Origin of the sequence: Nevskia sp., assembly GCF_051860985.1 — a bacterium.
Taxonomy (GTDB): domain Bacteria; phylum Pseudomonadota; class Gammaproteobacteria; order Nevskiales; family Nevskiaceae; genus Nevskia.
Window position 1 is genome coordinate 1 of the sequence record NZ_JBIMKV010000023.1, and the last position, 50,986, is coordinate 50,986.

General features: G+C 65.6%; 48 protein-coding genes, 1 tRNA gene and 1 pseudogene. 28 read left to right on the forward strand and 22 right to left on the reverse strand.

What is annotated here, in order from left to right:
* Both ACTIGJ_RS17550 and ACTIGJ_RS17555 read left to right on the forward strand, forming a co-directional pair.
* Window positions 1-975, forward strand: a 975-nt coding sequence (locus tag ACTIGJ_RS17550) for a DUF262 domain-containing protein (protein ID WP_439641622.1), incomplete at its 5' end; no start/stop codon positions are given.
* Between the two features lie 51 nt (window positions 976-1,026).
* A complete protein-coding gene (locus ACTIGJ_RS17555) occupies window positions 1,027-1,218 on the forward strand; it encodes a hypothetical protein (protein WP_439641623.1) in 192 nt (63 codons plus the stop codon).
* A 387-nt stretch (window positions 1,219-1,605) separates the two neighbouring features.
* Here ACTIGJ_RS17555 and ACTIGJ_RS17560 read toward each other — a convergent pair whose 3' ends face one another.
* From ACTIGJ_RS17560 to ACTIGJ_RS17570, 3 genes are read right to left on the reverse strand one after another with little or no spacing between them, the layout of a single operon-like run.
* Window positions 1,606-1,830, reverse strand: coding sequence for a GDCCVxC domain-containing (seleno)protein (locus ACTIGJ_RS17560; RefSeq protein WP_439641624.1), 225 nt, complete (start codon window positions 1,828-1,830; stop codon window positions 1,606-1,608).
* A gap of 8 nt (window positions 1,831-1,838) precedes the next feature.
* Window positions 1,839-2,120: a mercury resistance system periplasmic binding protein MerP gene (merP, locus tag ACTIGJ_RS17565; RefSeq protein WP_439641625.1), complete on the reverse strand. Its 282-nt coding sequence runs from the start codon at window positions 2,118-2,120 to the stop codon at window positions 1,839-1,841.
* A gap of 14 nt (window positions 2,121-2,134) precedes the next feature.
* Window positions 2,135-2,479, reverse strand: coding sequence for a mercuric transporter MerT family protein (locus ACTIGJ_RS17570; protein ID WP_439641626.1), 345 nt, complete (start codon window positions 2,477-2,479; stop codon window positions 2,135-2,137).
* A 75-nt stretch (window positions 2,480-2,554) separates the two neighbouring features.
* On the opposite strand from ACTIGJ_RS17570, the gene merR reads away from it, so the two are divergent.
* From merR to ACTIGJ_RS17590, 4 genes are all read left to right on the forward strand, one after another.
* Window positions 2,555-2,953: an Hg(II)-responsive transcriptional regulator gene (gene merR / locus ACTIGJ_RS17575; protein WP_439641627.1), complete on the forward strand. Its 399-nt coding sequence runs from the start codon at window positions 2,555-2,557 to the stop codon at window positions 2,951-2,953.
* 325 nt (window positions 2,954-3,278) lie between these two features.
* On the forward strand, window positions 3,279-3,947 hold the full coding sequence (locus tag ACTIGJ_RS17580; RefSeq protein WP_439641628.1) for a DUF6988 family protein: 669 nt from the start codon (window positions 3,279-3,281) through the stop codon (window positions 3,945-3,947).
* Window positions 3,948-3,999: 52 nt separating this feature from the next.
* Window positions 4,000-4,146: a hypothetical protein gene (locus ACTIGJ_RS17585; RefSeq protein ID WP_439641629.1), complete on the forward strand. Its 147-nt coding sequence runs from the start codon at window positions 4,000-4,002 to the stop codon at window positions 4,144-4,146.
* A gap of 63 nt (window positions 4,147-4,209) precedes the next feature.
* Window positions 4,210-4,743, forward strand: coding sequence for a hypothetical protein (locus ACTIGJ_RS17590; RefSeq protein WP_439641630.1), 534 nt, complete (start codon window positions 4,210-4,212; stop codon window positions 4,741-4,743).
* A 414-nt stretch (window positions 4,744-5,157) separates the two neighbouring features.
* On the opposite strand, the gene ACTIGJ_RS17595 is transcribed toward ACTIGJ_RS17590, so the two are convergent.
* Window positions 5,158-6,108, reverse strand: coding sequence for a chromate resistance protein ChrB domain-containing protein (locus tag ACTIGJ_RS17595; protein ID WP_439641631.1), 951 nt, complete (start codon window positions 6,106-6,108; stop codon window positions 5,158-5,160).
* Between the two features lie 60 nt (window positions 6,109-6,168).
* Here ACTIGJ_RS17595 and ACTIGJ_RS17600 point away from each other — a divergent pair, with 60 nt between their 5' ends.
* The 3 genes from ACTIGJ_RS17600 to chrA are packed head-to-tail and all read left to right on the forward strand — an operon-like array spanning window position 6,169 to window position 9,097.
* On the forward strand, window positions 6,169-6,981 hold the full coding sequence (locus tag ACTIGJ_RS17600; RefSeq protein WP_439641632.1) for a chromate resistance protein ChrB domain-containing protein: 813 nt from the start codon (window positions 6,169-6,171) through the stop codon (window positions 6,979-6,981).
* A gap of 47 nt (window positions 6,982-7,028) precedes the next feature.
* Window positions 7,029-7,721 (forward strand): superoxide dismutase, encoded by a 693-nt coding sequence (locus tag ACTIGJ_RS17605; protein ID WP_439641633.1) that lies wholly within the window; start codon window positions 7,029-7,031, stop codon window positions 7,719-7,721.
* 20 nt (window positions 7,722-7,741) lie between these two features.
* Window positions 7,742-9,097, forward strand: a complete 1,356-nt coding sequence (gene chrA / locus ACTIGJ_RS17610) for a chromate efflux transporter (protein WP_439641634.1) — start codon at window positions 7,742-7,744, stop codon at window positions 9,095-9,097.
* A 94-nt stretch (window positions 9,098-9,191) separates the two neighbouring features.
* On the opposite strand, the gene ACTIGJ_RS17615 is transcribed toward chrA, so the two are convergent.
* The 8 genes from ACTIGJ_RS17615 to mobF form a co-directional block, all read right to left on the reverse strand.
* On the reverse strand, window positions 9,192-10,253 hold the full coding sequence (locus ACTIGJ_RS17615; RefSeq protein ID WP_439641635.1) for a hypothetical protein: 1,062 nt from the start codon (window positions 10,251-10,253) through the stop codon (window positions 9,192-9,194).
* Between the two features lie 80 nt (window positions 10,254-10,333).
* On the reverse strand, window positions 10,334-10,645 hold the full coding sequence (locus tag ACTIGJ_RS17620; protein ID WP_439641636.1) for a hypothetical protein: 312 nt from the start codon (window positions 10,643-10,645) through the stop codon (window positions 10,334-10,336).
* 4 nt (window positions 10,646-10,649) lie between these two features.
* Window positions 10,650-11,111 carry a DUF7673 family protein gene (locus ACTIGJ_RS17625; RefSeq protein ID WP_439641637.1) on the reverse strand — a complete coding sequence of 154 codons (462 nt, stop codon included), beginning with the start codon at window positions 11,109-11,111 and terminating at the stop codon, window positions 10,650-10,652.
* Window positions 11,111-11,692 (reverse strand): hypothetical protein, encoded by a 582-nt coding sequence (locus ACTIGJ_RS17630; protein ID WP_439641638.1) that lies wholly within the window; start codon window positions 11,690-11,692, stop codon window positions 11,111-11,113. Before ACTIGJ_RS17630 ends, ACTIGJ_RS17625 begins: the two co-directional genes overlap by 1 nt.
* Complete coding sequence (locus ACTIGJ_RS17635; protein WP_439641639.1) at window positions 11,692-11,934, reverse strand: hypothetical protein; 243 nt, start codon at window positions 11,932-11,934, stop codon at window positions 11,692-11,694. The genes ACTIGJ_RS17630 and ACTIGJ_RS17635 overlap by 1 nt, the downstream gene beginning before the upstream one ends.
* 571 nt (window positions 11,935-12,505) lie before the next feature.
* Complete coding sequence (locus tag ACTIGJ_RS17640; protein ID WP_439641640.1) at window positions 12,506-13,228, reverse strand: autoinducer binding domain-containing protein; 723 nt, start codon at window positions 13,226-13,228, stop codon at window positions 12,506-12,508.
* Window positions 13,225-13,572 (reverse strand): hypothetical protein, encoded by a 348-nt coding sequence (locus tag ACTIGJ_RS17645; RefSeq protein WP_439641641.1) that lies wholly within the window; start codon window positions 13,570-13,572, stop codon window positions 13,225-13,227. Before ACTIGJ_RS17645 ends, ACTIGJ_RS17640 begins: the two co-directional genes overlap by 4 nt.
* 2 nt (window positions 13,573-13,574) lie before the next feature.
* Window positions 13,575-16,511, reverse strand: coding sequence for a MobF family relaxase (gene mobF, locus ACTIGJ_RS17650; protein ID WP_439641642.1), 2,937 nt, complete (start codon window positions 16,509-16,511; stop codon window positions 13,575-13,577).
* Window positions 16,512-16,651: 140 nt separating this feature from the next.
* On the opposite strand from mobF, the gene ACTIGJ_RS17655 reads away from it, so the two are divergent.
* Window positions 16,652-17,020 (forward strand): hypothetical protein, encoded by a 369-nt coding sequence (locus tag ACTIGJ_RS17655; RefSeq protein WP_439641643.1) that lies wholly within the window; start codon window positions 16,652-16,654, stop codon window positions 17,018-17,020.
* Window positions 17,021-17,063: 43 nt separating this feature from the next.
* On the opposite strand, the gene ACTIGJ_RS17660 is transcribed toward ACTIGJ_RS17655, so the two are convergent.
* From ACTIGJ_RS17660 to ACTIGJ_RS17675, 4 genes are all read right to left on the reverse strand, one after another.
* The gene (locus ACTIGJ_RS17660; RefSeq protein ID WP_439641644.1) at window positions 17,064-20,357 is read right to left on the reverse strand and encodes a conjugal transfer protein TraG N-terminal domain-containing protein; all 3,294 of its coding nucleotides are present in this window, start codon (window positions 20,355-20,357) and stop codon (window positions 17,064-17,066) included.
* Window positions 20,354-20,608, reverse strand: a complete 255-nt coding sequence (locus tag ACTIGJ_RS17665) for a hypothetical protein (RefSeq protein WP_439641645.1) — start codon at window positions 20,606-20,608, stop codon at window positions 20,354-20,356. The genes ACTIGJ_RS17660 and ACTIGJ_RS17665 overlap by 4 nt, the downstream gene beginning before the upstream one ends.
* Before the next feature lie 9 nt (window positions 20,609-20,617).
* Window positions 20,618-22,213 (reverse strand): conjugal transfer protein TraH, encoded by a 1,596-nt coding sequence (locus ACTIGJ_RS17670; RefSeq protein ID WP_439641646.1) that lies wholly within the window; start codon window positions 22,211-22,213, stop codon window positions 20,618-20,620.
* A gap of 280 nt (window positions 22,214-22,493) precedes the next feature.
* Window positions 22,494-23,432, reverse strand: a complete 939-nt coding sequence (locus ACTIGJ_RS17675) for a replication initiator protein A (RefSeq protein ID WP_439641647.1) — start codon at window positions 23,430-23,432, stop codon at window positions 22,494-22,496.
* Window positions 23,433-23,731: 299 nt separating this feature from the next.
* Between ACTIGJ_RS17675 and ACTIGJ_RS17680 the strand changes: the two genes are divergently transcribed.
* Complete coding sequence (locus ACTIGJ_RS17680) at window positions 23,732-24,223, forward strand: hypothetical protein (RefSeq protein WP_439641648.1); 492 nt, start codon at window positions 23,732-23,734, stop codon at window positions 24,221-24,223.
* On the forward strand, window positions 24,220-24,570 hold the full coding sequence (locus ACTIGJ_RS17685; RefSeq protein WP_439641649.1) for a hypothetical protein: 351 nt from the start codon (window positions 24,220-24,222) through the stop codon (window positions 24,568-24,570). Before ACTIGJ_RS17680 ends, ACTIGJ_RS17685 begins: the two co-directional genes overlap by 4 nt.
* Window positions 24,571-24,711: 141 nt before the next feature.
* On the opposite strand, the gene ACTIGJ_RS17690 is transcribed toward ACTIGJ_RS17685, so the two are convergent.
* The 4 genes from ACTIGJ_RS17690 to ACTIGJ_RS17705 all read right to left on the reverse strand — a co-directional run bounded on the left by ACTIGJ_RS17690 (window position 24,712) and on the right by ACTIGJ_RS17705 (window position 27,316).
* Window positions 24,712-24,788 (reverse strand) — tRNA-Arg (locus ACTIGJ_RS17690).
* A gap of 12 nt (window positions 24,789-24,800) precedes the next feature.
* Complete coding sequence (locus tag ACTIGJ_RS17695; protein ID WP_439641650.1) at window positions 24,801-25,853, reverse strand: integrase; 1,053 nt, start codon at window positions 25,851-25,853, stop codon at window positions 24,801-24,803.
* Window positions 25,854-26,095: 242 nt separating this feature from the next.
* Window positions 26,096-26,830 (reverse strand): HAD family hydrolase, encoded by a 735-nt coding sequence (locus ACTIGJ_RS17700; protein ID WP_439641651.1) that lies wholly within the window; start codon window positions 26,828-26,830, stop codon window positions 26,096-26,098.
* A gap of 21 nt (window positions 26,831-26,851) precedes the next feature.
* Window positions 26,852-27,316 carry an ArsR/SmtB family transcription factor gene (locus ACTIGJ_RS17705; protein WP_439641652.1) on the reverse strand — a complete coding sequence of 155 codons (465 nt, stop codon included), beginning with the start codon at window positions 27,314-27,316 and terminating at the stop codon, window positions 26,852-26,854.
* 433 nt (window positions 27,317-27,749) lie between these two features.
* On the opposite strand from ACTIGJ_RS17705, the gene ACTIGJ_RS17710 reads away from it, so the two are divergent.
* From ACTIGJ_RS17710 to ACTIGJ_RS17750, 9 genes are all read left to right on the forward strand, one after another.
* Window positions 27,750-31,190, forward strand: a complete 3,441-nt coding sequence (locus ACTIGJ_RS17710; RefSeq protein ID WP_439641653.1) for a pyruvate carboxylase — start codon at window positions 27,750-27,752, stop codon at window positions 31,188-31,190.
* A 71-nt stretch (window positions 31,191-31,261) separates the two neighbouring features.
* A complete protein-coding gene (locus tag ACTIGJ_RS17715) occupies window positions 31,262-32,221 on the forward strand; it encodes a beta-ketoacyl-ACP synthase III (protein WP_439641654.1) in 960 nt (319 codons plus the stop codon).
* Window positions 32,218-33,054 (forward strand): alpha/beta fold hydrolase, encoded by an 837-nt coding sequence (locus ACTIGJ_RS17720; protein ID WP_439641655.1) that lies wholly within the window; start codon window positions 32,218-32,220, stop codon window positions 33,052-33,054. The genes ACTIGJ_RS17715 and ACTIGJ_RS17720 overlap by 4 nt, the downstream gene beginning before the upstream one ends.
* A 117-nt stretch (window positions 33,055-33,171) precedes the next feature.
* The gene (gene rplU, locus ACTIGJ_RS17725; RefSeq protein ID WP_439641656.1) at window positions 33,172-33,483 is read left to right on the forward strand and encodes a 50S ribosomal protein L21; all 312 of its coding nucleotides are present in this window, start codon (window positions 33,172-33,174) and stop codon (window positions 33,481-33,483) included.
* 30 nt (window positions 33,484-33,513) lie between these two features.
* The gene (gene rpmA / locus ACTIGJ_RS17730; RefSeq protein WP_439641657.1) at window positions 33,514-33,771 is read left to right on the forward strand and encodes a 50S ribosomal protein L27; all 258 of its coding nucleotides are present in this window, start codon (window positions 33,514-33,516) and stop codon (window positions 33,769-33,771) included.
* A gap of 97 nt (window positions 33,772-33,868) precedes the next feature.
* Window positions 33,869-34,984, forward strand: coding sequence for an Obg family GTPase CgtA (gene cgtA / locus ACTIGJ_RS17735; RefSeq protein ID WP_439641658.1), 1,116 nt, complete (start codon window positions 33,869-33,871; stop codon window positions 34,982-34,984).
* 16 nt (window positions 34,985-35,000) lie between these two features.
* Complete coding sequence (proB, locus tag ACTIGJ_RS17740; RefSeq protein ID WP_439641659.1) at window positions 35,001-36,137, forward strand: glutamate 5-kinase; 1,137 nt, start codon at window positions 35,001-35,003, stop codon at window positions 36,135-36,137.
* Between the two features lie 162 nt (window positions 36,138-36,299).
* A complete protein-coding gene (locus tag ACTIGJ_RS17745) occupies window positions 36,300-37,478 on the forward strand; it encodes an efflux RND transporter periplasmic adaptor subunit (RefSeq protein WP_439641660.1) in 1,179 nt (392 codons plus the stop codon).
* A gap of 15 nt (window positions 37,479-37,493) precedes the next feature.
* Window positions 37,494-40,733, forward strand: coding sequence for an efflux RND transporter permease subunit (locus ACTIGJ_RS17750; protein WP_439641661.1), 3,240 nt, complete (start codon window positions 37,494-37,496; stop codon window positions 40,731-40,733).
* 101 nt (window positions 40,734-40,834) lie between these two features.
* Here ACTIGJ_RS17750 and rpsT read toward each other — a convergent pair whose 3' ends face one another.
* Entirely contained in the window at window positions 40,835-41,098 is a 264-nt protein-coding gene (rpsT, locus tag ACTIGJ_RS17755; protein WP_439641662.1) for a 30S ribosomal protein S20, read from the reverse strand.
* A 290-nt stretch (window positions 41,099-41,388) separates the two neighbouring features.
* On the opposite strand from rpsT, the gene murJ reads away from it, so the two are divergent.
* The 4 genes from murJ (at window position 41,389) to lspA (ending at window position 47,308) form a co-directional block, all read left to right on the forward strand.
* Window positions 41,389-42,939 carry a murein biosynthesis integral membrane protein MurJ gene (gene murJ / locus ACTIGJ_RS17760; RefSeq protein ID WP_439641663.1) on the forward strand — a complete coding sequence of 517 codons (1,551 nt, stop codon included), beginning with the start codon at window positions 41,389-41,391 and terminating at the stop codon, window positions 42,937-42,939.
* Between the two features lie 52 nt (window positions 42,940-42,991).
* Window positions 42,992-43,936 carry a bifunctional riboflavin kinase/FAD synthetase gene (locus tag ACTIGJ_RS17765; RefSeq protein WP_439641664.1) on the forward strand — a complete coding sequence of 315 codons (945 nt, stop codon included), beginning with the start codon at window positions 42,992-42,994 and terminating at the stop codon, window positions 43,934-43,936.
* A gap of 83 nt (window positions 43,937-44,019) precedes the next feature.
* Window positions 44,020-46,809 (forward strand): isoleucine--tRNA ligase, encoded by a 2,790-nt coding sequence (ileS, locus tag ACTIGJ_RS17770; RefSeq protein WP_439641669.1) that lies wholly within the window; start codon window positions 44,020-44,022, stop codon window positions 46,807-46,809.
* Window positions 46,802-47,308 (forward strand): signal peptidase II, encoded by a 507-nt coding sequence (gene lspA / locus ACTIGJ_RS17775; RefSeq protein ID WP_439641665.1) that lies wholly within the window; start codon window positions 46,802-46,804, stop codon window positions 47,306-47,308. The genes ileS and lspA overlap by 8 nt, the downstream gene beginning before the upstream one ends.
* 16 nt (window positions 47,309-47,324) lie before the next feature.
* Here the strand turns inward: lspA and ACTIGJ_RS17780 are convergent, their stop codons facing one another.
* Window positions 47,325-48,227 (reverse strand): LysR family transcriptional regulator, encoded by a 903-nt coding sequence (locus tag ACTIGJ_RS17780; RefSeq protein ID WP_439641666.1) that lies wholly within the window; start codon window positions 48,225-48,227, stop codon window positions 47,325-47,327.
* A gap of 93 nt (window positions 48,228-48,320) precedes the next feature.
* On the opposite strand from ACTIGJ_RS17780, the gene metE reads away from it, so the two are divergent.
* The 3 genes and pseudogenes from metE to glyA all read left to right on the forward strand — a co-directional run.
* A complete protein-coding gene (metE, locus tag ACTIGJ_RS17785; protein ID WP_439641667.1) occupies window positions 48,321-50,594 on the forward strand; it encodes a 5-methyltetrahydropteroyltriglutamate--homocysteine S-methyltransferase in 2,274 nt (757 codons plus the stop codon).
* Window positions 50,591-50,773, forward strand: coding sequence for a hypothetical protein (locus tag ACTIGJ_RS17790; RefSeq protein ID WP_439641668.1), 183 nt, complete (start codon window positions 50,591-50,593; stop codon window positions 50,771-50,773). The genes metE and ACTIGJ_RS17790 overlap by 4 nt, the downstream gene beginning before the upstream one ends.
* A 48-nt stretch (window positions 50,774-50,821) precedes the next feature.
* Window positions 50,822-50,986 (forward strand): annotated as a pseudogene (gene glyA / locus ACTIGJ_RS17795) (serine hydroxymethyltransferase); the annotation flags it as partial.

The following is a 50,986-nucleotide window of genomic DNA, read 5'->3' on the forward strand; positions in this document are numbered from 1 at the left end:
CGGTGCGTAACGCGTCAACTTGTTCATGGCTTCATCCTCTCAAGGTTTGAAGCCTCCGAGAAAGACGGGGCGGTTCATCACGGAAGCCATCGCGGGATGCAGCACGATCGCCCCGCCGAGAACAGTCGCGGAACGACGGAACCGCCATCACCATGCAAGCCCTCGCGTGGACAACCTGTGCACAGCGGTCGCTCCGCTACGGGCTTTTTGGGGAGCCCTTCGCTGCGCTGCTGCACACAGGTTGCCCACTCGGGAAACCATCAGCATGCTGTCGCCTTTGACGACAAGTTGTCGGCACTCCGCATGAACCGTTGTTCGTTCCTGCGCGATGCCGGCGTCAACAGATTGGGGAGAACGATGGCGAAGGCCGAGGCGACGGTAGAAGAACTGGTTTCGATGATCGAGCGTGGCGAACTGAGGTTGCCTGAGATGCAGCGGCAGTACGTTTGGCGCTCAACTCGCGTTCGCGATTTGCTCGACTCCCTGTATCGCGGTTATCCGTCCGGGGCGATCCTTCTGTGGGAAACCGACGAGGCGGTTCCGTTGCAATCTTTCGCCGTCAGCCAGTCAGCCAACCCGTACCAATCGACGCGCCTTCTGTTGGACGGACAGCAACGGCTGACCTCGCTCTCTGCTGTCATCCGTGGTGCGCCCGTGTCGGTACGAGGCCGCGTCCGGCCCATCGAATTGTTGTTCAATCTGGATCACCCGGATCAGCTCGCCGTCATCACGGAAGTTGACGAAGGTGATGACGAAGATGAGGACGACGACACGCAGCTTGTCGGCGACGATGCTGACTCTGACGAGGACGAGTTGCTGCGCCGGTTCAACAAAATGACATTCGTCGTTGCCACGCGGAAGCTCGAACAGTTGCCGCAGTGGGTGAAGGTTTCCGAGGTGTTCAAGACCGACAGCGACGCACCATTCTTGAAGCGTGCGGGCGTTGCCGGATTCGACGACGAGCGCTACGAATAATACAGCCAACGCCTCGCCAAGCTGCGTGGAATCCGGAAGTACGTCTACCGCATGGACGTGCTCGAACGCACGCTGTCGTATGACGAGGTGACGGAGATTTTTGTTCGCGTGAACTCGCTCGGCGCGAAGCTCCGCAGCTCCGATCCGGCGCTTGCGCAGATCACGGCGAAGTGGCGCAGCTTGCTTCAAATCTTCATGAACTTTCAGGCCGAGTGCAGGCCAGGCGCTTGGTTCGCAGCGTGATCGCCGGTTTCGTCAGTGCCTCATACCTTCCGATAGGTGATACCCGAAATTCGCTCTGGTAGCCAAATGAGGACTGGCGCGATACCGAGGAAGAGCAGCAACCATTCCCTGGAGTGGTGGGCATTGCCTGTGTCGAACCCGTAGGCAGTTGCCGCGCCGACCGCCAACAAGACGAAATAGGGTCCCGTGAGATAGCAGTGCAGCCGGTGACAGCGCGCAGCGTTGACGAGGCAGGCAACGCCCATGACGAAACAGGCCGCCGCACCCATCAGAAGAAGCGCTGGGAGCCGATCAGCGCCGACGAAGGCGCCTGCGGCAATGCTGCCGGGAACGAGCCAGAACGCGAGGACATGCGACGGCCTGCGGACGCTATCGCAGCGTCGAGGGTCAGTCGCCGGATCGGCCACAGCATCGACTCTGCTGCTGAATCGGAGGGCACTTCACAGAGCCGAACGAGCAGAACACACAGCAGTCACCTGGGTTCGGCCGCAGGAGCGTCTTGCAGTGGCTGCACTCGTAGAAGAACTGGCAGGCATCCGCCGGCATGGTCTCGGATTTCGAGAGCCCGCATCGCGGGCAGGTAATCACCGATTCGAACACGATGGTGTTCACGGCCGGCGTCACTTCTGCACGGTCGACGGATACCCTGCGTTCGTCGTCGCGGCTGTCAGGTCGGCAGACTTCGCCTTGTCCGCATCGTAGGTGACGCGCGCCGTCTTCTTCGCGAAGTCGATGCTTACGTCGCTCACGCCCGAAACGTTTTGCAGAGACTTCTTCACGGTGATCGGACACACCGCGCAAGTCATATTTTGAACATCGAGCGTGACCGTCTGCGGGGCCATCGCGGAGGCGGCCAGTGGCAGCACCGTGAGGGCCAGCAACGTCAAGAAAGGGTTGCGCATGGGGAATCTCCGTTTCAGTAGAACAGCGGGGCCAGCAGGGGTACCGCAAGCAAGCCGAGCAACAGGACGCCGACGATCCAGAAGATCAGACGCTGGCGCTTGATGGTGGTCGGATCGGCGCATGGCGTGCCCGGCGCGCAGACCTGTGGCACGAGGTAGAGCTGACGAAATGCGAGGCCGAGAAATGCCAGCGTCAGGGCGATGAAGATCGGACGGTAGGGCTCCATTGCCGTCAGATTGCCAATCCACGATCCGCCGATGCCGAGGGCCAGCAGTACCAGCGGCCCGACACAGCACACTGACGCGCCGATGGCGGCAGCGACACTGGCGAGCAGCGAGGTTTTCCCAGTGAGTTGCATCTGTCGCGTCCTTGATCCGGTGAACCAGGTGGTACTCTAAACCCCGTACCAAGGTACGGAGTCAAGGAGCAGGCGATGGTGACGGGACTGACGATTGGCAAGCTCGCGGAAGCGGCTGGCGTGAATATCGAGACGGTGCGGTATTACCAGCGGCTGGGCCTACTCGACGAACCGCCAAAACCATGTGACGGTTATCGTCGGTATTCCCCTCAGCAAGCCAAGCAGCTTCGCTTCATCAAGCGGGCACAGGGCCTCGGCTTCTCGCTGTCTGAGGTCGGCGGCCTGCTCAAACTGGAGACCGCCTGCATGTGCGCCGACACGCGGGAACTGGCTGTACGCAAACGGGCGCTCATCGAACAGCGAATGGGCGATCTCGCGGCAATGCATGAAGCGCTGACCGGCCTGATCCAGCAGTGCGATGCCGGTGATGGCGGGGATGCCTGCCCCATCATTGAGGTGCTCGCGGCGGCTTGAGCGGGAGCTTCATATCCCCGCGCGGAAACAGCGGCGTCGTCGGTTGGGGTACGCGACTGGATCTCATGGCTGAATATCAACAATGCGGCGGTCACCCTGCGGGCCTGCTGCGCCAGTTGGAGGCGGATTACGGTGCCTTGGTCGATCACTGAATCCCTCGCGCCGATCCTTGCCGTTGACACTTTGTATGAAGTGTCAACGATCAGGGCGTCTTTGCCCTGGTCAAACCCCGTGTTCGACCCAAAACCAGCCGTCTTGATGACCGATCCGTTGACAGTTTTCCTATGAAGTGTCGTTTTGCTCGCATGACTTGCTCGGAATCACCATGACGCCCTTCGTGCCGCTGGAAGAAATGATCGAGGGCTCCGACCGACTGCATGCCGAGCTGGCTGGCCACCTCGCCGTCGAGCACGTCGTCACTGACCACCGGCAGGACCTTGCCTCGGTGCTGTCCACCCTGGTCATCGAGCACGCGCACTCGATCCTGCTGCTGGTCATGGAGGACAAGCCGTCGTCAGCGCTTGCCCTGGTCAGGGTGCAGTACGAAGCCTTGCTCCGCGCGACATGGATCAACTTCGCCGCGACCGATCACGCCGTCGAGAAGTGCGTTGCCCCGATCCCGCCTGGCGTGACCAAGGAACCCGATCTGTTCCCGACCGTCAGCGAGATGCTCAAAGCCATCGACGGCAAGGCTCCACCGCCCCTGGTGCGCGCGCTGAGCGAATTCAAGGCTGCCGCATGGGGTGCCATGAACTCGTTCACCCACGGCCTGCTGAGGACGATGGCTGGCCATCGGAATGGGTATCACCCTGGTCTGCTGTCGCAGACGATCCAGAACTCGAATGGCGCAGCGATGTTCGCGACCATGTTGTTCGGTCAGGTGACGGGCCGTCTCGATCTTCACCTGGCGGTCATCGGCATGAGCAGAACCCATGCGCGATACTTACCAACGTTGAAGTTCCAGCTTCCGGCTACCGGGGCATCTGTAGCGTAGTGATATGTAGTGTAGTGACGTGTAGCACTACACCTTGGCATGAGGGCCAACCATGAAAATCGTCTACCAGGGCAAGACCGACGACGACACCATCGTCGAATTCGAGGATGCCTTCGAGGCTGCGTTCGATCCGCAAGAGGCCGAGCGTCGGCGAATGGCCGCGATGGCGGCGCGCAGTCAACAGCCGGACCCGTCGTAAACTTTCGCATGCGAAAGTCACTGAGAGATTCAATATTGCGGTGCGTACTTCGGGATTGCTGCATTGGCGACTAGCTGGCCGCCGTTCAATGTTGACGGCAACGCTGTCGATTTCACGCATCTAGTGCCGTGGTCGCTGGGCTGTCCCATCGTGCCGGCGGTCTCCGGGGTTCCCGGCGAGCTGCTGATCGGGGTGAGGTATAGCTGTCATTGCTTCACTGACCATTACGCCGATGGCGTCAGCGAACCCCCGTTGCTGTGGATGGACCACAAGCAACGTCGCGTCTTCTGTCGTCAGCGATATGCGTGGTCCAAGAATCTCCCGGCGATCTTGGCGGCTTTGCCCTCGGCCAAGGTTGAGCAAACGCACGAAGGCCGCAACTACGTCCGCTTCGTGACGGTTGACCCCGATCAGCCCCGGTACGGCGTCTTTTTCACGCTCAAACGCAATCGTGAGGAAGGCCACCACCTGTCGCTGTTCGTCGAGTCAGCGTATTGCGATCCAGACCCCAACCCGACAGCAGGGCAGGTTCGCTTCAAGGTCTTGGCCGCCAAGGTGTTCCAGAACCAGCCGATTAGCTTCAAAGGCCGACGCTAGAAAGGCGAAAGGCACCCGAAGGTGCCTTTCAGAGAAACTCGGTTTCTACTTCGCCTTGCGGCTATCTCGCTCACGCGTGGCCCGGTTTCCCGGAGAGAAGACGCTGTTGACTCCTTGCAGAGCCTCAACCGATCTGTCGTCTTGCGATCACTATGAGGCACTGGCTGCCCGATTTCAACCCGTGAGCACCAAGCGATCCAGTACCGCATACCGTTCGTCGGCCCAATCGAGGCGCATAGATCCGGTGTCAGCCGCAGTTTCGCATGCGAAAGTCATCGTCGCTTCATCCTCGCGAGGTCTGAAGCCTCCCAGGAAGACGGGGCGGTTCAAGCGCGTCGGAGCGGCCGAGACTCGTCCGGCACTTTCGCATGCGAAAGTTGAAGTTCCCCCAATCTGGCCAAGAAGGGGTAAGAATCAATCGCTTCTTCCGCTTCTTCGAGAAGCCGAATAGATGGCATCGAAACACTGCGAAGAAACCGCAATCCTGGCGTCATCGTCCGCATGAACGCTTTCGATGCCTTTGAGCAGGATGGACACCCCCGGCGTTTCCTCTTCGCGGAACTTGCCGTCCTTCAGGTCAAGGTCGTGAATGATCCGGCCCATCAGCTGCAGCGCCGGGTCGCCCAAACCGAATCGGTCGAGCAGGACCTCGAACGTGCAGCGGTCCCCTTCGTGCGTGTAGTCGCCGTCGTCCATGTCATAGCGAAGCTGGCCACTGACTACCGGCGCATCGCGATCCACGAATAGCAGCTTGGCTGCGGGGTCGATGAATCGCCTGATCAGCCACGCGCTGGCCATTCGGTCCACCCCGACGCGCTGGCGCGTAACCCAGGTGCGGCCGTGCTGCTGGCTGCCGGCGTTGCGGACCGTGTCCGGGGCTGAGCGCCGCGAGAGAGCGTCATTGATTTCAGCCAGCAGCGCAGCGGCGCTGTCGCGTCCTTCGGCCGCGAAAAAATCGAGTGCGACGATCTGGTCGAATCGCTTGCGCAGCTTGCGTGCCCGCGTCCGACAGTCATCCTCGTTCTCCGGCGCCGTTGCCGAGACTCGCAGCTCGCGCAGCTCCTCGGTGAGCTGCGCGTAGTCGGCGTTGCGTGCCGTATTGAACAGGCCGCGCAACTGCTGATCCGATAGCCCGTCCACGAAACGCGCCGTGCAGATCGACGCCTCACCGCCCAGGCCCTCGATCTCCTTCTGCAGCCACTGAAAGTCTTCGCGCGTGCGCTCGTTTCCCGGCAGCACGTAAGCCGAATTCTTCACCGCCACCGCGCCGAGCGCCTGCAGGCGCCGCCAGACCTTTACCCGCAGGTAGTCCGGCTTCGGCGGAAGCGAATGCAGGAACAGAAGCCAGTCCAGGGGCTCAGCCATGATCACCCAAATAAAGATACGTTCGTATCATAATAAAGAAACGACAAACGGATCAGAGTGATGCCGCTTCCTTCGATTTCCCCGGCCGGACTGCTCGCCGCCTTTGGGCAGGCCAAGCCCACGCTGTGCATCGACGTCCGCCGCGAAGCCGACTTTACGGCCGCCGGCCGCCTGGTGTCGGGCAGCCTGCGGAAAGATCCCGCGATGCTGGAAACCTGGGGCAAGGACCTCGGCGCGCGACCCGTGGTGGTGTATTGCGCGCATGGTCGCGCGGTCAGCCAGGAGGCGTGTTCGCGGCTCACGGACCTTGGCATCGAGGCCCGATACCTGGAAGGCGGTTACGCCGCTTGGTGCGCCGAGGAAGGACCCACGACCGCTTGGCGCGAACCCCTGGGATCGAAGCCAACCCGCTGGATCACCCGCGAGCGGCCCAAGATCGACCGCATCGCCTGTCCCTGGCTGATCCGCCGCTTCATCGACCCACTGGCCGAGTTCTTCTACGTGCCGACCGCCGAGGTGCGCGAAGGCGGCCGGGCGCTCGACGCGGAGCCCTACGACATCCCCGAGGCGCGCTTTTCCCACGTCGGCGACCAGTGCAGCTTCGATGCCTTCATCCGGCACTTCGAGTTGCGCGCGCCCGGCCTGGAGCATCTGGCCACCATCGTCCGCGGTGCCGACACGGCGCGGCCGGAACTCGCCGCGCAGGCCTCCGGATTGCTCGCGATCTCGCTCGGTCTCTCGGCGAATTTCCCCGATGACCACGCGATGCTCGAACAGGGCATGACCTTGTACGACGCACTGTATGCGTGGTGTCGCAGCGCAGGCAGTGAGGCCCACGACTGGAAGCCCACCGCAATGGAGATACGCCCGTGAACGATGAATCCGATTCGCTGCTCAGCCGTCGTGATGCCTTGGGCCTGATGGGTGCCGCCGCGACCGTAGCCGCACTGCCTTCATTTGCTCAGGAGACCTCCATGAACGCGCCGAAAGTGCTTCGATCCGCCTTCGCTGCCACGCACACGCCCAAGCCGCTGCGCTTCGATCCGGCCAAGCTCGCAGGGCTTTCCGAGAAGCTGATCCGCTCGCACTGGGAGAACAACTACATCGGCTCGGTGAAGACGTTGAACGTCATCGAAGGACGCCTCGCGAGCGCGATGCAGGACAAGGATTTTCCGCCCATCGCTTACGGCGGCCTCAAGCGCGAAGAACTGCATCGCGTCGGCTCGGTGATCCTGCACGAGCACTACTTCGACAACCTCGGAGGCGACGGCAAGCCCGGCGGCGAAGTCGCCAAGGCGCTCGCGCAGGTCTACGGCAGCGTGGCGGCCTGGGAAGCGGAGTTTCGGCGCACCGCGATGTCGCTCGCGGGCGGTTCGGGCTGGTGCGTGCTGAGCCTCAACGCCGCGACCGGCGAACTGCGCAACCAGTGGGCCTGGGATCACATGCACGGCGCCGTCGGTGGCCTGCCGCTGCTGGTGCTCGACATGTACGAGCACAGCTATCACATGGACTACGGCAGCGCGGCGGCGAAGTACCTCGACGCCTTCCTCGCCAACGTCGACTGGAACATCGTCGATCAGCGCTTCCAGCACGCGCGCCGCCTCACCGCCTGAATCGAGTACTGCCCCCACTCATGCAAACCCCTGCGACGCTTCCCGCCGTCAGCTTCCGCGAAGCCTTTTTCGTCTGGCTGAAAATCGGCTTCATCAATTTCGGCGGACCGGCCGGCCAGATCGCGCTGATGCACCGCATCCTGGTGGAGGAGAAGAAGTGGGTGTCGGAAACCCGCTTCCTGCACGCGCTCAACTACTGCATGTTGTTGCCGGGGCCGGAGGCGCAGCAGCTCGCGACGTACATCGGCTGGCTGATGCACAAGACGCTCGGCGGGCTCGTCGCGGGCCTGCTGTTCATCCTGCCGGGCTTTGTGCTGATGACCCTGATCGCCGTGGCCTACGTAGTCTGGGGCGAACTCGACTGGATGCAGGGCCTGCTGTTCGGCCTGCAGGCGGCGACCTTGGCCATCGTCATCGAGGCGGTGATCCGGGTCGGCAAGAAAGCACTCAAGCATCGCGCGCTCTATGCGCTCGCGGGCCTCGCCTTCCTGGCGATCTTCGCGTTGCAGGTGCCGTTTCCCATCATCGTGCTGGCCGCCGCCCTGATCGGCTGGGCCGGCAGCCGTTATGCGCCGCAGATCTTCCTGCCCGCGAGCAAGAACGGATCGAAGAATAACGAGGCCGATGAAGCCGTCCCCGAGCACGCGCACCCGAGCATGGGCTGGACGCTGCGCGTGCTGTTCTCCGGCGTCGCGCTGTGGGGACTCCCGGTGCTGCTGCTGTTCGCCGTGCTGGGTGCGCAGCACGTCTTCACGCAGGAGGCGGTGTTCTTCAGCAAGATGGCGGTCGTGACCTTCGGCGGCGCCTACGCGGTGCTGGCGTACATGACGCAGCAAGCCGTCGAGCGCTATGGATGGCTGTCACCGGGCGAGATGGTGCAGGGCTTGGCACTCGCTGAAACCACGCCGGGTCCGCTGATCCTGGTGCTGACCTATGTGGGATTCCTGGGCGCGTATCGCGATCCCGGCAGCCTCGATCCGCTCATGGCCGGCGTATTCGGCGCCACGCTCAGCACCTGGGTCACGTTCGTGCCGTGCTTTCTGTGGATCTTCCTCGGCGCACCGTACATCGAGCGCCTGCGCGGCAACCGCGCGCTCAGCGCAGCGCTCACCGGCATCACCGCGGCGGTGGTCGGCGTCATCCTCAATCTCTCGATCTGGTTTGCGCTGCACGTGCTTTTCGCGGATGGACCGACATGGAGCGGTTTTGGTCTCAGCGTGCCGGTGCCGGAATGGGCATCGATCCGCTGGCCTGCCCTGCTGCTGGGTGCCGCAGCGATGCTCGCGCTGCTGAAATTCCACGTGAACCTGATGTGGGTGCTGGCCGCGTGCGCGGCGAGCGGCTTGATCTTGCGGTATGCCGGGCTGGTGGTCTGAACCCTCGTCGATCAAGCGGCGTCCCTACGCGGACCAAGCTTTCGAAGGTGCCATCCTCCATCGCGACTTTCGCATGCGAAAATTGCAATCGTCCCTAAGCCTGAGTTTGTGGACAGGGCCGAAGAAATGATCGTCGAGGCCGTGGCGGCATATCAGAGGGCTTTTTTCGATTCGACATTTCACGTCCCGGAAACTCCGGCTCCGATGACCTCTGCTTCCGCCTCTCACTGGTGATTGGAGCCAGCCGGTCAATGATCGAAGATGCAGCAGATAACCGCCCGAAGATAGTACGCTCGACTCCGAGGATCACCGCTGTCGCGCGAATTTGTCGGGCGTACTTCCGCTGCTCTTCGCTTGCGTCTGGCTCAACCTCCTTGAGCTGCTCCCGCATCTCAATTAGCGCGATGAGGTGATCATCCGCGACCTGATCTGCGATCTCGGCCCATCGCTTGTCTCGTTCAAGTGCCCGATCCAGTGCGCCTTGGACGTATCGAGGATACGCCTGCCAATCGACCCTTCGGAATAGCCGAGGTACGGCTCCGCGTGCAGGAGTTACGCCGTGCAGCCCCGCGAGATCAATCCACGTTGAAGCGCACCGAGCGGTTTTTGAGAAATTGATTACCGACTCGAACACGTTGTCGTCGGGACCAACTGAACCGATTACGTCATGTCGTCGCAGCCTCGCGTGCAAACAGCTCTTCAAAGATCCGATCAGAACCGGAAGGTTCTTGTCTTTTTCATCCGATATGACCAGCCGAAGCTTTTCGTGCAATGGCCCCGACGGCTCAGGGATTGGTGGGGACCGCCTACCGAACTCCCTGCGTGCCGCCTCGATCGCCTCCGGGCTTTTGATCGCGTGCGTCGCAAGCTGTCGAATGACCGCCGCCCGCGCTTGCTCGTCGAAGGGCCTGTCCATCCACAATGAAACATTCGCATCAACGCTACGGAGCTTGTCGCCATTCGCAGGCCGCTCAGTTCCGGCCTCAATAGCAGCGCGGACATTCAGGATGTTCGCGATGAATGTATCGGCGGCTTTCTGATGGTGGGCGCAGGCACTCTTCGCCCGCTCCATCAGTTCGGCGAGCTTCGCGACTTCGGTTTGTTGCTTGTATTGCATTTCAATCTCGCGCTGAGTAACTCTCAGTGACTTTTTCATATTTTCTGTAGCGCCGCTCGCTACGAAAACTCCTGTCCAGAGAGCTGACTTTCGCATGCGAAAGTCATCGCGCGGCCAGCCTACGGCTCGACCGGGCCGGTGTAGTGCTTGAAGCACATCACTTCGCCCCGAGTGCGAGCCTGTTGCTTCGTCAGATTGTGAGCATCCGGCCACACGTCCAGCAGGATCGCCTCGAAGTACGCCTTCTGGCGCGGCGAGTAGATCGGATCGTTACGGGTAATGGCCACGTACTCGCTCAGATTCTGGCCATTTCGCGCGGCAAAGTAAGCCCACATGGCGAGGTCGGCGGCAACATCACAGGGCGAGTCCACTGCCGACACTCGTGGCGGCAACGCGATCAGCGCAAGCATCAATACAGTCATGATCTTCATGGCATCACCCGCTCAAGCCTTCGTCCGGGTGCCCGCGTTCCCCGAACTTGCCTTCGTACAGCTCGCGGCCGATCCGCCGCTGCTGCGCCGAGTAGTAGTGCCCGTCACGCACCAGGAAGTCGTTCAGCTCGTCGCTGTCGATCACGCCCCAGGTGTGGATCTCCGCCTGCGAGTAGCGGTCGTAGTTCAGGACATCCATGCAAGCATCCGCCAGCTCCGTATCGAGCGCACGCAGATCCGTCATGTCGAACGGGAAGCGCGGCCCGTTGTAGAGCCCGCCAAGGAATGCCGTCAGCCGCTGCACCTGGCCCGTCCCCGGATTCCGGCGGATCGCGCCGACGATCACGCGCAGCGCCGGAATCGCCCGTTCACGCGCCGCCGCCTTCGCCACTTCGTAGGACGCCAGCCGCGCCCGCATATCCGCGATCACTTGGTCGCGATCCCGCCTCACCATCATCGTCGCCATCACGCACCCTCCTGTTTCGCCAATTCAGCCTTGTGATTGATGTAGCCCTGCCGCAGCGCCATCGCGTCATGCACCGCGTTATGCCGCCGCAGCTTTCCCGTGAAAAACGTCTCGAATGTCCGGTGTACCGCCGGTACCTCGTCCAGCACCAGAACGTCGGCGTCGTCAGGCAGGAAGAGTTCCACCAGGATTGCATCGCCGATCCAGTCGGCGACGATCAGGGGCGGCAACCCGGTCGCCTCTCGCCGCTTGGCGAGGTATGCGTCCCAAGCCCGTCGGAACTGCCGCCCGGTCGAGAATCGGCACGTCACGTCCGCCGCCTCGATGTGAGGCAGGACTTCCTTGACGACGAATTCCGAATACCCCTTCTGCGAGGCTTTGCTCAAGCCCCTCACCGCGTAGAACGGAGCGGCGTCCTCTGACATCGGCACTACGGCGTACGACAGCACCTGTGCTGTTCGCGCCCATTCCTGAATGTGTTGCCCCTTAAATGGAAGCTGCCCGAACTCCGAATCGACGAACAGGACGTCGAATTCGTGTTCGCGCGCGATGGCCGTCTTCACCTCGATCATCCAAACCATTACAGCCCCCTCATCTGGCAAGGCACCTGTTCGATCAGGTCCTGCTCGAACAGCGGCGGCAGCTCGCGCAGCAAGCGCAGCGTCGCCGCCTCAATCGCCGACTGGCGCGTGATGTAAGTCCGGTCCGTCGAAAACTCCCCGGCGTTATCCACGTCCACCGTGAACGTCCAACCCGTCCTGTGCCGGAACGTCCGAACCTCGATCCGGTGTTCCTCCAACTTCTCACCCGAAACTCTGCTCATCGAATTCTCCTAATCACTGGTCGCAAGCGCGGCAGGCCCCCGCCGCGCTTGTGAACGGGAAACCGTTCGGCACGCCGTCGAGCACGGGTCAATTGCCGCCCGAAGGGTCGAGCGCAGCGAGATTCGTCGGCCGCGCAGCGGGCGTCGAGCGGTCCGGTTGACGCGCGCGGAGCAAGTGCCACCCAACACCCCGCGGAGCGACCGAAAACTTTCGCATGCGAAACTTTCGCGCCACGTCGTAGCGCGCGGCGCTACAAGGACACGGCGTCGGCAGTGCCGTCGCGGTGTCCCGCCGGGTCGGCAGGCGATGCCATCGGCATGGCCGAACGATGCCTCTCGGACAAGGGATTGAAGCCCGAAGGGGCGAGACGCCAACGGCGGCTCGATGCGCAGCACGAAAGCCCGGTGCGCGTCAGCGCATGGCCCCCGTGACCTCCGGCAACTTTCGCATGCGAAACTTTTCGCACCGCGAACCAAGTCATAGCGCGCCGCACTACCAACCCCATAGCGCCCGACGCTATGACGAAACCGTCCCGTCAGATCCATCTGAACAACGAGCGAGCCGGCCATTTCAAAGCCCATCCAGCCGCATCGCGCCCAACTCGCCAGACAGCAGCGCCCTCGCGACCAGCTCTGAAATCGACCTTGCGCCCAGCGAATCTTTCGCACGCTCAATCCGTTTCGCCACCGCTTCGCGGCTCACGCCTTCCAACCTCGCAACCTCATGTACGGGAAGCCCACGGGCAATCTGCCGAATTGATTCACGCTGCAAGTCACTCAACGGCTGCTGTCGATGAGCACCGTCGTCGCCGATCCGAACCCCATCAAGCAACGCAGTCCCGATCTCCCGCAGCTTCAACGGCACGGCCTCCGACTCCTGACTACCCACGAACGGCCGTCCCGCGACGCTGACCAGCACCATCGACCCCAGCGGCCCATGCACCGGCACCGTCACGCCGAACCGAAACCCCAACGCCTCCAGCGAATCCCGCTGCACCCGCGATCCCAATCCGATCCAAGAAACCGGCCGGATAGTGCTGCGCGCGGCAGAAATGACCGGATCGGACGCCACACGCAGGGCCTCGCGCCCGGACGCATCGGCCCGCTCGCCGTCGATCACGACGAACCGTCCGGTCATGCGGTACACCACAGCGACCGCCACCAGCGGGAACTTCAGCGAAGCCAGGACCGAGCGCGCGCGCTCGACCAGACGTTCATCGACGACCACCTCATCGGATCGCCGACGCCGATCAACGCGCGGAGCGGTTTCACCCGTGGAAGTCGCGATGTTCATACGGCCGCCGAGTCCTCCCGGAAACCTTCCAGGAGCAGACAGCACAACTCGAATTCCTCCTGAGTCATCGGCCGCTGCAACGCTGCAAGCGCGATCTCGTAGGCCGTCTGCCAGGTGCCAAGGCCCCACCGGGGATCGAGTTCCGCAGGCGACCGCCGATGCCGCCGCAGCTCGTCGGCGACCAGCGCCAGGCGCTCGCCAGCGGCGACGATCACCGCTTCGAGCTGGCCAGCCTCCGCCAGCAGCTCATCGACCGTAGGTCGAGGCCGCGGCCTTGCAGTCGATGCCAATGCGAACTTTCGCATGCGAAAGTTTCGCGGCCGGGAAACGGGCAGAAATGACATGGCTATCGCTCCAGGTCCAAGCCCCGCGACGGGGCCGGTCGTTTGAATTCAGGCGCAGCCGCACGAAGCTCGCGCGCAGCAGCAGCGGCAGCTCGCTCCGCATCGCGCCGCGTATCGGACTCACGGAAGGCCGCCAAGATCGCGCGATCCGTCACGTCCGAAACCGAGATTCGGCTGTCGATTGCCGACAGCTTGTCGCCGGATCGCTCTGCCACCGAATCTCGCAGCTTCTCGGCCGAATCGGTGTAGAGCGTCAGCCCCTCGGTCTGGCGGCTCACCGCAACGAGGAACGCCTTCTGTGACAACAGGGACTTATCCGAGCTGGCCGCATCCACGAGCACCTGAGCAGCCGTCTGACCCTGACTTTTGTAGATCGTGGTCGCGTAGCCGTGCTCCCAATGTCGGCCAGACTGCACCCCCCGGTCGATCTCGACGCGCCGACCGTCTTCGGTCTGCACCGTCATACGTTGAGCATCCGTCGCGATGACGTTAAGACGCTGGCCGTTGGTCAAACCCAGCGAAGGATCGTTCTTGCTCCAGGTGATGCGCTCGCCAGGCGCGAGCGTCGTTTCGCGCTCGACGAAAATAGAAGGCGGCATCTTCGCGCCCCCGGCCACCAGGCCGGGTGCCCACGGCACCCGGCGACCGCCGACATCGAGGTACACGATGCCGTCGCGCGCATTCACGGACTCGACCCGCGCATACGCCCCGGCATCGACCCCGAGTGATTTCAACGCGCGCGGGAACTGCACGGTCTGACCAGGACGGTACGTCGAAGCCAGCGCCGTATCAGCCCGCTGCGCGTAAACCGATTGGAGCTGACGCGCCGGCTGCTCCCCAACGAGCTTGCCTTCGGACCGAAGGACATCCCGAGCCATCTCGTTCAGTTCGGTGCGCGTCTGATTGCGCGCCGACAGCATCAGCGTCGAATCACGCGCATCGCCGGACGCAGACCACGCCGAAACCATCGCACGCAGTCGATCCGAGCGGTCGGCAATCTCGCGAGTCTCCGGCGCCAGCTTCTCCATCGCCGATCCGAAGTCTTTCGCCAACACGTCCCGGATTGCCGAGACATGGCGTGGATCGGTCTGACGCCGAATCTCGTACATCTCGCGATGCTGCATGCCATTGGCCAGCATTCGCGCGAACGGCTTGCCAGCCTGAATCGCGCCGAGCTGGTCGGGATCACCGACCAGCACCAGGCGCGCACCGAGCTTCTCGGCAAGCGTCGTGAGGCCGCGCATCTTCTGGTTGTTGACCTGGCTGGCCTCATCGACCACCCACACCTGTTTCGCATAGGCAGAACGGATCTCGGCCGCACGCGCAGGATCGGCGCTGCGCAGCCGCGCGGCGTCCTCGCCCAGCGTCTTCAAGTGCCGCGAAATCGTGTGCGACTCGATACCCGCACTCGATCCGAGCTGCCTGGCGGCTTCGGCGTTCATCGCCATGCCGACCATGTTCAGGCCCTTCTCGGCGAGCAACTGCCGTGCCTCGCCCAGCATGTACGTCTTGCCGGTGCCCGGCCGACCCAACACGCCGACAATCCGATCCTGACTGCTCAGGATCATCTGCACCGCCTGCGCCTGACCCTCGTTCAAGGTGCCGGAGCGGATCGCAGCGACCGCTTCTGCGGAGTCGCCGCGCCACAGCGCTTCATTCCTGGCCGCATCGGCTTCGCGCTGCCGACGCTCGGGCAGGGAAGCCAGCAAGCGGCTCGCCTCATCGGCGCTGTACGCGGCAGAAACCGCATTTCGGCCCGACACAAGCGATGCCTGAATGCGCTCTTCCTGTTGCAATGACGACAGCGTGACGTAGCCGCGCTGCGGCCCGAGCTGCGCATCATGAAGCCGCCCCGCAGACTTCTCCGCAGCGATCAACTTCTCCGCATCGGCGACCGACAGCCGCCCCACAGCCCCGGCCAGCGTCCATGCGAGCAGGTTCGAGTGCGTGAAGGCCGCTTCCTGGTCAGATAGACGCGTGATGGCACTCTGCAACGCCTTGCGCGCCTCGGCCGCGCTCAGCGGATTGGTCTGATCGCCGCGCTCCCGCGCCTGCGCGATGACCGACTGCGGATCGAAGCCAATGGCCGCTGCGCGTGCATCCCATTCCTTCCCGAGCGCCGCGCGGTCCTCGACCGTCTTCGCGTGCCGCGTCATCAACGCCGCCTGGTCCGAAGCCTCCGGCCCGAGGCCGCGATCCTTCAGCGACGCCTTGATCTCGGCTCGGCGAGTCGAAAACTCCGCGATGGCCTCCGCCGAAACGCCAGCGATCTCGAAGCTGCCATCCCGGCCCTCGGTTTCGAGCTGGTAGCCCAGGCGTTGCAGTTCCAGCGCCAGAGCCGAGCGGTAGACTGCCGTGCTCGCGCTTTGCGACTCGAAGAACGCCTTGCCATCGAGCGACCGCCATTTGCCGTCGTCGCGTTGAGTGGCATTGATGACCACGGAATGCGTGTGCAACTGCGGGTCGTGGTTGCGATTCGTATCGTGCTGAAACGTCGCGATGACCAGGTTGCCGGTGTTTTCGCGATGGATCTCGCCGGAAGACTTCACGCGAGTCGCCGCGACATTCGATTCAACCCAGCCGAGGGCCGACCGAACCGCGCGCTGGTGCGCCTCGATCACAGCCTTGTCGCCGCCCAGTTCGGCGATCAAGGTGACGGACTTAGGGGCCGAAAAGGTCAGGTCGTACCCCGGCCGGTGCTCAACCGGGCCGCCAGCCTCACGGACCGTCCCGAGCTGCTGGCCATCCGGCAGATGCCCTTCGAGCAATGACTTGAAGGCATCACGATCCACGGCCCCGGCAAGGCCCAGCCGGGCCGCGCCCTCGCCGTACCATTCGCCCTGCGCGTCGGGATCAGCGCCTCCCGCCGAGTAGTAGTCGTCCTTCTCGTAATACGCAACGGCGACGCCTGCATCGGTAATCTTGCCGATCGACATCATGCCGGGACCCTCGGCCGCAGCTTCGGCGACTTTCGCATGCGAAAGTCAGAGCCGATTGAAGGAACGCCCCCGGCGGCGTACTGTCCAACCCGTAGAACTTTCGCATGCGAAAGTCGAGACAGCAGGAACGGGAGAAATCCATGAACGACAGCAAGGCGGTTCGCATCACCAAGGGCGTGTTGTCCCTGGTGTTGCTCGTGCCCGTCGTGCTTGGTGTCGCTCTCGGCGTTTCGATCAGCTCGCCCGTGGTGGCTCTTGTCGCGCTCGCGTTCGCGCTTTTCCCGGTGGCCGTGCTCTATGAAGCGGTTCGCAACCGACCGCTGTCTCGCGTGAACGCTGCCTTCGACGACGATTCGCTCATCGACGAGGCAGTGAAGAGGGATCGTGAGTTCTGGACCTATTACGATCCGAACAATCCTGTTTCGCCGGCAGGGATTCATCGGCGACATCAGGATGAGCTGGCGAGCCAGATGAACGACACCCTCCATCGTCAACACGGGATCGTGTAAGGCTTGCGCGGGGCTGACGGCGAACGCTCGTTGCATGTCGGCGTCACTCGAACATGCGATCAACATATGAGTACGCCCTGTCGGCCCACGTGCCAGCCGTTGCTTCACGGGCCTTCTGGATGAACGTCTGTTCGTCAGCCTTGGCGGCGGGCATGTAGGTCTGGTTCTGGATGGCGTACTTCGCTTCTGCGAAGGAAACGTCATTCCTCCCGGCCCACTGCTCCGCAATCATGCGTTCGGCCTCAAGCGCCGTTTCGGGATTCCATGAATCCGGCCTGCCGTATTCCTGGTAGGCGATCTCTTGTGCACGGGCCAGGTTGGGCGCGAGCTGATCGACGAAGCCTGTAACGACGAGATCCTGCCGAGCGCTGTTACCCTCGGACGACTGCGTTCTCACCGAAGCAGACACGTTGGCGCTGCCGCCGGTCCCACGTCGAACGCCAGCGGCTCCCGAGAGCCCCGCGTCGGCGGCGGCAACCTCGCTCGCATCGGCGGAAGCGTTCGCTCCATAGCCTTCGAGCTGCAAGCGCCGGGAATAGGCGTCGGCCACCGCATAAATCTCACGATCATCGAGCTTGCCGGTCAGGTCATCGACCAGGTTGGTCAACGTCTCTGCTGCGCGCGGACCGCGCAGCGAATTCGGATCGCTGATCGACAGCGACTCACTGAGGATCTTGCGATCCCCGATGTCGGTCGAATCACCCCTGCGAACCTCGTCACCGATAGTCGTGACATCACCGATACGGGTTTCATTGCCTTCGCGGCGAACATCACCAAAGTGCGTGTTGTCGCCGACGCGGGTAGTCCGGCCGTCCGTGTAGCCCGTGGTATTCCCGGCCTGAGTGCTCGAAACAAAGTCGGCTTGTGCCGCATCGGCTCGGCCCGATTCACCGTCGAAGGTGAAGCGCACGAAGCCGCCGCCGCTGTTCTCGAAGTCCGCCAGCTCGCGTTCGTTCATCGCGCCACTGCGGCGGAAGTAATCGACGAGCTGACCGCGATTGCCATCGGTCACAGCAAGGCCAATCTGCCCGTTCTGCATCATCGACAGGTCGATACGGTCGCGGACATCCGCTCCGTTCATGCCGAGCTGCTGCGCCAGATCGTTGCCGATCATGGCGCGAGCAAAGTTTTCGGCCGCTGACGCTCTAGCCAGCTCGTCCGTCGTCTGGCCGAGATTCGGGCTGATGCCCTGGATAGCGAGGCCCTGCGCGACGTTCTGCTGCCGAGCGACTTCCTCCCCGGTGATGAGCGCGGGCAGACCGCGATCTTCGAGCGTGCGCAGCGTGCCTTGCGACTGCGCATGGGTGAACGTGCCCTGCGCTCGACCGGCATCCGTTGGCGCGTTCGGGGCGATGCTACCCAGCGTGACGCCGCTTTCGACGCGCTGGCGCGTCTCAGCAGCAGCGGACGCGAACAGATCCTTGGGCTGCTCGGCTGCGAGCGCCGCGTCGCCGGCAACGCCCTGAGTTGCCCTGGCTTCCGCGCCGCGCTGGAAGTCGCCGGGGAACGCGCCTTCCGCCTCGCGGCGTTGCGTGTTCAGCTCGGTACCGCCCAGGCTCGCCCGCGTCTCTGCATTGCGCTCGCGGAACTCACCGAGGCCGAGGCCGGCGCGATCCGCGCCGAGCCTGGTGCCGCTGACATCGCCCATCTGTTCCCGAGCATCGAGTCGGCCGACATCGCCCAGCGTGCCGCCGGGCGCGCGGCCCGTGGTGATGGAGTCGTCGATGTAGGCACCCGCTCCGGCGGTCTGACGGATCGCGCCCATGCCGCTGGCCAGCGATCCTTGACGGAATCCACCGCCGGAATTGACCTGACCCATCGTCCCGCCGACAGACATCAAGCTCTGCTGCGCGGCGGCGTTCTGTTCCGGATAGAGCGTCTGGCGTCCGGCCTGGTCGCCCGCGCCCTCGATATTGTTCTGCCACTGCTGACCGAGGCCGGTCAGCGCGTAGCCGCCGAACTTGAACAGACCGAACGCGAGCACGCTCGCCATCGCGAGCGCCGTGCTGCGCGACTTGCCGAACACGCCGAGGGCTTGGACCGATCCTTCGGGCGACATCATGATGGCCTCGACGCCGAGCTGCTGGCGTCGAATCTGATCGAACGCATCGGATGCCGCGTCATACGCCATCTGAACCGCGATGCCGTCCCCAATCGACCACAGCGACAGCCAGGCGAACAGCCCGAAGTTGAGCATGAGCGCGGGCTTGATGAGCGGGGTCACGATGAACAGCAGCGTCAGCGGAACGACACCCAGCACCACGGCCAGCATGAAGGCGCGGACCTTCGGAATCCATTGGTTCATCGCTTCGGCATTGCCGAAGCCTTCGGCCATCACCTGACGGCTCACCAGGGCGCGCGTGGACCGATCCACGTCGGCCGAGTTCATCGCGTTGCTGACGGCTTCGGCTAGCAGGATCGAACGTAGGAAGGGGATTTCGGAGCCGACGGAGACGTTGTAGAGCGCCGTCGAATCCTGCAACAGCGTCCGGCATTTGGCGGACTGCGCGCCGTCTGCGACGTTGAACCCGGATTGCATGCAGATCGATTCAGTAACGCCAGCGAACGTGGAAGCGCTGGTCAGGCGAGAGTTGAGACCGCCAGTGCCGGACCAGGCATCGGTGCAGGTGCGCGCTTCTCCGGTGTCGTCGCCCGCTGGGTGATAGACCATCGACAACGCGGCGTTCGTCCATTCACCGAATTCGTTCAGCAGGTCCGTCGATCCGTGCATCAGACGCTGCCGCGCACCGGTGTCCATGTTGGCGAGTGCTGGCATGCCGCAGGCCGTGTAGTAGTTCACCAGCGACTGCTTGAGATACCAGTCGTTGACGCTCGCGCTGACAGCAGCCTTGATGAGCGCGAAATTGATCGCGCCCGCGTTGTCGGAGTACGGGTTCGCGCTCGCCGTGTCGGCGATTTCAATGATTCCGCGCTCCAACTTGTTCAGCCCGCCGGCCACGGCCACGATGATGTCGGGCACACCACCGACCGGCTGGTAGGCGTTACGCACGGGATCGTAGATGTGCACGGTGCCCGTGCTCATCACGAACGACTTGAACACAGCGAGGCCGAGGGCGATGGGAATGAGGAACCCGACAGGGTTCACCTGTTCGCCGCTGATTCCGCGATAGGCGGTGCTGAGTGCGCCGAGCGACGCACCGGCAATCGCGAAAATCGTCGCAAAAACGAGAAAGTGGTTGTCGGAGAGCATGAGCCCGAGGCGCGTGAATGCAGCCACCGTCTCATCGAAACCGTTGTACGTGTAGAAGTCGGATTCGAGTGCGAACGAAGCGCCGGGCGCGGCGAGCAGTGCCAGCAGAATCAGCAGGCGGGTCATGACCGTGGCTCCTTCAGCGTTTCCGGAAGCCAGGCGGTCCATCTGTCCCACGCACGCTTGTGCTGAGCGAAGGTCCTCAAGGCGATCAATGCGGCAAGGACGCCGCCGCTGCTCGCAGCGGCCGACCAGTCCTGATCGACGATGGCTGCTGCGGCGAGAACGCAGAAAAATAGGCAGGCCCAGGGGGTGTTGGAAACGACACAGGCACGCAGGTCGTAGCCCCGGACGACAGGAGTCGTGAACTTTCGCATGCGAAATTCCTACTTTTGACCGAGGGTCTGTCTGTTGAGCTGGCGGCGGTAGTCCTCCGCGTAACCCTTCGTGACCTGCAAGGTCGTCTGGTACTCGGCCATCTTCGCCATCCACGCCGCGCGAGCACCGCTCGCGAAGCCGCCCACGCGCGGTTCCAGCGCTTTGAAGTGCTGTACCGCGTCATCTACGAATGCGAGGTCACACCGTCCAGGACCGCCGCTTGGCGGGCCGAACTGATTCGAGCTGACCTGGTTCGCTTTATGAATCACGAACCGCATCACTTCCCACAAGTCGTTGAGCATTCGGTACGAGGTGGCAAAAGCTACCGGCTCCGAAAGAATCTCCACCATCGCCTCGCTGTTGCCTTGAGCTGCTGCGTTCGACAGCAGGGTCAGCAGCGGGAACGAGCTGCGATTCACGAACGCGCGTTCCTCGGGCGTCAACTGTGCAGCGCCGCCGGGCGTGCGCAGCTTCGTCGAAATGCTGACGAGCTGGTCATTGACGACCTCGATGACGGGAGCCATGCCGGACGCGCTACACGCGCCGGTTGCACTCATCTGATCCACCGTGCCCGTGACGAAGCTATCCGGCTGCACCAGCGAATTGCTCGGGCAGTACGAGAAGGTTTCGACCTGGTAGAGCCGCTGCGTGCTGTTGTACGTCACACGCGCGTCGCCGATGAGTCCTCGCATGACCGGAGCGAAAGCCGCGAGGCCCGCTTCGGCCGCAGCGTTCTGCATCACTGAGCCATTGACGAAGATCCGCTTGAATAAATCAGGGCAGTCTTGCAGCGTCGCTTGCGTGTCGTCGGGTGCCGCACCGTTCGACGTGCGGACGTTATCTTGAAAGTCCTGCGAGTTCTTCTTGAGCGCTTCGGTCAGGGAGAAGTTGCCCGCCGCTTCGGCCCACAGCTCTTTCGCGACGTTCTTATCTTCCGAGACGGCTTGCACCAGGCGCTTCGACATGCGGCAGTCGTTCAACTGGATGCTGTTGAGCTGATCCGTGATCGCCGTGAGCGTGTTCATGCTGTCCTTGCACACCTGACAGTATTGAGTCATCGCAAGGTCGAAGGCGAAGGCCGGAGCGGCCTGGATGATGCGCTCGAACTTCTCGACGAGATATTCCGGATCGAGATACGTGAAACCGCCGCCGAATAAGTCGATGCCGCCGCAGCCGACTTCCAATCTCGGCGGCGACGCGGTAACAAGGAAGTCGTTCGTCATGCGATAGCGGCCGGAGAATCCGCCCGCCGAATAGAACCCGCGCTGCTGATTCTGATAGCCGCCCGACGACACGCTCGTCGATTGATCGAACCACTCGTTCACCCAATCGGCATGGGCGTCGTTCGGCCAAAGCAGCGCGGCGGCAACGGCAAGCGCTGCTGCGGCGAGTGCGATGAACACCAGCTTGCCCCGGCGTTTTTGAGTGACTGGCGACTTCCGCCTTTCCTCGGTCCAGGACTCGACCGTCTGTTCGTTCCACCGCAGCGGGCGGATCGAGAACGGGGTCGGCAGCGCGCTTGGATTGCGCGCTCGAATTTGGAGCAGCGCGATCTCGCTGACGCCGAGCCTTCCGGCCAACTCCTTTTGACTGATCGATTTCATGACGCTGACCTCTGGGTGCTTTGGGCTTGGTTGCTGGTTGTGCACAGGTGCTCGCGTGTTAACCGCTTTTGATTCGTTAAACAGTTAAAGACGCGCGCGCGTGTTACGGCCTCTTCGAGGCCCGAAAAGTCGCGCCTGATCAATGCGATGCGAACAGGGGGTGTTCCTGAAGGCCCGATGGTCGCGTTCCTCAAGGCCCGTGACAGCGTTCCTGAAGGCCCGTGTCCGGGCGTTCCCCAATGCCCGTGTTCACCCACAGCTTGTTCAGGGCGCTGGCAGGTCATGCCGATGCCTCCGCGACTGCCGTGGCTGAGGGCTTGGACACGGGCATTGAGGAACGCAGAACCTTCATAGCGTCCCTCGCGCGAGCGGCGCGCCCGATGTCTGAGTTCTGGTAACCGAACACGACATCGCCGTTCAGGCGCAGGAGCCATCCGCTGAACGCATCGTGGACTTCCTCCAACCTATTTTTCTCGGCCCGATCAAGAATTCGGCGCACCTCGAAGCGGAAGCGCCGAGCGGGGGACTGAGAGCCGCATTTGTTCTGGAGCTTCTCAAGCCCTATGTGCCACTCCGTCTGCCGCTCTCCGAGGTGCTTTCGGAAGATTTCGTAGACCCGCTTCTCAAGGCCCTGAAGCGTGAAATAAATCGCTTCTACAGTGAGCAGCTCGTTGTTCAGGATCGCGCGATACAACCAGTCACTCAGCTTGATCCGCAGCCTTGGTGAATGAAAGTTCGGCTGTTCGATGAGCGACCAGGCGTCGATCAGACCAAATCCGCTTTCCTGGCGGACGCCGCCGGTTTCAATGCGTGTTTCGATGCTCGTGCCTCGAAGCCGCCGTAGCGCGACGCGAAGACGTTTGTAGTCAGTTCCTCCGGCGCCGCGACCGATGGTTTGTAACAAGTCGTATGCGCGTACGTGAACGGTCTGCGAGACCTTCAATCCGGCGTTCAGGGCGGCGCGGAGCTGCGACGCGAGATACACGAGGATGTCTTTGTCTTCGAGGGTGGGTGCGCCCTCGGCGCTCGGCACGATTCGGATCTCGCAGTCGCGCCCGAGCGCGTAGCAGCGCGGAACCTTCAGTGGTTGCCTCCCAATCGAAAACAGGGGGTGTTCGAGTGAAGCCATGTCCACCTTCACGCTCACGTCGTTCAGCACTGCTTCAAACAGTTCGAGCTGTTCGTCGCCAGTTGCCTCGGATGACGCTCGCCGTGCCATGCGCTTTGCTTACGCTCGTGCGCGGCCGTGCCGGGCGCGAGTTGGCGAGGGCAGGAACAGTCGGCGGATACGCTCGCTTTCTTCCCGCTCTCGCGCTTCCATCCACCTGACGACGGTTTCGCGCCGCCAACGCAGGTGCGGCCTCACCATGAACGGGGGCGGCACGCCGAGTGGATTACGGCTGCGGAAAGATCGAATGCTGTCCGGGGTTATGCCGAGCAAGGCGGCCAAACCGTCGATGTCCAACACTTCGCTTTGATGTATCGTATTTGAGTGCAATTCCATGTCACCGTAGGACAGTGTCCAACGGCACGCTAATTGAACTTATGCGCGATGTCAAGGCCCTCGATGTAGAAGCGACTCTGGATGCCGCCGCCGCTGCGGTTGGCGGCATACGGGCGCTGTCCCGCGAACTTGAATGGGACCCTGGATCGATCATCAAGGCCCGCACTACTCAGAAGCTGAGCCCTTACCGGACCGCGCAGCTCTCGCGATTCACCGGGCAGAATCACCTTGCAGCGGTCGTCGACTCACTCGCCGACGGAGCGAAGTCGGAGTCAGAGGTCGAATACTGGCAGCAGTACCTTCCGGAACTGGCGGGAGAAGTCGCCGAGTTATCGCGCGCTGTACTGTCGGCACTTCAAGATGAATGGGCGAAGTATCCGTCGCCGCCTTCCAAAGATTTGCAGCGCACTGAGTTTGCTGAGGCAATGAGGCTCGCTCTTTCAAAGCGGTGGCGCAGCGCCCAACGGTCGGCTGTAAGTTCCACGCCAAAGGCGGTCAGAAAATGAGCAACATCACTTCGCTATCCCAATTCCGGGCCAGCAGAATTGAGTGCGAGCGGCAGCGCAGAGAGGAAGCGCTAGCGACAGAAGCTCTCGCGGCCGTGAGAGAAGCTATTGGTCCCGAGCAAGTTGAGCGGAGGCTACAGGACTCGTCGGCTGCAAAGGCACGGCTTGAAGGCCAAAGCAAAACAGCTTTGGTCCATCTCCGTCATGTTCCCGGTGTGGTCGTGATCGTTAGCTTGGCGAGCCTGGTCGTCACTGACCTGACCGTCACGTCGCTCCTGATTTCAGGTGTGGCGATCCTCGGGTGGTGCGCGAACGGGATCGCTCGTGAACTAAACGGGGCGCAGTGACGGGTAAGATCAAAACCGCGACGGCACCGCGCATCGACCGCTGGTCGAACTGCTCGACCCGTGGTTGATTTCCGGCTGCTCGCTCATTCGACCTGGTACCCAGCAGTCGCACGGAACCGAAAGTGGGCCGGATGTGCAAATTGGCGCGCCCGGAGGGACTCGAACCCCCGGCCGATCGCTTAGAAGGCGATTGCTCTATCCACCTGAGCTACGGGCGCGAACACGTAAGTTTAATCCAGTAACGTGGCGACATCCTCTGCTCTGAGGTGGGTATATCGCTGCAACATCGCCAGCGTTTTGTGTCCCGTCACCTTTGCCAGCGCGATTACGTTCCCGTTGAGCTTTTTCGCGACCCTCGACGCGCCCTCGTGACGAAGATCATGGAGCCGGATGTCTTGTAGGCCGAGCCGGTCAACGATGCGGTTGAACGCCTGCGTGTAGCCGCCGGGCTTCATGCCGAAGATCAGTTCGTCGCCGTCACCGTCCCGCCTCGGGAGGGACTTCAACACGGCGATGGCACGCAAGGACAGGGGAGCATCGCGGGGGTCGCCGTTCTTCGTGACCAGGCACCGGGCGATCCGCCTCTCGAAGTTGATGTCCTTCCAGCGAAGAGCGCACACCTCGGCACGTCTCATCGTCGTCTCGACCGAGAACTCGATGGCAGCGGCCAGCTTCGGCGACTTTGAACTGCGAGCCTCGGCAAGGATGCGCTCGAACTCATCACCCTCGGTCCTGCGTTCGCGACCCTTGCTCTGAGGTGGCAGGCGGACGTGCTGCACCGGATCGCCAGCCGGGAGCACGAGACCCCATTCGCGCAGGGCATGCCGGATCGCGGCGCGGATTAGCGCCAGGTCATGGCGCACGGTCTGCCCGGAGATGCGCCGGGTGGTCTTGCCCTTCGGGCCTCCCAACTGGACCGTGCTCTTGAGCCGCATGTCCCGGAACTGCGCCAGTTGCTCCGGCGTGAGCGCGATCAGGGGCAGTCGGACGATGCTGTGCTTCATCACCCGCCTGACGCGCCCCTGAAGGTCAGCGCCCGAGCGCTTTGAGGGTAGGACCTCTTCCGAGTAGCGTTCCAGGAGCTGGCCGAGCGTCATTTCCTCGGCCATCGCAGTGCCGCGCCACGCGCCACGCTCGATGTCCCGCTCGGTCTCCCGCGCCCAGGCGATAGCCAGAGCCCTGGTTGAACGCGAGGCATAGAGGCGGGGCGCACCGCGCTTTGTTACGGTAACGTCGTACCTCACCGATTTGTCTTCGAGGACCCGCTTTCTTATCGATGCCATAGAACTCTCAGTGCGGATATGCTGCGTATACGCGAGCACCCTAGTCCAGAAAGTTCAATAGTATCAAATACGAAGGCCACTCAGAACACTGAACTTCTAAGCCGAGGGTCGCAGGTTCGATTCCTGCCGGGCGCGCACCCCGTTTCTCGCCGTCGTCCGGGGCCCTCGTGGCCGACTGAACGAGCCTCTTCGATCAGGTTGCGCAGCGCGCCACAAGGCGCTGCGGCGCCCAGCCGCCACGCTCAGGCCTGGGCGGCCGCGTGCCAGGCCCGGATCTGCTTGAGCGTCACCGGCTGCGTCGCGGCGTCGTCACCGAGTTCAGGCAGCACGACGCAGGCGCCGTGGAACGTCTGCCTGCAGGTGTAGGCATTGGTGGTCACCACTGTCGTCAGGCCGGCGCCGCGGGCCGCGCGCAGGCCGTTGTCGGAATCCTCGAACGCCAGACAGGCCGCTGCCGGCAAGCCGAGCTTCGCAAGCACCCACTGGTAGATGTCTGGTGCTGGCTTCTTGGCCGGCACCACGTCGCCCGCGCCGATCACCTCGAACCAGCTGGCGGCGCCGGGGGCCAGCGAATGCTCGAGCAGCGCGGCAACGTTCTCGGCGGTCGTGGTGGTGGCGATTGCCAACCGCAGGCCGGCGGTGCGGGCCTCGGCGATCAGCCGGGCGACGCCGGGCCGCAGCGGCAGCGCGCCGGAGGCGACCAGCGACAGGTAGGCCTGCGTCTTGGCCTGGTGCAGGGCGGCAATCCGGGTATCGATGCCGGGCTGATCAAGCAGCGCCCGGTGGTCGCGTTCGAGGTAGTGGCGGATGCGTTCCTTGCCGCCGGTGACGGCCAGCAGTTCGCCGTACAGCATCTCGTCCCAGTGCCAGTCCAGCCCGGCCTGTCGGAAGGCGGCGTTGAAGGCCGGCCGGTGGCCGTCGCGCTCGGTGTCGGCCAGCGTGCCGTCGACATCGAAGATCAGGGCCTGCAGCGGCATGACCGAGGGCGCCGGCACGGTTCAGCCTTTTCCAGCGAGCCGCGTCAGATCGTCGGCGACGGCCTGCAGCAGGTGCGACACCGGCGCCGGCAGCGAAGCCGCCAGCTGCGTCAGCACCCGGATCTTGTCGGCGGCGTTGTCGATCGGCGACAGCTGGGCCAGCAGCACTCGCAGCGCGGCATCGAGGTCCGCCGCGCCGGCATCCGGCTGCGATCGCGCCGGGCGACCTCGGGCCGGACGCGAGGCCACCGCCACCGCGCCGGCGCGTGTGCGTAGCTGGTAGGCCACGGTGCGGCCCTCACGCGTGGTGTCGAGGTGGCCGTCGGCTTTCAGCGCCTTCAGGTTCAGGTAGAGCGACGCCGGTGAGCAGCCCGCGCGGTCGAGAAGCTGCTGGCTCGACATCGGACCGGCGGCCAGCAGTTCGAGGATCGTGCTGCGGACGCCGCGCTGGCGGGGACGGCGCGATGGAGAGGCTTCTGAGGTCATGAAGGATCGGGCGGGGTGATGGGCGATGGCGGATCGCGACGGCGGCGGGTGCCGGCGCCGGCGCATGACGGGCCTCGGCGCCGAAGTCTTGCAGGCATTGGCAACCGACGCCAGCCAGGCCAATAAGCCGTATTCACCAGACATACGGCGCTGCCGGCAGGGCTCGGATACCCTGCGCGCCGCCGACCGGCCTGCCATCCGCAGCGCTGGCGCCGGCGGGCCTGCGACTGCGGCCGGATCGGGGTGCCGTCCCGCCGGGCAATGGTCGCGTGTCTCGTGGGGAAGCGTTGCCGGAGCGGGGTTTCCCGTGCTTTGGTCGGGCATCCCCTGTGCTGTAATAGCGAAGATGACGAGCATGCCAGTAACCGTCATCCACGGGGTGCCTTCACCCGTGCCAGAACCTGACCCGTTTCGACCCAGATCAGCAGGGACCATGCCTATCCGCAAGTTGTTGGTTGCCAACCGCGGCGAAATCGCCATCCGCGTCATGCGTGCCGCTGCCGAAATGGGCATCCGGACGGTGTCGGTCTACGCTCATGAAGACCGCTTCGCGCTGCACCGCTTCAAGGCGGACGAAAGCTACCTGGTCGGTGCCGGCCAGAAGCCGATCGCTGCCTACCTCGACATTCCGGACCTGATCCGGATCGCCAAGCGGGCCGGGGTCGACGCGATCCATCCGGGCTACGGCTTCCTGTCGGAAAACCCGAACTTCGCGGAAGCCTGCGCCGAGGCCGGCATCCTGTTCATCGGGCCGAAGCCGGCCGTGCTGCGCGCGCTGGGCGACAAGGTGGCCGCGCGCGCGGCCGCCAAGGCTGCCAAGGTGCCGGTGCTGGAAGCGTCCGAAGCGCTGCCGCGCGATCTCGAGGAAGTGAAGAAGATCGCCGCCGACATCGGCTACCCGGTGATGCTCAAGGCCAGCTGGGGCGGCGGCGGTCGCGGCATGCGCGCGATCGAGAACGAGGCCGAGCTGCCGGCCGCCGTGGAATCGGCGCGCCGCGAATCGCTGGCCGCGTTCGGCAATGACGAGGCCTATTTCGAGAAGCTCATTCGCCGCGCCCGTCACGTCGAAGTGCAGGTGCTCGGTGACCAGCACGGCAACCTCATTCATCTGTACGAGCGCGACTGCTCGGTGCAGCGGCGCAACCAGAAGGTCGTCGAGCGCGCCCCGGCGCACTACCTGACGCCGGAGCGGCGCGTCGAGCTCTGCGATGCCGCCGTGCGGCTGTGCCGGCAGGTTGGCTACACGCACGCCGGCACCGTCGAATTCCTGATGGATGCCGACACCGACAAGTTCTATTTCATCGAGGTCAACCCGCGCATCCAGGTCGAGCACACGGTCACCGAAGAGGTCACCGGCGTCGACATCGTCAAGGCCCAGATCCGGGTGTCCGAAGGTGCCACGATCGGTGCCGCCGACCGCCTGCTGCCGGCGCAGGACCAAGTGAAACTCGACGGCTTCGCGCTGCAGTGCCGCGTCACCACCGAAGATCCGGAAAACGGCTTCACGCCGGACTACGGTCGCATCCTGGCCTACCGCAGCCCGGCCGGCTTCGGCCTGCGTCTGGACGGCGGTACGTCGTATTCGGGTGCCGTGATCACGCCGTTCTACGACTCGCTGCTGGTGAAGGTCACGGCCTGGGCGCCGACCGCGCAGGAAGCGATTTCCCGCATGGACCGCGCACTGCGCGAGTTCCGCATCCGTGGCGTGTCGACCAACCTGCAGTTCCTCGAGAACGTCATCCTGCATCCGCTGTTCAAGTCCGGCGATTGCACGACGCGCTTCATCGACACGACGCCGGAGTTGTTCCGCTTCACCGCCCGCCGCGATCGCGCCACCAAGGTGCTGCGCTTCATCGGCGATGTCGCCGTCAACGGCAACCCGGAGATGAAGGGGCGCCGTGCGCCGGAAGGCGCGCTGGCTGCGCCGTTGAAGCCGAAGCTGGACCTGCTCGCCGCGCCGCCGAAAGGCCTGCGCGACGAGCTGAAGGCGCGCGGTCCGAAGGGCTTTGCCGACTGGATCAAGGCGCAGCCGCAGGTGCTGCTGACCGACACCACGATGCGCGACGCGCACCAGAGCCTGTTCGCCACGCGCATGCGCAGCCGCGACATGCTGGAGATCGCGCCGCATTACGCGCGTCTGCTGCCGCAGCTGCTGTCGCTGGAATGCTGGGGCGGGGCGACCTTCGACGTCGCCATGCGCTTCCTGAAGGAAGACCCGTGGCAGCGGCTGGCCGGCCTGCGTGCCGCCGTGCCGAACATCCCGTTCCAGATGCTGCTGCGTTCGGCGAACGCAGTGGGCTACACGAACTACCCGGACAACGTCGTTCAGTACTTCGTGAGCCAAGCGGCGAAGAACGGCATCGACATCTTCCGCGTGTTCGACTCGCTGAATGCGGTCGACAACATGCGGGTGGCGATGGATGCCGTGATCGATGCCGGTGCCGTCTGTGAGGGCACCATCTGCTACACCGGCGACCTGTTCGATGCCGCTCGTCCGAAGTACAGCCTCAAGTACTACGTCGACATGGCCAAGCAGCTCGAGAAGGCCGGCGCGCACATCCTCGGCATCAAGGACATGGCCGGCATCTGCAAGCCGCGCGCGGCGCGCGAGCTGGTCAAGGCGCTGAAGCAGGAAATCAGCCTGCCGATCCACTTCCACACCCACGACACCAGCGGCATCGCGGCGGCCAGCGTGCTGGCGGCGATCGAAGCCGGCTGCGATGCCGTCGACGGCGCGATGGATGCGATGTCGGGCCTGACTTCGCAGCCGAACCTCGGCGCGATCGCGGCGGCGCTGGCGGGTTCCGAGCGCGATCCTGGCGTCGACTTCGATGCCATGCAGTCGATCTCCGACTATTGGGAAGGCGTGCGCCGCTACTACGCGCCGTTCGAGGCCGACATCCGTTCCGGCACCGCCGACGTCTACCGCCACGAGATGCCGGGCGGCCAGTACACCAACCTGCGCGAGCAGGGCCGTGCGCTGGGCCTGGAAGCGCGCTGGCCGGAGGTGTCGCGCGCGTACGCGGCGGTCAATCAGCTGTTCGGCGACATCGTCAAGGTGACGCCGACCTCGAAGGTGGTGGGCGACATGGCGCTGTTCATGGTCGGCAACGGCCTGACGCCGGACGACGTCACCAATCCGGATCGCGACATCGATTTCCCGGAATCGGTGGTGTCCCTGTTCAAGGGCGAGCTCGGCGTGCCGCCGGATGGCTGGCCGAAGGCGCTGCAGGCCAAGATCCTGAAGGGCAAGCCGCCGCTCGAAGGACGTCCCGGTGCCTCGATGGCGCCGGTCGATCTGGCGCAGACCAAGGCCGATGCTGAAACCCTGGTCGGCGAAGAGCTGAGCGATGCCGACGTCGCGTCCTATCTGATGTACCCGAAGGTGTTCCGCGACTTCGTCGAGCACCGCAAGGTGTACGGCGATGTCTCGACCCTGCCGACGCCGACCTTCTTCTACGGCCTGCGCGACCAGGAAGAGATCAGCGTCGACATCGACACCGGCAAGACCCTGGTGATCCGCCTGCAGAGCCGCACCGAGTCCGAGGACGACGGCGTGGTCAAGCTGTTCTTCGAGCTGAACGGTCAGTCGCGCCAGGTGCGAGTGCCGAAGGCGGGTGCCAAGGCGGCGTTCGAGACGCCGAAGGCGGAAGAAGGCAATGCCGGTCACGTCGGCGCGCCGATGCCGGGCATGGTGGTGCGCGTTGCCGTGCAGAAGGGCCAGCTGGTCACCAAGGGCGAGCCGCTGTTGGCGCTCGAAGCGATGAAGATGGAGACCGTGCTCGGCGCGCCGCGCGATGGCCGGGTCAAGGCCATTCACGCTCAGCCGGGCGCGACGGTGAACACCCGCGATCTGCTGATCGAGCTCGACTGAAGTCCGGGGTGCGCGGGGGAGGATGCACCCGAAGGTCGTCGAGGACGGCTGGCATTTATTAGAATCGCGGAATGACCTACTCACGCATCGTCGGTACCGGCAGCTATCTGCCCAAGCGCATCGTCACCAACCGGGAACTCGAAGGCCGGATCGACACCAGCGACGACTGGATCGTCAGCCGCACCGGCATTGAAGCTCGTCATGTGGCGGCCGACGATGAACTGACCAGCGATCTCGCGCTGCATGCCGCGCGTGCCGCGATGGCCTCGGCTGGCGTCACGGCCGACGACATCGACCTGATCGTCGTCGCCACCACGACACCGGACATGGTGTTCCCGTCGACGGCCTGTCTGGTGCAGGCCAAGCTCGGCGTCACCCGGGGCGCGGCCTTCGACGTGCAGGCGGTGTGCACCGGCTTCGTCTACGGTCTTGCGATCGCCGACAAGCTGGTGGCCTGCGGCCAGCACAAATGCGCGCTGGTGATCGGCGCTGAAGTGTTCTCGCGGATCCTGGACTGGAACGACCGGCGCACCTGCGTGCTGTTCGGCGATGGTGCCGGCGCAGTGGTGCTGAAGACTTCCGACGCGCCCGGCATCCTGTCCTCTCATCTGCATTCCGACGGTTCGCTGAGCCATATCCTGCGGGTGCCGGGCGGTATCGCCGGCGGCCAGCTGCGCGGCTCGCCTTACCTGGAAATGGATGGCCAGTCGGTCTACCGCGTGGCGGTGAAGAACCTGAGCGAATGCGCCCAGGAAGCGCTGGACCGCAACAACCTGAAAGCGTCCGCGCTCGACTGGTATGTGCCGCACCAGGCCAACATCCGGATCATCAACACGCTGGCCGACAAGGTTGGCGTGCCGAAGGAAAAGGTGGTGGTCACCGTCGCCCAGCAAGGCAATACCTCGGCGGCGTCGGTGCCGCTGGCGCTGGACGCGGCGGTCAAGGACGGCCGCATCAAGCCCTCGGATCTGGTGATGCTGCAGGGCGTCGGCGGCGGCATGACCTGGGGCACGGTGCTGCTGCGCTGGTGAGCGAAGGCCTGCGGCAACCGGCCGTTCGGGTCGACGACGCGCCGGTCTTCGTGCATCGGCGGGGCAGCGGTCGACCGCTGCTGATGCTGCACGGCAATCCCGATTCGCACCGGTTGTGGCTGCCGATGATCGACTGCCTGCAGGCGTACCACGATTGCATCGCGCCCGATCTTCCCGGTTTCGGAGCGTCCGGCGTCGCTGGTCACAACGACGTGACGCTGGCCGGTTTCGCGCGCTGGGTCGATGCCCTGCTGGATGCGCTGGCGATCCGCGAGCCGATCGACCTCGTCGTCCACGACGTCGGCGGCTTCTACGGCCTGGCCTGGGCGGTACGCCACCCGGAACGGCTGCGGCGGCTGGTCATCACCAACACCTTGTTGCACGCCGACTACCGCTGGCATGTCTGGGCGCGCCTCTGGCGCTCGCGACTCGGTGAAATGGCGATGCGGGCGTTCGACTGGCCGCTGATCGGTCGCAGCGGCCACCGCTTGACGATGCAGCAGGGCGGCCCGGGCCTGTCGCGAACGCAGATCGACGACGCCTATCGGCACTTCCACGCCGGCGCCCGCGCCCAGGTGCTGCGCATCTATCGCGAAGCCGACCCGGCCAAGTTCGCGCCTTGGCTGGACGTGCTGCACACGGTGACGGCGATCCGCCCGACGCGCGTGATCTGGGGGATGCGCGATCCGTTCATCCCCGATCATTACGCTGGCCGCTTCGGCACGACGGACGTGCAGCGTCTGGAGGCAGCGGGCCATTGGGCGGTGGCGGAAATGCCGGAGCACTGTGCCGCACTGGTCCGCGAACATCTTGCCGGTGCTGATCGGGTTTGACCGACCCGCGCTCGGAAACTAGAATGTCGAGTTCCCGGGGCCGATCGTCTGGCGTCACGCCGCGACCGGCCTTACAAAAGCAACTAGATAGTCGTAATTTTTCTTGGAGCATCAAGCATGTACGCAGTCATCAAGACCGGTGGCAAGCAGTACCGGGTTGCCCCCGGCGAGACCCTCAAGGTGGAAACGATCGTGGCCGCCGTCGGCGACACGGTGAGCTTCAGCGAAGTGCTGCTGGTGGCTGACGGCGAAGCGGTGAAGATCGGCGCGCCGGTCGTCACCGGTGCCGTCGTCAAGGCGGAAGTCACGGCCCACGGCCGCGGCGACAAGATTCGCATCATCAAGCACCGCCGCCGCAAGCACTACCACAAGGAACAGGGCCACCGGCAGAATTTCACCGCGATCAAGATCACGGAGATCGTCGCCTAAGGGCGGCGTTCTTCCAGCAGGAGAACAGCAATGGCACACAAGAAAGCAGGCGGTTCAACCCGTAACGGTCGCGACTCGCAGGCCAAGCGCCTCGGTGTGAAGCGCTTCGGCGGCGAAGCGGTCCTCGCCGGCAACATCATCATTCGCCAGCGTGGCACTCAGGTGCACCCGGGCGTGAACTGCGGCATCGGCACCGACCACACGCTGTTCGCCAAGGCGGATGGTCATGTGAAGTTCGTGACGCGTGGTCCGAAGGGCCGCAAGTTCGTCGACATCGTCGCGGCCTGATCCGCGCGGATGTGCGTGACCAAGGCCCCGGTGACGGGGCCTTGTCATTTGAAGCTCCCGAAGTTGTCGCTGCTGCTGAACGAGATGCCGCTGAACCATGAAATTCGTTGACGAAGCCACGATACGCGTCGAAGCCGGCGACGGCGGCAACGGCTGCGTCAGCTTCCGCCGCGAGCGCGCGATCCCGTTCGGCGGGCCGGATGGCGGCGACGGCGGCGACGGCGGCACCGTCTGGGTGGTCGCCGAGCCGAACCTGAACTCGCTGGCCGATTTCCGCTTCAACCGCGTGTTCAAGGCCAAGCGCGGCGAGAACGGCGGCGGCTCCGACTGCAAGGGCGCCGGTGCGCCCGACATCGACATCCCGATGCCGCTCGGCACCCAGGTGTTCGATGTCGACACCGAGGAACTGATCGGCGAGCTGACGGCCAAGGGTCAGCGGATCAAGGTAGCCGCCGGCGGCTTCCACGGCCTCGGCAACGCCCGCTTCAAGTCGTCGACCAACCGCGCGCCGCGCCGCGCCAGCCCCGGCACACCGGGCGAACGCCGCGAGCTGCGGCTGGAGTTGAGCGTGCTCGCCGATGTCGGCCTGCTCGGCATGCCCAACGCCGGCAAGTCGACCCTGCTCGGCGCGGTGTCGGCCGCGCGTCCGAAGATCGCCGACTATCCGTTCACGACGCTGTACCCGCAGCCCGGCGTGGTGTCGGTCGGCATGACGCGAAGCTTCGTGATGGTCGACATCCCCGGCATCATCGAAGGCGCGGCCGAAGGGGCGGGGCTCGGCATCCGCTTCCTGAAGCATCTGCAGCGCACCCGCCTGCTGCTGCATCTGGTCGACATCCTGCCGCCCGATGGCGGCGACATCGTCGAACACATCGACACCATCAATGCCGAACTGGCCGAATTCAGCGAGGAGCTGGCCGGCCGCGAGCAGTGGCTGGTATTCAACAAGATCGATCTGATGAGCGACGAGGACGCCGATGCGCTGATCGACGACGCCCTCGAACGTCTCGGCTGGACCGGCCGCCACTACCGCATCTCGGCCGCAGCCCGCCGCAACCTGGAACCGCTGTGCAAGGACGCGATGGAATGGGTCGAGGCGCATGCGCCGGTCCGCACCGCGCCGGATTACACCTTGCTGGACGATGCGCCGCCGGCGCGCCCGGCGGCCGAATCCGATCCCATTGACGACGCCGACGACGACCTCGACGCCTGAGCTGCCCCTTTCGCCCATGACGCAGACGAAAAGCCGTGAAACGCTGAATACCAGCCGCCGCTGGGTGATCAAGGTCGGCAGCGCGATGGTCACCGCGCGCGGTCGCGGGCTCGATCGTGAAGCGATTGCCGACTGGTGCGCGCAGATCGCCGCGCTTCGGGCCCAGGGCCGCCAGGTGGTGCTGGTGTCCTCTGGTGCAGTCGCCGAGGGCATGGCGCGGCTCGGCATGGCCAAGCGGCCGACGAACCTGCACGGCCTGCAGGCGGCGGCGGCGGTCGGCCAGATGGGCCTCGTGCGCGCCTACGAAACCGAGTTCGAGAAGCACGGCCTGCGCGCGGCGCAGATCCTGCTGACCCACGACGATGTCTCCGATCGCGGCCGCTACCTGAACGCCCGGGGCACGCTGAACACGCTGCTGGAACTGGGCGTGGTGCCGGTCGTCAACGAGAACGACACCGTGGCCACCGACGAGATCCGGCTGGGCGACAACGACACGCTCGGCGCGCTGACCGTCAACCTGATCGAAGCCGACCTGCTGGTGATCCTGACCGACCAGCAGGGCCTGTACGACTCCGATCCGCGCAACAACCCGGATGCCCGGCTGCTGTCCGAGGCCGACCTGTCTGATCCCAACCTCGGCGGCATGGCTGGCGAGACCAAGGGCGAACTGGGCCGAGGCGGCATGCGCACCAAGCTGACCGCCGCGCATTGGGCCGCGCGCTCCGGTGCCGCGACGGTGATCGCCTACGGCCGCACGCCGGACGCGCTGCTCAAGATCGCCAGCGGCGAATCGATCGGCACCTTGCTGAAGCCGGCGCAGTCGGTGATGGCCTCGCGCAAGCGCTGGATCGCCGGCCAGCTGCAGGTGCGCGGCCGGCTGACGCTCGACGACGGCGCCGTCAAAGTGCTGCGCGAACAAGGGCGCAGCCTGCTGCCGGTCGGCGTGCGCCAGGTCAGCGGCGAATTCGGACGCGGCGATCTCGTGCTGTGTCTCGACCTCGCCGGCCGGGAAATCGCCCGGGGCCTGAGCAACTACGACTCCGACGAAGCCCAGCGCATTGCCGGTGCACCGAGCGGCGAGATTTCCGCGCGCCTCGGCTATCCGGGTGAACCGGAACTGATCCACCGCGACAACCTGGTGCTCGCGGTCTGATCGAAAGCGGGCGGCGCAAGGCCGCCCGGTGGGTCAGCGGCGATCAAACCCCGATCGCTGCGGCTGCATCCAAGCGCCATGCTGGCTGCATCCCAGCGCCGCCTGCCCACACATCGATCGACATCGCGCCCGCAGCGGCGGCGTGTCCTAGGGGATTCCTGCATGAGTGCTGTCACCGATCGCCGCGCCGCGACACCCGCCCGCGCCCGGCCGAAACCGTGGCGATGGGTGACCCTTGTGGTCGTCCTGCTGCTGGTCGTCGGCGCAGGGCTGGCCTTGCGCGGCGGCAAGACCGAGGCCACTGCGGCCGAGAAGGACTCGAAGTTGCCCGCCGGGCCAATGGAACTGGCGGCAGCCGACGTGGCGCAGATCGAGCAGCGGGCGCTGACGCGGCGGTTGCCGCTGTCCGGCACCCTGCGGCCGCTGGTGCAGGCCAGCGTCAAGGCGCGGGTCGCCGGTGACCTGCTGGCGGTGCAGGTCCGCGAAGGGCAGGCGGTGCAGAAGGGCGAGGTGCTGGCCCGCATCGACCTTCGCAACCTCGGCGCTCAGTTCGACGCCCAGCGGGCGACGCTCGACAAGGCGCGCGCCGACCTGGCGCTGGCCCGCGTCAATCGCGACAGCAATGCCCGGCTGCTGGAGCAGAAGTTCATTTCGCAGAACGCCTTCGATGCCGTGCAGAGCGCGTTCGACGCCGCTGCCGCCAGCGTCAAGGTGGCCGAAGCGCAGCTGCGGCTGGCCCAGGTCGGCGTCGACGATGCCGTGGTCCGCGCGCCGATCGACGGCGTCGTGTCGCAGCGGCTGGCGCAGCCGGGCGAGAAGGTCGCCGCCGACACGCCCCTGCTGGCGATCGTCGATCTGCGCCGCCTGGAACTGGAAGCGCCGGTGCCGGCCTCGGACGTGCCGGCGGTGAAGATCGGCCAGCCGCTGCGCTTCACGGTCGACGGCTATCGCGAGCGGACCTTCGAGGCGACAGTCGAGCGGATCAATCCGGCGACCGATGCCGGCACCCGGGCGATCAGGCTGTACCTGTCGGTCGACAACGCCGATGGCGCGCTCAAGGGCGGCATGTTCGCGCAGGGCGATCTGCTGCTCGATCCTTCGGCGCCGGTCGCCACCGTGCCGGCGGCTGCGATACGCCGCGATGCCGGTGTTCCCTATCTGCTGGTGATCGAGGACGGGCACCTGCGGCGGCAGGCAGTGACGCTGGGCATCGAGGCCAACGACGGCGCGTTCGTCGAGCTGCGCGACGGGCCGCCGGTCGGCACGCCGGTGCTGGCGGCGCGCATCGACAGCCTGCAGGACGGCGCTGCCGTGACCGTGCCGGCACGCGCCGCGCGCTAGACCGGAGCGACCGTCATGTGGATCACCCGGATCAGTGTCAGCCAGCCGGTGTTCGCGACCATGGTGATGGTCGCGCTGCTGGTGCTGGGTGTGTTCTCGTACCAGCGGCTGCCGGTCGAGAAGCTGCCGGATGTCTCGGTGCCGGTGCTGAGCATCTCTATCGCCTATCCCGGCGCGACGCCGGAAGCAGTCGAAAACGATCTGCTGAAGCCGATCGAGGAAGCGGTCAATGCGGTCGAGGGCGTCAAGCGCATCTGGGGCACGGCGCGCGAGGGCGGCGGTTTCCTGTCGATTGAGTTCGATCTGTCGGTCGACATCGGCCGGGCGACCCAGGAGACCCGCGACAAGGTGGCGCAGATCCAGCCGGGCTTCCCGCGCGAGGCCAAGCCGCCGCTGATCTCGCGCACCAACGAGGACGAGAACCAGCAGCCGATCATCAACCTGGCGCTGTACTCCGAAACCCGCAGCCTGCGCGAGATCTCCACGCTGGTTGACCAGGTGGTGGTCAAGCGGCTGCAGAACGTGCTGGGCGTCGGCAGCATCGCGGTTGGCGGCCAGTCGACGCGGCAGGTGCAGGTGTTCCTGAAGCCGGCAGCGCTGGAAGCCGCGCGGATCGGTGTCGATCAGGTCATCGCCGCGATCCAGGCGGCCAATCAGGATCTGCCGGCCGGCGCCATCTCCCGGGGCGACCGCGAGCAGCTGGTGCGCATCGAAGGGCGGATCAAGCAGCCGGCGCAGTTCGGCCGCATCGTCGTCGCCCGACAGAACGGCGTGCCGGTGCATCTGGACGAGATCGCCGAAGTGGTCGACGGCGAGGCCGAGGAAACCTCGATCTCCCGCGTCGACGGCCGGCGCGCGGTGACGCTCGACATCCGGAAAGTGCAGGGCGCCAACATCGTCAGCGCCGCGCGCGGCGTCGGCCAGGCGATCGAGCGGCTGAAGGCCGAGCTGCCGGCCGATGTGCGGATCGTGAAGATCTACGCCACTGCCGACGATATCACCGCCTCGGTCGAACAGGTCAAGGAAACGATCCTGGAAGGCGGCGTGCTGACTGTGCTGATCGTCTTCCTGTTCCTGCATTCGTGGCGCTCGACGATCATCACCGGCCTGACCCTGCCGATCTCGGTGGTCGCCACCTTCATCGCGCTGCACGCCTTCGGCTTCACGCTGAACTTCCTGACCCTGATGGGCTTGAGTCTGTGTATCGGCCTGCTGATCGACGATGCGATCGTCGTGCGCGAGAACATCGTGCGCCACCTGGCGATGGGCAAGTCCCACGTCCGCGCCGCGCTCGACGGCACCCGCGAGATCGGCCTGGCCGTGACGGCCACCACCTTCGCGATCCTGGCCGTGTTCGTGCCGGTGGCGTTCATGAGCGGCATCATCGGCCGCTTCTTCTTCCAGTTCGGCATCACGGTGGCGGTCGCCGTGCTGGTGTCGCTGTTCGTCAGCTTCACGCTCGACCCGATGCTGTCGGCGGTCTGGCGTGATCCGGTCAAGGATCGCTTCAAGTACGCGCCGTGGCTGGGGCGGCTTATGGACCGGCTGGAGCGGCGCATCGAGGCGCTGCACGTGGTCTACGGCCGGGTGCTGGCCTGGGCGCTGCGCACCGAGCGCCGGCGTGTCTGGCTGCCGATCTTCGGGCTGGCGCATGCGGCGCGCCGTCTGGACTGGCGGCAGATCGGCACGCTGTCGAATCGCGGCATCGTGCTGTGGATCGCCGCTGCGACGTTCTTCGGCAGCTTCGCGCTGCTGCCGTTCATTGGCAGCGAGTTTTTCCCGCGCGGCGACGAAGGCTTCACCTCGCTGCGCATCAACACGCCGCTGGGTTCGAGCCTCGAATACACCGATGCCAAGGCGCAGCAGGTGGAAGCCTTGCTGCGCGAGTTCCCGGAAATCGAGACCATCGCGACACAGGTCGGCACCGAGGAAGGCAAGAACTACGCGCGCCTGAACCTGCGGCTGACCGATCGCGCGGTCACCCATCGCCGGCCGCAGAAGGACATCGAGAAAGCGATCCGCGCGCGCATCAAGCAGGTGGCCGGTGTCGAGCTAACGGTCGGCTTCGGCGGCTCGATCTTCATTTCGCTGCTCGGCCCGGAGCCGGCGAAGCTCACCGAGATCACCCAGGCGGCGATGGCGGAGATGCGCAAGATCCCCGGCATTTCCGACCTCGAAAGCAGCGAGAAAGGCGCCAGCCCCGGCATTGCCGTGCGCATCAACCAGGAACTGGCCAGCGATCTCGGCCTGAGCAACGCCCGGATCGGCGCCGCGCTGCGGCCGCTGGTGGCGGGTGACCAGATCAGCCGCTGGCTGGCCCCGGACGGTCAGAACTACGAGGTGATCGTGCGGCTGAAGAAGGCTGATCGCGAGGTGGCCGGCGATCTCGGCCAGCTGGCGCTGACCAGCACCCGGCTCGATGCCGATGGCGCGCCGCTGCTGGTGCCGCTGCGCCAGGTCGCCGACTTCGTGCCGATCGCCAGTCCGCAGCAGATCAAGCGCCAGAACCTGCAACGCCGGGTGTCGATCTACGCCAATGCCGAGGGCCGTCCGGCCGGCGATGTCGGCGAGGACATCAAGAAGATCATCCGCAACTGGCCTCTGCCGCCGGGCTATCGCTGGGAGATCGGCGGTCAGCAGGCCGATCAGGATGAATCCGGCGCCGCCGCGCTGGCCGCGATGGGGCTGGCGGTGATCTTTATCTACCTGATCCTGGCCTCGCAGTTCGGCAGCTTCCTGCAGCCGATCGCGATCATGGTGTCCTTGCCGCTGTCGCTGGCCGGCGTATTCATCGCGCTGCTGGTCACCGGCACCACGCTGAACATGTTCTCGATCATCGGCTTCATCATGCTGATGGGCCTGGTCACAAAGAACGCGATCCTGCTGGTCGACTTCGCCAACCAGGGCCTGCGTGAAGGCCGCAGTCTGCGCGAGGCGCTGCTGGACGCCGGCCAGGTGCGCCTGCGGCCGATCATCATGACCACCCTGGCGATGATCTTCGGCATGCTGCCGATGGCGATCGGCAGCGGGGCAGGTGGTGAAACCAATGCTGCGATGGGCCGTGCAGTGATCGGTGGCGTGATCACCTCGAGCTTGCTGACCCTGGTCGTGGTGCCGGTGCTGTACACCTACCTGCAGCGGATCGGCGAGCGGGCGACGCGCTGGTTCAGGCCGGCCGATGAAGACGGCGACGCACCGGCTGCTGCGGGGGCTGCACCCGTGCTTGGGCTGATGGCGCCGCGCGACGATCGATAGGGCAGACGCGGGGCGACACGGAAGCGTCACCGGCAGGCCACGCAGGCGCGGCACAACGAAAAACGCGACCCGAAGGTCGCGTTTTGTTTGCAGCCTGATGCTTAGGCGAGCGCCTTGATGTGCGCCTGCAGACGGCTCTTGTGGCGAGCGGCCTTGTTCTTGTGGATCAGGCCACGGTTCGCGTAGCGATCCAGCACCGGCACCATCGCGGCGTAAGCGGCTTCGGCGTCGGCCTTGGCCTTCGCTTCGATCGCGGCGACGACCTTCTTGATGGTGCTGCGGATCATCGAGCGCTGGCTGGCATTGCGCTCGCGGTTCTGTTCGGACTGGCGTGCGCGCTTGCGCGCCTGCGGGGTGTTGGCCAAGGTGAAAACTCCTTAAAGCGGTTTCGATGGTGTGACGGCCTGCGAGGCCGACCGGCGATTCGACCGAAGCCGTGACCGGCAACTGACAAAATCGAAGCGCGCTAGTATCTTCGCCGACCCGCTGCCTGTCAACGGAATCGACCGCCGGCAGCGGTTATGCCGCAGCGCCGGACGGGGAGCGTGCAGACCGGCCGGAACGGCGGGTCGCCTGACGTTTTCGAGGTTCCCTGCGGCCGCTGCGCGAGATCGCTTTCCTTGTCCTGGCCCGTCCTGACGCATCCGCCCCATCCATGTCGAAAAGCCTGCTCAAGTCCAGCGGCGTCGTCGGCCTGCTGACGCTGCTGTCGCGCCTGCTCGGCTTCGTCCGCGAAGTCATGCTGGCGACCGCCTTCGGCGCCGGCGCTGCGATGGATGCCTTCCTGGTCGCCCTGATGATTCCGAACTTCGGCCGCCGCATGTTTGCCGAAGGCGCGTTCGCCCAGGCTTTCGTGCCGGTGTTCACCGAGGTGAAGACCACCGGCAGCCACGACGAGGCGCGCGATCTGGTGGCCGTCGTGCTCGGTACGCTCGGCGGCGTGCTGAGCCTGGTCACCGTGATCGGCTGCCTCGGCGCGCCGGTGCTGGTCTGGCTGTTCGCATCGGGTTTCGCGGCCGATCCCGCGCAGCAGGCCCTGGGCACCGAGCTGCTGCGCTGGACCTTCCCGTACCTGATGTTCATCTCGCTGACCTCGATGGCCGGCGGCGTGCTCAATGCCTATGGCCGCTTCGCGGTGCCGGCGTTCACGCCGGTGATCCTGAACCTGTGCCTGATCGCCACCGCGTTCATCGACGCCAGCTCGGTGCAGGTGCTGGCCTACGCCGTGTTCGTCGCCGGGGTGCTGCAGTTCGCTTTCCAGCTGCCGCTGATGGCAAAGCTCAGGCTGCTGCCGAGGCCGCGTTGGGCCTGGGGCGACGGCCGGGTGAAGCGGATCGTCACCCTGATGGTGCCGGTGATGATCGGCTCCTCGGTCGCCCAGATCTCGCTGCTGCTGAACACCAACCTGTCGACCCAGGTCGGCCACGGCTCGGTCAGCTGGCTGTACTACGCCAACCGGCTGATGGAATTTCCGCTCGGCATCTTCTCGATCGCGGTCGGCACCGCGATCCTGCCGGCGCTGTCGGCGCAGCACGCGAAGAAGACGCCTGAGGCGTTCTCGGCGACGCTCGACTGGAGCCTGCGGGTGATCCTGCTGATTGGCCTGCCGGCGGCGCTCGGCCTGTGCCTGCTGGCCGGGCCGCTGGTCGCCACCGTCTACGGCCATGGCGCATTCACCGCCGAGGACGTGCGGATGACCACCTGGGCGCTGTGGGCCTACGGCGCCGGCTTCATGGGCTTCTCGTTCGTCAAGGTGCTGGTGCCGGGTTTCTACGCGCGCCAGGAAACGAAGACGCCGGTGCGCTACGCGATCATCAGCCTGGTGGTCGGCATGGCCTTGAGTCTGGCGCTGTTCGCTGGGTCGAAGCTGCGGGCCTTCGAAGGCGCGCATGTCGGCCTGGCGCTGTCGACCTCGCTGACCGCCTGCCTGAATGCCGCGCTGCTGTTCGCGCGGCTGCGGCGCGATGGCATCTACCGCGGCCGGCCCGGCTGGGGCCTGTTCGGCCTGCGGCTGCTGGTTGCCAACGTCGCGATGGCGGCCGCCGTTCTGTGGCTGGCCGGCGATCTCGCCAGCTGGCTGGCGGCCGGCGAATGGGCGCGCGGCGGGCGCATGCTGGTACTGATCGGGGTGGCGATGCTGGTCTATTTCGCGGTGCTCGCAGCGAGCGGCCTGCGGGTTCGCCACTTCCGCGGCAGCACCCAATAAGCCGCTGATCCGCCTTTATAATCCGCGTCTTTCCCGAGCCATCCTTCCCGCCATGGAGCTGATCCGCGGACTGCACAACCTCGCGCCGCGACATCGCGGCAGCGTGGTGTCGATCGGCAACTTCGATGGCCTCCATCGCGGCCATCAGGCGCTGATCGCGCGGCTGCGGATGCTCGCCGGCGAGCACCGGCTGCCGGCCACGGTGGTCTGCTTCGAACCGATGCCGCGCGAGTATTTCCAGCGCGACAATCCGCCGCCGCGCATCGCCGACCTGCGCGGCAAACTGCGCGATCTGGCCGCGTTCGGCGTCGATCGCGTGCTGCTGCTGCCGTTCGGGCCGAGGCTGGCGGCGATGTCGGCCGAAGCCTTCGTCCGCCAGGTGCTGGTCGACGGCCTCGGCGCCCGCGCAGTGATCGTCGGCGACGACTTCCGCTATGGCGCCAGGCGGGCCGGCGATCTGGCGTTGCTGCAGGCGATCGGCGCCGGTGCCGGCTTCAGCGCCGAAGGGCTCGGCACGGTCACGCTCGATGGCGCGCGCAGCAGTTCCACCGGCCTGCGCGCGGCGCTGGCCCTGCCGGATCTCGATGTCGTCGAACGCCTGCTCGACCGCCGCTACCGGATCACCGGCCGCGTCCGTCACGGCCTAAAGCTCGGTCGCGAGCTGGGCATGGCCACCGCCAACCTGCATCTGCGCCGGCCACCGGCGCTGGCGCATGGGGTCTATGCGGTCAAGGCCTACTGGGACGAAGCCCCGAACGGCCTGCCCGGCGTCGCCAGCCTCGGCGTGCGGCCGACCCTGGGCCTGACCACCTGTCTGCTTGAAACCCACGTGTTCGACGCCAGACCGAACCTGTACGGCCGCGAGCTGGCGATCGAATTTCACAAGTTCCTGCGTCCGCAGCTCACCTTCGACGGGCTCGATGCACTTGCCGCGCAGATGCAGGCCGACGGCCGCGATGCGCGCACCCATTTCACCGCCGAGCTGATGCCCTCGTGAACGACACCGTCAAAGACGCCGCCCCGGCTGCCGCCGGCCCGGACTACAAGCAGACGCTGAACCTGCCGCAGACCGAATTTCCGATGCAGGCCAACCTGGCCGCCCGCGAGCCGAAGATGCTGGAGCGCTGGGAAGCCGACGGCCTGTACACGCAGATCGATGCCGCCACGCGCGACCGGAAGCCCTATTGGTTCGTCGACGGCCCGCCGTACGCCAACGGCGACATCCACATCGGCCACGCGGTCAACAAGGTGCTGAAGGACATGATTGTCAAGGCCGCCCGCCTCGACGGCTACCACGCGCCGTTCACGCCGGGCTGGGACTGCCACGGCCTGCCGATCGAACTGCAGGTGGAAAAGAAGTTCGGCAAGGTCGGCGACAAGCTGAATGCCGCTGAATTCCGCGCCGAGTGCCGCAAGTACGCCGGCGAGCAGATCGCCCGCCAGCGCGCCGATTTCAAGCGGCTCGGCGTGCTCGCCGACTGGGAAAAGCCGTACCTGACGATGGACCCGATCTTCGAGGCCGAGCAGTTGCGCGTGCTGTCGCGGATCGTCGCCAACGGCCACGTCACCCGCGGCTTCAAGCCGGTGCACTGGTGTCTGGACTGCGGCTCCTCGCTGGCCGAGGCGGAAGTCGAGTACCAGGACAAGACCAGCTTCGCGATCGACGTCGGCTTCCTGTCGACCGACCCCGCCGCACTGGCCGCCGTGTTCGGCGCCAGCGGGAGCGCGCCGATCCGCTTCGTCATCTGGACCACGACGCCGTGGACGATCCCGGCCAACAAGGCGACCTCGGTCAATCCGGAACTGGACTACCTGCTGGTCGAGATGGGCGAGCACGGCCATCTGGTGCTGGCCGAAGGCCTGCTCGAAGCCTGCGCCAAGCGATATGGCGTGGCCGCAGCCGTGGTGCTCGGCCGTGCCAAGGGCGCGGCGCTGGCCGGCCAGACCTACCGCCATCCGTTCGATGCGGCGGGTGCGGCCCTGCCGATCCTGTGCGGCGAGCACGTCACGCTCGACGCCGGCACCGGCTTGGTCCACACCGCACCGGCGCATGGCGTCGACGACTACAACATCGGGGTCGCCAACGGCATCGCGGTGGAAAGCCCGCTGATGGGCACCGGCGTCTATGTCGCCGGCACGCCGGTGGTCGGCGGCCTGCATGTCCGCAAGGTCGACGAGCCGGTGATCAACGCGCTGCGCGAGACCGGTGCGCTGGTGCATGCCACGAAGTTCGAGCACAGCTATCCGCACTGCTGGCGGCACAAGTCGCCGCTGATCTTCCGCGCCACGCCGCAGTGGTTCGTGTCGATGGATGGCAACGGCCTGCGCCCGCAGGCGCTGGATGCAATCGCCAAGACCGAGTGGATTCCCGGCTGGGGCGAGGACCGCATTCGCGGCATGGTCGCCGAGCGTCCGGACTGGTGCATTTCGCGGCAGCGCACCTGGGGCGTGCCGATGGCGGTGCTGGTCGATCGCCGCACCCAGACCCTGCACCCGGATTCCCCGGCGATCCTCGGCCGGGTGGCCGATGCGGTGGCCGCGCGCGGGCTGGAGGCCTGGTTCGGTTCCAGCGTGTCCGACTGGATTGACCGCGATGCCGAGCACTACGACAAGTGCCCGGACACGCTTGACGTCTGGTTCGATTCGGGCTCCGTGCACCAGTGCAGCTTCGTCGCCAATCATCCGGGCGCGCTCGATGCCGATGGCTTGGCACCTCAGGCCGACATGTACCTGGAAGGCTCGGACCAGCATCGCGGCTGGTTCCAGTCGTCGCTGCTGACCTCGGTGGCGATGCGCGGCCGCTCGCCGTACAAGGCGGTGCTGACGCATGGCTTCACGGTCGACGAGAAGGGCAACAAGATGTCGAAGTCGCTGGGCAATGTTGTCGCCCCGCAGACGGTCACCAAGACGCTCGGTGCCGACGTGCTGCGCCTGTGGGTCGCGGCCAGCGACTATTCCGGCGAAATCGCGATCAGCGACAACCTGCTGAAGCGCATCGCCGACGCCTACCGACGCATCCGCAACACGGTGCGCTACCTGCTGTCGAACCTGCACGGCTTCGATCCGGCGCAGCACTTGGTGGCGCCGGACCAGCTGCTGTCGATGGACCGCTGGGCACTTTCAGAGCTGGCCCGCGTGCAGGGCGAGATCCAGGCCGCGTACGGCGCCAAGCAGTTCCATCAGGTCTATCAGCTGCTGCACAACTACTGTGCGGTCGATCTCGGCAGCCTGTACCTGGACGTGCTGAAGGACCGGCTCTACACCCTGCCGGAAGCCAGCCATGCGCGCCGCTCGGCGCAGACCGTGCTGCTGCACATCGCCGAGGCGATGGTCCGCTGGATCGCGCCGATCCTGTCGTTCACTGCCGACGAGATCTGGGCGCTGCTGCCGGGCGATCGCAGCGGCAGCGTGTTCATCCAGACCTGGTATCCGGTGCCGACGGTGGCGGCGAACCCGGTCTCCGATGCCGGCTGGACCGCGCTGCTCGAAGCCCGCGAAGCGGTCAAGAAGGAACTGGAAGCCCTGCGCGCCGCCGGCACCATCGGCTCTGCGCTGGACGCCGATGTCGCGCTGTATGCCGATGGCGAGTCGGGTGCGGCGCTGACCGCCATCGGCGACGAACTGCGCTTCTGGTTCATCACCTCGGCGGCCTCGGCCGCGCCGCTGGCACATAAGCCGAACGATGCCCGCGAAGCCCGGCTGGCCGGCGGCGGCTCGCTCTGGATTGCCGCCCGCGCCACGTCGGCCGATAAGTGCGGCCGCTGCTGGCATCGCCGGCCGGATGTCGGCCAGCACGTGGGCCATCCGTCACTGTGCGGCCGCTGCGTCGCCAACATCGACGGCCCGGGCGAGGTGCGCCGGCATGTCTGAGGCCCGCGCCGCGAAGAAGCCGCTCGACAACCTGCGTCTGCTGTGGATCGCGGCGTTCGTGATCGCCGTCGACCAGCTCACCAAGCACTTCGTCGACCGCGCGCTGGTGCTGTACGACAGCATCGCGGTGCTGCCGCATTTCAACCTGGTGCGGCTGCACAACACGGGGGCTGCGTTCTCGATGCTCAACACCGCGCCGGCGGCGATGTTCATCGTGCTGAGCAGCGCGGTCAGCATCGGCATCCTGTGGTGGCTGCGCAGCAACCGCCACGGCCAGCTGCTCAATGCGCTGGCCTTCGTGTTCGTGCTCGGCGGCGCGCTCGGCAACGCCATCGACCGGGCGACGCGCGGCTATGTGCTGGACTTCATCCAGTTCTTCGTCGGCGACTGGCACTTCGCGGCGTTCAATGTCGCCGACGTGGCGATCACCTTCGGCGCCGGCCTGATGATCCTCGACCTCATCCTGCAGTCGGTGCGCCGCCCGGTGCCGCCGGCCTGAGACCGCGCCGCCGGCCTCAGCCGAAGCCGCTGCTGCGGACCTTGGCCAGGAAATCCTGCAGGTAGGCCTTGGTCGACAGGCTCTCCGGGATGGCGGCATACAGCTCGCAGTGCAGGCCCTCGGCGCCCAGCGGCTTGCTGACCACGTAACCCTTCTCCAGGTACGGCCGGACGCTCCAGCTGGGCAGCGCGGCCACGCCGCGGCCGCTGGCGACCAGCTGCAGGATCGCCACCGTCAGCTCGGCGTTGCGGCGGCGCGGCCGGATGCCGGCCGGTGCCAGGAAGTGGCGGACGACGTCGAGCAGCGCGTCGTCGACCGGATAGCTGATCAGCGTCTGGTCGGCGAAGTCCTGCGGGTCCAGATGGCTGCGCGCCGCCAGCGGATGGCGCGGCGACAGGATGGCGACGGTTTCGTAGCGGAACAGCCGCTCGGCCGCGATGCCGGCGCGCGGTGGCGGCGCGTCGTGGATCACGCCGAAGTCGGCCGCCCCGGCCTCGACCAACGCGCCGGCGTCGGACTGGAAGCCGCTGACCAGGTCCAGCTCTACTTCCGGCCAGTGCTCGCGGAAGGCGTCCATGGCCGGCATCAGCCAGTCGAAACAGGTATGGCATTCGACCGCGATCCGCAGCTGGCCGCCGCGTCCCGACACCCACTGGGCGACGTCACGCTCCGCATCGGTGACACCGCGCAGCACCTCGCGGGCCAGCGCCAGCAGCCGCGCGCCGGCCTGCGTGAAGCGGATCGGTTTGGTGTTGCGCTCGAACAGCGGCGTTCCGTAATGCGTCTCCAGCGCCTTCAGCTGGTGCGACAGCGCCGACTGGGTGACGAACACGCGATCGGCCGCCTTGCCGAGCGAGCCGGTGTCGGCCAGCGCCGCGAGCGTCTGCAGGTGGCGGATTTCCAGCTGGGATTGAGCCATGAATTTCGTTCAAGAGTTTGATTAGAACGCTGCGATTGAATCATGGGTCGGCGCTCGCGACCATGCGCGCCTCGTTCACACCTGCCTGCCGCCATGACCGTCGCCCACATCCTCGGCTTTCCCCGCATCGGCGCCCGCCGCGAACTCAAGACTGCGGTCGAGGCGCACTGGACGGGCAGCCTGCCGGCGGAATCGCTGCAACAGGCTGCCGCCGACCTGCGCGCCCGCCACTGGGCGCAGCAGCGGGCGGCGGGGCTGGACTACGTCACCGTCGGCGATTTCGCGTTCTACGACCATCTGCACAACGCGACGGCGCTGTTCTCGGCGGCACCGGCCCGCTTCGGCTTCGGCGAACGGATCAGCCTGGCCGACTACTTCGCGATGGCCCGGGGCACGCCGCAGCAGCCGGCGCTGGCGATGAAGAAGTGGTTCGATACCAACTACCACTACCTGGTGCCCGAGATCGGCGCGCAGACCCGGCCGCGACTGAACCGCGACTGGCTGCTGCCCGAAGTGCACGAGGCGCTCGCCCTCGGCCATCCGGTCAAGGTGGTGCTGCCCGGGCCGCTGACCTGGCTGTGGCTGGCCGACGCCGAACCCGGCTTCGACAAGCTGTCGCTGCTGTCGCTGCTGCTGAACGCCTACTTCGCGCTGCTGGCCGAACTGCGGCAGCTCGGCGTGGCCTGGGTGCAGATCGACGAACCGATCCTGTCGCTGGACCTGCCGGCGGCGTGGCTCGCCGTCTATCCGACCGTCTATCGCGAACTCGCCGGCGCCGGCGCGCCGCTGCTGCTGGCCAGCTACTTCGGCGCCGTCGATGCGCATGCCGGCTGGCTCAAGGACCTGCCGATCGCCGGCCTGCACCTGGACCTGGTGCGGGCGCCGCAGCAGCTTGATGCCTTTCTCGACGGCTGGCCGCAGGACAAGATCCTGTCGCTGGGCGTGGTCGATGGCCGCAATCCCTGGCGCACCGATCTGGTGGCGGTGCTCGGCCGCCTGAACCGGGCGCACACCGCGCTGGGCGAACGTCTCTGGGTCTCGGCGTCGTGCTCGCTGCTGCACGTGCCGGTGGATCTGGACCAGGAGCGGAAGCTGGTCCCCGAGCTGCGCCGCTGGCTGGCCTTCGCTGCGCAGAAGCTCGACGAGATCGGCCTGCTGAAACGGGCGCTCGACCAGGGCCCGGAGGCGGTCTGGAAGGCGCTCGACGAGGCCAGTCGGGCGGTCGAGCGCCGCCGGTCGGCCGCCAGCACCTGCGTGCCGGCGGTGCGCGCGCGGGTCGCCGCGCTGACCGAGGCCGATGCGCGCCGCGAATCGCCGTTCGGCGAGCGCATCCGGGCGCAGCGCCAGGCGCTCAAGCTGCCGCCGCTGCCGACCACCACCATCGGCTCGTTCCCGCAGACGGCGGAAATCCGGGCCGCCCGCGCGGCGTTCAAGGCCGGCACGCTCGACGAGGCCGGCTACCGCAGCGCGATGGAAGCGGAGATCGCGCACGCCGTCCGCCGCCAGGAGGCGCTCGGCCTCGACGTGCTGGTGCACGGCGAAGCGGAGCGCAACGACATGGTCGAGTACTTCGGCGAGCAGCTGGCCGGCTACGCGTTCACCGAATTCGGCTGGGTGCAGAGCTATGGCTCGCGCTGCGTGAAGCCACCGATCATCCACGGCGATGTCTGGCGCCCGCAGCCGATGACGGTGGCCTGGTCGCGATACGCGCAGAGCCTGACCGACAGGCCGATGAAGGGCATGCTATCCGGCCCGCTGACCATGCTGTTCTGGAGCTTCGTGCGCGACGACCTGCCGAAGCGCGAGGTGGCGCTGCAGCTGGCGCTGGCGCTGCGCGACGAGGTCTGTGATCTGGAAGCCGCCGGCATCCAGGTGATCCAGATCGACGAGCCGACGATCCGCGAAGGCCTGCCGCTGAAGCGCGCCGACTGGCCGGCCTATCTCGACTGGGCGGTGCAGGCGTTCCGCATCACCGCATCCGGCGTCAGGGCCGAGACGCAGATCCACACCCACATGTGCTACTCGGAGTTCAACGACATCCTGCCGGCGATCGCGGCGCTGGATGCCGACGTCATCACCATCGAGACCTCGCGGGCGCGGATGAAGCTGCTCGATGCCTTCGGCGACTTCCAGTACCCCAACGACATCGGCCCCGGCGTCTACGACATCCACTCGCCGCGCATCCCGGCGCGCGAGGAGATGCACGAGCTGCTGCAGCGAGCGCTGGCGGTGGTGCCGGCCGAGCGGCTCTGGGTCAACCCGGATTGCGGGCTGAAGACCCGCAGCTGGCCGGAGGTCGAGGCGGCGCTGTCGCGGATGGTGGCGGCGGCGCGGGAGCTGCGAGCCGCACTGCCCGGTGCCGCATGACCGCCGCCATCCCGAACGCCGGCGACCGGTCCGCTGCCGTGGCGGCCACCCCGGCGGCGACGCCCGGCGACGACCCGCTGGCGCGCTACATCCACGCCGACGATGACGACGCCGATCTGAACCCGGCGTGCGAACCGCCGTCGGGCGCCGCCTGCGGCTGCCATCGGCCCGGCTGCTGACGGCGCCGCTGCCGAAGATCTTCCATTCACCTTCCAGGATTCCTGTCCATGTTCACCCACGCCCCGACGCTGGCTGTATCTGATCCCGAACTCAACGCAGCGCTGGTCGCCGAAGCGGGGCGGCAGGAAGCGCACATCGAGCTGATTGCATCGGAGAACTACGCGAGCCCGGCGGTGATGGAAGCGCAGGGCGGTCAGCTGACCAACAAGTAC

Bases quoted from the DNA above. Each gene is read 5' to 3' on its own strand.
- ACTIGJ_RS17555 (WP_439641623.1), top strand. From the start codon at position 1,027: ATGGACGTGCTCGAACGCACGCTGTCGTATGACGAGGTGACGGAGATT.
- merP (WP_439641625.1), bottom strand. From the start codon at position 2,120: ATGCGCAACCCTTTCTTGACGTTGCTGGCCCTCACGGTGCTGCCACTG.
- ACTIGJ_RS17570 (WP_439641626.1), bottom strand. From the start codon at position 2,479: ATGCAACTCACTGGGAAAACCTCGCTGCTCGCCAGTGTCGCTGCCGCC.
- merR (WP_439641627.1), top strand. From the start codon at position 2,555: ATGGTGACGGGACTGACGATTGGCAAGCTCGCGGAAGCGGCTGGCGTG.
- ACTIGJ_RS17580 (WP_439641628.1), top strand. From the start codon at position 3,279: ATGACGCCCTTCGTGCCGCTGGAAGAAATGATCGAGGGCTCCGACCGA.
- ACTIGJ_RS17585 (WP_439641629.1), top strand. From the start codon at position 4,000: ATGAAAATCGTCTACCAGGGCAAGACCGACGACGACACCATCGTCGAA.
- ACTIGJ_RS17595 (WP_439641631.1), bottom strand. From the start codon at position 6,108: ATGGCTGAGCCCCTGGACTGGCTTCTGTTCCTGCATTCGCTTCCGCCG.
- ACTIGJ_RS17600 (WP_439641632.1), top strand. From the start codon at position 6,169: ATGCCGCTTCCTTCGATTTCCCCGGCCGGACTGCTCGCCGCCTTTGGG.
- ACTIGJ_RS17605 (WP_439641633.1), top strand. From the start codon at position 7,029: ATGGGTGCCGCCGCGACCGTAGCCGCACTGCCTTCATTTGCTCAGGAG.
- chrA (WP_439641634.1), top strand. From the start codon at position 7,742: ATGCAAACCCCTGCGACGCTTCCCGCCGTCAGCTTCCGCGAAGCCTTT.
- ACTIGJ_RS17615 (WP_439641635.1), bottom strand. From the start codon at position 10,253: ATGAAAAAGTCACTGAGAGTTACTCAGCGCGAGATTGAAATGCAATAC.
- ACTIGJ_RS17620 (WP_439641636.1), bottom strand. From the start codon at position 10,645: ATGAAGATCATGACTGTATTGATGCTTGCGCTGATCGCGTTGCCGCCA.
- ACTIGJ_RS17625 (WP_439641637.1), bottom strand. From the start codon at position 11,111: ATGGCGACGATGATGGTGAGGCGGGATCGCGACCAAGTGATCGCGGAT.
- ACTIGJ_RS17630 (WP_439641638.1), bottom strand. From the start codon at position 11,692: ATGGTTTGGATGATCGAGGTGAAGACGGCCATCGCGCGCGAACACGAA.
- ACTIGJ_RS17635 (WP_439641639.1), bottom strand. From the start codon at position 11,934: ATGAGCAGAGTTTCGGGTGAGAAGTTGGAGGAACACCGGATCGAGGTT.
- ACTIGJ_RS17640 (WP_439641640.1), bottom strand. From the start codon at position 13,228: ATGAACATCGCGACTTCCACGGGTGAAACCGCTCCGCGCGTTGATCGG.
- ACTIGJ_RS17645 (WP_439641641.1), bottom strand. From the start codon at position 13,572: ATGTCATTTCTGCCCGTTTCCCGGCCGCGAAACTTTCGCATGCGAAAG.
- mobF (WP_439641642.1), bottom strand. From the start codon at position 16,511: ATGATGTCGATCGGCAAGATTACCGATGCAGGCGTCGCCGTTGCGTAT.
- ACTIGJ_RS17655 (WP_439641643.1), top strand. From the start codon at position 16,652: ATGAACGACAGCAAGGCGGTTCGCATCACCAAGGGCGTGTTGTCCCTG.
- ACTIGJ_RS17660 (WP_439641644.1), bottom strand. From the start codon at position 20,357: ATGACCCGCCTGCTGATTCTGCTGGCACTGCTCGCCGCGCCCGGCGCT.
- ACTIGJ_RS17665 (WP_439641645.1), bottom strand. From the start codon at position 20,608: ATGCGAAAGTTCACGACTCCTGTCGTCCGGGGCTACGACCTGCGTGCC.
- ACTIGJ_RS17670 (WP_439641646.1), bottom strand. From the start codon at position 22,213: ATGAAATCGATCAGTCAAAAGGAGTTGGCCGGAAGGCTCGGCGTCAGC.
- ACTIGJ_RS17675 (WP_439641647.1), bottom strand. From the start codon at position 23,432: ATGGCACGGCGAGCGTCATCCGAGGCAACTGGCGACGAACAGCTCGAA.
- ACTIGJ_RS17685 (WP_439641649.1), top strand. From the start codon at position 24,220: ATGAGCAACATCACTTCGCTATCCCAATTCCGGGCCAGCAGAATTGAG.
- ACTIGJ_RS17695 (WP_439641650.1), bottom strand. From the start codon at position 25,853: ATGGCATCGATAAGAAAGCGGGTCCTCGAAGACAAATCGGTGAGGTAC.
- ACTIGJ_RS17700 (WP_439641651.1), bottom strand. From the start codon at position 26,830: ATGCCGCTGCAGGCCCTGATCTTCGATGTCGACGGCACGCTGGCCGAC.
- ACTIGJ_RS17705 (WP_439641652.1), bottom strand. From the start codon at position 27,316: ATGACCTCAGAAGCCTCTCCATCGCGCCGTCCCCGCCAGCGCGGCGTC.
- ACTIGJ_RS17710 (WP_439641653.1), top strand. From the start codon at position 27,750: ATGCCTATCCGCAAGTTGTTGGTTGCCAACCGCGGCGAAATCGCCATC.
- ACTIGJ_RS17715 (WP_439641654.1), top strand. From the start codon at position 31,262: ATGACCTACTCACGCATCGTCGGTACCGGCAGCTATCTGCCCAAGCGC.
- rplU (WP_439641656.1), top strand. From the start codon at position 33,172: ATGTACGCAGTCATCAAGACCGGTGGCAAGCAGTACCGGGTTGCCCCC.
- rpmA (WP_439641657.1), top strand. From the start codon at position 33,514: ATGGCACACAAGAAAGCAGGCGGTTCAACCCGTAACGGTCGCGACTCG.
- cgtA (WP_439641658.1), top strand. From the start codon at position 33,869: ATGAAATTCGTTGACGAAGCCACGATACGCGTCGAAGCCGGCGACGGC.
- proB (WP_439641659.1), top strand. From the start codon at position 35,001: ATGACGCAGACGAAAAGCCGTGAAACGCTGAATACCAGCCGCCGCTGG.
- ACTIGJ_RS17745 (WP_439641660.1), top strand. From the start codon at position 36,300: ATGAGTGCTGTCACCGATCGCCGCGCCGCGACACCCGCCCGCGCCCGG.
- ACTIGJ_RS17750 (WP_439641661.1), top strand. From the start codon at position 37,494: ATGTGGATCACCCGGATCAGTGTCAGCCAGCCGGTGTTCGCGACCATG.
- murJ (WP_439641663.1), top strand. From the start codon at position 41,389: ATGTCGAAAAGCCTGCTCAAGTCCAGCGGCGTCGTCGGCCTGCTGACG.
- ACTIGJ_RS17765 (WP_439641664.1), top strand. From the start codon at position 42,992: ATGGAGCTGATCCGCGGACTGCACAACCTCGCGCCGCGACATCGCGGC.
- ileS (WP_439641669.1), top strand. From the start codon at position 44,020: ATGCAGGCCAACCTGGCCGCCCGCGAGCCGAAGATGCTGGAGCGCTGG.
- lspA (WP_439641665.1), top strand. From the start codon at position 46,802: ATGTCTGAGGCCCGCGCCGCGAAGAAGCCGCTCGACAACCTGCGTCTG.
- ACTIGJ_RS17780 (WP_439641666.1), bottom strand. From the start codon at position 48,227: ATGGCTCAATCCCAGCTGGAAATCCGCCACCTGCAGACGCTCGCGGCG.
- metE (WP_439641667.1), top strand. From the start codon at position 48,321: ATGACCGTCGCCCACATCCTCGGCTTTCCCCGCATCGGCGCCCGCCGC.
- ACTIGJ_RS17790 (WP_439641668.1), top strand. From the start codon at position 50,591: ATGACCGCCGCCATCCCGAACGCCGGCGACCGGTCCGCTGCCGTGGCG.